Source organism: Marinovum sp. PR37 (assembly GCF_028807375.1).
GTDB classification, from domain to species: domain Bacteria; phylum Pseudomonadota; class Alphaproteobacteria; order Rhodobacterales; family Rhodobacteraceae; genus Marinovum; species Marinovum algicola.
In genome coordinates this window covers 54,924-112,594 of sequence record NZ_JARAML010000003.1, presented here as the reverse complement: position 1 = coordinate 112,594, position 57,671 = coordinate 54,924, and the positions used below count along the sequence as shown (strand labels likewise).

At 66.2% G+C, this 57,671-nt stretch carries 41 protein-coding genes and 1 tRNA gene (1 of these 42 only partly in view); 22 read left to right on the top strand and 20 right to left on the bottom strand.

The features are described 5' to 3' along the window. Window positions 1-119: 119 nt before the first annotated feature. From PVW49_RS03645 to PVW49_RS03630, 4 genes are all read right to left on the bottom strand, one after another. Window positions 120-1,004: an esterase-like activity of phytase family protein gene (locus PVW49_RS03645; RefSeq protein ID WP_274589919.1), complete on the bottom strand. Its 885-nt coding sequence runs from the start codon at window positions 1,002-1,004 to the stop codon at window positions 120-122. Between the two features lie 5 nt (window positions 1,005-1,009). After that, window positions 1,010-1,957: a penicillin-insensitive murein endopeptidase gene (gene mepA, locus PVW49_RS03640; protein WP_048533456.1), complete on the bottom strand. Its 948-nt coding sequence runs from the start codon at window positions 1,955-1,957 to the stop codon at window positions 1,010-1,012. Next, the gene (locus PVW49_RS03635) at window positions 1,933-3,288 is read right to left on the bottom strand and encodes an MFS transporter (protein ID WP_274589918.1); all 1,356 of its coding nucleotides are present in this window, start codon (window positions 3,286-3,288) and stop codon (window positions 1,933-1,935) included. The genes mepA and PVW49_RS03635 overlap by 25 nt, the downstream gene beginning before the upstream one ends. Before the next feature lie 108 nt (window positions 3,289-3,396). Further along, on the bottom strand, window positions 3,397-3,933 hold the full coding sequence (locus PVW49_RS03630) for an acyl-CoA thioesterase (RefSeq protein WP_048533454.1): 537 nt from the start codon (window positions 3,931-3,933) through the stop codon (window positions 3,397-3,399). A gap of 127 nt (window positions 3,934-4,060) precedes the next feature. Here PVW49_RS03630 and PVW49_RS03625 point away from each other — a divergent pair, with 127 nt between their 5' ends. The 3 genes from PVW49_RS03625 to yaaA all read left to right on the top strand — a co-directional run bounded on the left by PVW49_RS03625 (window position 4,061) and on the right by yaaA (window position 7,350). Beyond that, entirely contained in the window at window positions 4,061-4,348 is a 288-nt protein-coding gene (locus tag PVW49_RS03625) for a YggT family protein (RefSeq protein WP_048533453.1), read from the top strand. A gap of 161 nt (window positions 4,349-4,509) precedes the next feature. After that, entirely contained in the window at window positions 4,510-6,555 is a 2,046-nt protein-coding gene (recQ, locus tag PVW49_RS03620) for a DNA helicase RecQ (protein ID WP_274589917.1), read from the top strand. A 24-nt stretch (window positions 6,556-6,579) separates the two neighbouring features. Further along, window positions 6,580-7,350: a peroxide stress protein YaaA gene (gene yaaA / locus PVW49_RS03615; protein ID WP_274589916.1), complete on the top strand. Its 771-nt coding sequence runs from the start codon at window positions 6,580-6,582 to the stop codon at window positions 7,348-7,350. A gap of 41 nt (window positions 7,351-7,391) precedes the next feature. Here yaaA and PVW49_RS03610 read toward each other — a convergent pair whose 3' ends face one another. Next, complete coding sequence (locus PVW49_RS03610; protein ID WP_274589915.1) at window positions 7,392-9,599, bottom strand: response regulator; 2,208 nt, start codon at window positions 9,597-9,599, stop codon at window positions 7,392-7,394. 176 nt (window positions 9,600-9,775) lie between these two features. Here PVW49_RS03610 and PVW49_RS03605 point away from each other — a divergent pair, with 176 nt between their 5' ends. Then, window positions 9,776-15,211 (top strand): alpha-2-macroglobulin family protein, encoded by a 5,436-nt coding sequence (locus PVW49_RS03605; protein ID WP_274589914.1) that lies wholly within the window; start codon window positions 9,776-9,778, stop codon window positions 15,209-15,211. After that, window positions 15,208-17,244 (top strand): penicillin-binding protein 1C, encoded by a 2,037-nt coding sequence (gene pbpC / locus PVW49_RS03600; RefSeq protein WP_274589913.1) that lies wholly within the window; start codon window positions 15,208-15,210, stop codon window positions 17,242-17,244. The genes PVW49_RS03605 and pbpC overlap by 4 nt, the downstream gene beginning before the upstream one ends. A 49-nt stretch (window positions 17,245-17,293) precedes the next feature. Here the strand turns inward: pbpC and PVW49_RS03595 are convergent, their stop codons facing one another. Beyond that, window positions 17,294-18,472, bottom strand: coding sequence for an acetyl-CoA C-acyltransferase family protein (locus tag PVW49_RS03595; RefSeq protein ID WP_274565713.1), 1,179 nt, complete (start codon window positions 18,470-18,472; stop codon window positions 17,294-17,296). A gap of 115 nt (window positions 18,473-18,587) precedes the next feature. On the opposite strand from PVW49_RS03595, the gene PVW49_RS03590 reads away from it, so the two are divergent. From PVW49_RS03590 to tdh, 4 genes are all read left to right on the top strand, one after another. After that, a complete protein-coding gene (locus PVW49_RS03590) occupies window positions 18,588-19,157 on the top strand; it encodes a helix-turn-helix domain-containing protein (protein WP_074839519.1) in 570 nt (189 codons plus the stop codon). Between the two features lie 117 nt (window positions 19,158-19,274). After that, window positions 19,275-20,462, top strand: coding sequence for a glycine C-acetyltransferase (locus PVW49_RS03585; RefSeq protein ID WP_048533446.1), 1,188 nt, complete (start codon window positions 19,275-19,277; stop codon window positions 20,460-20,462). Next, complete coding sequence (locus tag PVW49_RS03580; RefSeq protein ID WP_274589912.1) at window positions 20,459-21,064, top strand: class I SAM-dependent methyltransferase; 606 nt, start codon at window positions 20,459-20,461, stop codon at window positions 21,062-21,064. Before PVW49_RS03585 ends, PVW49_RS03580 begins: the two co-directional genes overlap by 4 nt. After that, window positions 21,061-22,095: an L-threonine 3-dehydrogenase gene (gene tdh, locus PVW49_RS03575; RefSeq protein ID WP_274589911.1), complete on the top strand. Its 1,035-nt coding sequence runs from the start codon at window positions 21,061-21,063 to the stop codon at window positions 22,093-22,095. The genes PVW49_RS03580 and tdh overlap by 4 nt, the downstream gene beginning before the upstream one ends. Window positions 22,096-22,219: 124 nt before the next feature. On the opposite strand, the gene PVW49_RS03570 is transcribed toward tdh, so the two are convergent. From PVW49_RS03570 to secA, 6 genes are all read right to left on the bottom strand, one after another. Next, window positions 22,220-24,565: an aldehyde dehydrogenase family protein gene (locus tag PVW49_RS03570; RefSeq protein WP_274589910.1), complete on the bottom strand. Its 2,346-nt coding sequence runs from the start codon at window positions 24,563-24,565 to the stop codon at window positions 22,220-22,222. After that, a complete protein-coding gene (locus tag PVW49_RS03565; RefSeq protein WP_048533443.1) occupies window positions 24,562-24,861 on the bottom strand; it encodes a hypothetical protein in 300 nt (99 codons plus the stop codon). The genes PVW49_RS03570 and PVW49_RS03565 overlap by 4 nt, the downstream gene beginning before the upstream one ends. 4 nt (window positions 24,862-24,865) lie before the next feature. Beyond that, window positions 24,866-25,861, bottom strand: coding sequence for a deoxyribose-phosphate aldolase (deoC, locus tag PVW49_RS03560; protein WP_048533442.1), 996 nt, complete (start codon window positions 25,859-25,861; stop codon window positions 24,866-24,868). Between the two features lie 159 nt (window positions 25,862-26,020). After that, window positions 26,021-27,586: a phosphate ABC transporter substrate-binding/OmpA family protein gene (locus PVW49_RS03555; protein WP_274589909.1), complete on the bottom strand. Its 1,566-nt coding sequence runs from the start codon at window positions 27,584-27,586 to the stop codon at window positions 26,021-26,023. 23 nt (window positions 27,587-27,609) lie between these two features. Further along, complete coding sequence (locus PVW49_RS03550) at window positions 27,610-28,689, bottom strand: translocase (RefSeq protein WP_274565719.1); 1,080 nt, start codon at window positions 28,687-28,689, stop codon at window positions 27,610-27,612. Window positions 28,690-29,030: 341 nt separating this feature from the next. Beyond that, the gene (gene secA, locus PVW49_RS03545) at window positions 29,031-31,745 is read right to left on the bottom strand and encodes a preprotein translocase subunit SecA (protein ID WP_074839507.1); all 2,715 of its coding nucleotides are present in this window, start codon (window positions 31,743-31,745) and stop codon (window positions 29,031-29,033) included. 172 nt (window positions 31,746-31,917) lie between these two features. On the opposite strand from secA, the gene PVW49_RS03540 reads away from it, so the two are divergent. The 3 genes from PVW49_RS03540 to PVW49_RS03530 all read left to right on the top strand — a co-directional run bounded on the left by PVW49_RS03540 (window position 31,918) and on the right by PVW49_RS03530 (window position 34,519). Beyond that, window positions 31,918-32,766 (top strand): peptidylprolyl isomerase, encoded by an 849-nt coding sequence (locus tag PVW49_RS03540; protein ID WP_274565721.1) that lies wholly within the window; start codon window positions 31,918-31,920, stop codon window positions 32,764-32,766. Window position 32,767: 1 nt separating this feature from the next. Then, on the top strand, window positions 32,768-33,994 hold the full coding sequence (argJ, locus tag PVW49_RS03535) for a bifunctional glutamate N-acetyltransferase/amino-acid acetyltransferase ArgJ (RefSeq protein ID WP_274589908.1): 1,227 nt from the start codon (window positions 32,768-32,770) through the stop codon (window positions 33,992-33,994). 123 nt (window positions 33,995-34,117) lie between these two features. Then, the gene (locus PVW49_RS03530) at window positions 34,118-34,519 is read left to right on the top strand and encodes a (deoxy)nucleoside triphosphate pyrophosphohydrolase (RefSeq protein WP_048534043.1); all 402 of its coding nucleotides are present in this window, start codon (window positions 34,118-34,120) and stop codon (window positions 34,517-34,519) included. Between the two features lie 112 nt (window positions 34,520-34,631). On the opposite strand, the gene infB is transcribed toward PVW49_RS03530, so the two are convergent. The 5 genes from infB to PVW49_RS03505 form a co-directional block, all read right to left on the bottom strand. Continuing rightward, window positions 34,632-37,112, bottom strand: a complete 2,481-nt coding sequence (gene infB, locus PVW49_RS03525; RefSeq protein WP_048533438.1) for a translation initiation factor IF-2 — start codon at window positions 37,110-37,112, stop codon at window positions 34,632-34,634. A 6-nt stretch (window positions 37,113-37,118) separates the two neighbouring features. After that, entirely contained in the window at window positions 37,119-37,748 is a 630-nt protein-coding gene (locus PVW49_RS03520) for an RNA-binding protein (protein WP_274589907.1), read from the bottom strand. A gap of 20 nt (window positions 37,749-37,768) precedes the next feature. Beyond that, on the bottom strand, window positions 37,769-39,421 hold the full coding sequence (gene nusA / locus PVW49_RS03515) for a transcription termination factor NusA (protein WP_048533436.1): 1,653 nt from the start codon (window positions 39,419-39,421) through the stop codon (window positions 37,769-37,771). Continuing rightward, a complete protein-coding gene (gene rimP, locus PVW49_RS03510) occupies window positions 39,421-40,023 on the bottom strand; it encodes a ribosome maturation factor RimP (RefSeq protein ID WP_074839569.1) in 603 nt (200 codons plus the stop codon). The genes nusA and rimP overlap by 1 nt, the downstream gene beginning before the upstream one ends. Window positions 40,024-40,272: 249 nt before the next feature. Next, window positions 40,273-41,259, bottom strand: a complete 987-nt coding sequence (locus tag PVW49_RS03505; protein WP_274589906.1) for a complex I NDUFA9 subunit family protein — start codon at window positions 41,257-41,259, stop codon at window positions 40,273-40,275. A 148-nt stretch (window positions 41,260-41,407) separates the two neighbouring features. Here PVW49_RS03505 and PVW49_RS03500 point away from each other — a divergent pair. Continuing rightward, window positions 41,408-41,493, top strand: a tRNA-Leu gene (locus PVW49_RS03500). A 65-nt stretch (window positions 41,494-41,558) separates the two neighbouring features. Here the strand turns inward: PVW49_RS03500 and PVW49_RS03495 are convergent. After that, window positions 41,559-42,173 (bottom strand): response regulator transcription factor, encoded by a 615-nt coding sequence (locus PVW49_RS03495; protein WP_074839200.1) that lies wholly within the window; start codon window positions 42,171-42,173, stop codon window positions 41,559-41,561. Window positions 42,174-42,484: 311 nt separating this feature from the next. Here PVW49_RS03495 and PVW49_RS03490 point away from each other — a divergent pair, with 311 nt between their 5' ends. The 6 genes from PVW49_RS03490 to PVW49_RS03465 all read left to right on the top strand — a co-directional run bounded on the left by PVW49_RS03490 (window position 42,485) and on the right by PVW49_RS03465 (window position 51,063). Next, a complete protein-coding gene (locus PVW49_RS03490; RefSeq protein ID WP_274565722.1) occupies window positions 42,485-43,207 on the top strand; it encodes a WecB/TagA/CpsF family glycosyltransferase in 723 nt (240 codons plus the stop codon). Window positions 43,208-43,903: 696 nt separating this feature from the next. Beyond that, window positions 43,904-45,511: an ABC transporter substrate-binding protein gene (locus PVW49_RS03485; protein ID WP_274565723.1), complete on the top strand. Its 1,608-nt coding sequence runs from the start codon at window positions 43,904-43,906 to the stop codon at window positions 45,509-45,511. 110 nt (window positions 45,512-45,621) lie between these two features. Beyond that, window positions 45,622-46,578 (top strand): ABC transporter permease, encoded by a 957-nt coding sequence (locus PVW49_RS03480; protein WP_048533432.1) that lies wholly within the window; start codon window positions 45,622-45,624, stop codon window positions 46,576-46,578. A 12-nt stretch (window positions 46,579-46,590) separates the two neighbouring features. Continuing rightward, window positions 46,591-47,652, top strand: a complete 1,062-nt coding sequence (locus tag PVW49_RS03475; protein WP_274565724.1) for an ABC transporter permease — start codon at window positions 46,591-46,593, stop codon at window positions 47,650-47,652. A 5-nt stretch (window positions 47,653-47,657) separates the two neighbouring features. After that, the gene (locus tag PVW49_RS03470; RefSeq protein WP_048533430.1) at window positions 47,658-49,310 is read left to right on the top strand and encodes an ABC transporter ATP-binding protein; all 1,653 of its coding nucleotides are present in this window, start codon (window positions 47,658-47,660) and stop codon (window positions 49,308-49,310) included. Between the two features lie 460 nt (window positions 49,311-49,770). Continuing rightward, entirely contained in the window at window positions 49,771-51,063 is a 1,293-nt protein-coding gene (locus PVW49_RS03465) for a M24 family metallopeptidase (protein ID WP_074839061.1), read from the top strand. 6 nt (window positions 51,064-51,069) lie between these two features. Here PVW49_RS03465 and PVW49_RS03460 read toward each other — a convergent pair whose 3' ends face one another. After that, window positions 51,070-52,497: an aldehyde dehydrogenase family protein gene (locus PVW49_RS03460; RefSeq protein WP_074839063.1), complete on the bottom strand. Its 1,428-nt coding sequence runs from the start codon at window positions 52,495-52,497 to the stop codon at window positions 51,070-51,072. 121 nt (window positions 52,498-52,618) lie between these two features. Between PVW49_RS03460 and PVW49_RS03455 the strand changes: the two genes are divergently transcribed. The 3 genes from PVW49_RS03455 to PVW49_RS03445 all read left to right on the top strand — a co-directional run bounded on the left by PVW49_RS03455 (window position 52,619) and on the right by PVW49_RS03445 (window position 55,468). Beyond that, complete coding sequence (locus PVW49_RS03455) at window positions 52,619-53,272, top strand: peroxiredoxin (protein ID WP_048533427.1); 654 nt, start codon at window positions 52,619-52,621, stop codon at window positions 53,270-53,272. Between the two features lie 281 nt (window positions 53,273-53,553). Beyond that, window positions 53,554-54,597: a succinylglutamate desuccinylase/aspartoacylase family protein gene (locus tag PVW49_RS03450; RefSeq protein WP_048533426.1), complete on the top strand. Its 1,044-nt coding sequence runs from the start codon at window positions 53,554-53,556 to the stop codon at window positions 54,595-54,597. A gap of 85 nt (window positions 54,598-54,682) precedes the next feature. Beyond that, entirely contained in the window at window positions 54,683-55,468 is a 786-nt protein-coding gene (locus tag PVW49_RS03445) for a TIGR00266 family protein (RefSeq protein WP_074839066.1), read from the top strand. A gap of 174 nt (window positions 55,469-55,642) precedes the next feature. Here the strand turns inward: PVW49_RS03445 and pnp are convergent, their stop codons facing one another. Beyond that, window positions 55,643-57,671: the 3' portion of a polyribonucleotide nucleotidyltransferase gene (gene pnp, locus PVW49_RS03440; protein ID WP_274565727.1), read on the bottom strand. It continues 104 nt past the right edge of the window; only the last 2,029 of its 2,133 coding nucleotides appear in the window; its start codon lies off the right edge, out of view — the gene reads right to left on this strand; it ends in the stop codon at window positions 55,643-55,645.

Genomic DNA, 57,671 nt, shown 5'->3' with positions numbered 1-57,671 from the left:
CGGTCAAGGGGAAGCCGGGCAGGCGGGGCGCGCGCCGCGGGCCAGGGGGCCCCGGATCGGGGTCCGGGGCGGGTATTCTTCGGGCGCGGGGAATGCCGGGTCGGATCCGGGCGATTGCCTCAGGGCAGCAGGTATTCGACGATCTCGCTGCGCTGGAACGGGTTGAAATTGTCGTCCGAGATCATGGTCAGCCGGATCTGGCCGGTGGCGGCGCGGGTGACAGCGAGGCCTTCTAGATTGTCGTGCCGCGCGAGATGGCTCACCAGCAGCACCTCGCCCGGGCCGAGCGCCGTTTCCGAAAGCGGAAAGCGCCGGACCCGCGAGCGAAAGCCGAGGCCGGTGAATTCGCGCTCGAGCAGATAGAACATGCCGTCGGGGCCGATATCGGCGCCGGTGGGTTGAAAGCCGCCGATCCGGGGGATCGCAAAGGGCTGATCCCAGCGGGTGCCGTTGAAACGATAGACCGGGAAGGGGCGGGTCAACTGGCCCGAACGTTCCGGCATCGTGTAAAGCCAGCCCCGGCTGTCCACCGCCAGCGCCTCGAGCGCGGAATTGTTCTGCATGCCGTCGAAATCGGGGTGGCTGGGCAGCGCCTGCGCCCGCGCCATCGTCGGATAGGCCCAGACCCGGGCCCGGCCCTCGAAAGAGATGTAGCGCCGGCCATCGGCGGCAATGGCCAGCCCCTCGGCATCCTGCGCCACCTTGCGGTGCATCGGATTGCCGCCGGTGTTCATCAGCGGCCGGGGGGCGGTGCCCTCGACCCGGGTGATGCGGCCGTTTTCGCGGATCAGCCGGCCTTCGACAAAGCGGCCCCGGTCCGAGATCGCAATGAAGCTTTCGCCATTCTCGGCCAGCTCGAACCCCGACATCCCGCCAAAGCCTTCGGCGTCGCTTTGCCAGGAAAAGCTCTGAAGATGCCGCGCCGTGGGCGGGGTCTCGGCCGCGATGCAGCCGCTGGCGAGCCCTGCCAGTCCGAGGCAGGCCGCCCTGAGAAATCGTGTCATCGGGGTTACTTCGCCTCCAGCACGCTGGCGCATTGCAAGGGCAGATCCGCGAGCACCAATTCGCGTTTGGGCTTGGGCGGCGGGGCGTTCGGGTCCGGCGGCGGCGGGTTGAGGATACGATCAACCCAGCCCTGCGCCTCCTGACAGCCGTCGCCGGGGGGTGGCGGGTTCTGGTTCACGCAGCCGCTGGCGCCGGGGGGGCAGGAGAGGCGCACGTGGAAATGATAGTGATGCCCCCACCACGGCCGGATTTTGCGCAGCCAGGCGCGGTCGCCGGTTTCGTCATTGCACATCCGCACCTTGGCGCCGGGAAAGATGAAGATCCGCGCCACCCGCGGATCCGAAGCGGCGGCTTTCAACAGGGCGTGATGCTCGGGCGTCCAGTCGTCATTGGTAAAGGCGCCATTCGAGCGGCGCAGCGAGATCGAAGAGATCTGTTCGCGCGCCTGCTGGGACAGGCCGAGATTGGCGGCGGGACGCAGCCAGATATCGGCGTCGAGGCCGATCTGGTGGCTGGTGTGGCCGGTCAGCATCGGCCCGCCGCGGGGCTGCGACATGTCGCCGACGTAAATCCCGTTCCAGCCCGGAAACTGCGCGGCGCGGGCCGAGAGCTTGCGGACGTAATCGATCATCTCCGGGTGGGCCCAGTTGCGGTTGCGCGACAGGCGCATCGCCTGCCAGGTCGGGCCGGTTTCCGGCAATTGCACGCCGCCCGCCAGGCAGCCCTTGGCATAGCCGCCATAAGCTGCCGTGCGCTGATCCGATCCGGCGCGCTGCGCGCCAAACAGCTGTTTGGCCTGCTTGCTCGACAGCACGCCGAGGGAATCGCCGATCGTCGGCTGCGGGGCGCTGGCCAGCGTCGCCTTGGTCCTTGTGCCGTCAGAGCCGCCGCAAGCGGCGAGGAGAGCACATAAAATCGTGGCGCCGGCTAGGCGGAACGGATGTCGGACCATGCTGCTCGGTCTCCCTCTGGTTTTACCCAGCGTAGCAACAAAAGTCCGATCAGGAAAAGCCCGATGAGCGGGGTCACGCCCAATTGCTGCGAGCCGGTGATCTGGGTTGTCACGCCGATCAGAAGCGGCGCGAGAAAGGAGGTCGCCTTGCCCGCCAGCGCATAGAGCCCGAAGGCTTCGGTCATCCGCGCCGGATTGGCCTGGCGCACCATCATCGTGCGGCTGGCCGACTGGATCACCCCGCCCGCCGCACCGATCACCGCGCCGATCACGTAGAAGGCGATGTCGGGCAGGGCCGAGCCCTCGGCCAGCGCCACGCCATAGATCGACTGGCGCGAGACCAGCACCGTCGAGACCGCGGCACAGGTCAGCGCCAGGATGGCGGCGGCGATCACCGGCCGGGGGCCGAAGCGCGCATCCCACTTGCCGCCGAGCCAGGCAAACAGCGCGCCCGAGATGATTGCGAGGATGCCGAAGATGCCGACGTCGACCACGCTCCAGCCCAGCACGCCGGCGGCATAGATGCCGCCAAAGACATACATCCCGTTGAGCGCGTCGCGGTAGAACATCGAGCTGGCCAGATAGGCAAAGAGCGACGGCGTTTGCGGCAGCCGCCGCAGGGTCCGCCCGAGGTCATGCAGCGCGCGGCGCAGGGCGCCGGGGTGCCGCGCCGTGGGCTTCGGGTCGCGCACCCAGGCGAAAAACGGGATCATGAAGACCACGTACCACAGCGCCGTCAGCGGCCCGACAAACCGGGTCCCTTCGCGCGCCTCGCCGTCGAGACCGAAGGGCGGGGCGAGGCCCAGCATGGTGCGGCCGGTCTCGGCGCTTTCGGCAAAGAAGGCCAGCATCAGCACCAGCGCCACCAGCCCGCCGCAATAGCCGAAGGCCCAGCCGTTGCCCGAAATCCGGCCGATCTCTTGCGGGCTGCCCAGATCCGGCAGCATGGAATTGGTGAAGATCGTGGCAAATTCCATCCCGATCAGCCCGATGGCAAAGGCCAGCAGGATCAGCACGAGGTTGAAATCCCCCGGCGCGGCAAACCAGAGCGCGGCCGAGCCCAGCACATACATCACCGAAAACAGCCAGATGAAGCGCATCCGCTGGCCCGAGGTGTCGGCCAATGCGCCCAGAACCGGCGCCAGCAGCGCGATGACCAGCCCGGCACCGCCGATGCCGTAGCCCCAGGCCGCCTGTGCGGCGCTGCCGTCACCCATCAGTTCCTTGACGTAGGGGGCAAAGATGAAGGTGAGCAGCAGGGTGTTGAACGGCTGGCTCGCCCAGTCGAAAAAGAACCAGCCCCAAATCCGTTTGCGTTTCGTCGCGTCCATGATGCCCCCGTGGTTTGCGGCGGTTAAGCCCGACTGCGCGGCGTGGCGCAAGATTTACTTGCTCCGGCCATGGCAGTCACCGCCCGGAAACTCCGCCGCCATCCCGGCTCAGCCCTCGGACATCGGTGGCCAGGGGCGGGCATCCTCGGCCGCGATCCAGGCCTTGATATGATCCGGCAGCTCCGGCATCCCCTCCGCTCCGATCTCGGCCAGAAGCTCGGCCGGCGGCACGATCCCCTTGGGGCCGGTCACCGCGGTGCGGTACATCGCATGGCTGGCGCATTCGCCGTTGTTCTTCCACATCGACTGTTCGAGGTAGACAAAGCGGTGATCCACCCCTACCGCCTGCGACCGCATCTCGAAGCTCTCGAACGGCCGGATGCGCCGGCGGTAGCGGGTGCAGGAGCCGGCCACGGTCAGCCCCCATTTGCGCCGTCGCAGCACCGCCATGAAGCCGGTCCGCTGGGCCAGCGGGATACGCCCGAGGTCGTAGAGCGTCAGCGTGCGGCCGTTGTTCAGCTCCATCCAGAAGTCGATGTCCCAGGGCCAGCAGCGGTGGCGCGACACATGGGTGCCGGTCACCGGCAGGCGCGGCGCCTTGCGGAACAGGTACAACTCTTTGAACATGCGGATGAACGGATACATGCGGGCCACCTCCAGCCGCAGGTGTGCGCCGCGGCGCGACGGGCGGCAAGCCGTGACGCGGCGACACTTGTGCTTTGGTCGTGCCGGCCTTACCTAGATTGCGCGAAAAGCCGGAGACACAAAGCAGATGTACGCGATTTACGGGCCCCTGAAGCTCATCCTCGATGTGGCGTTCTTTATCATGATTGCCCATATCATCATGAGTTGGCTGATCAATTTCCAGGTGCTGAACCTGCGTCAGCCGCTGGTCTCGCAGATCTGGTACGGGCTGAACCGCCTGCTCGAGCCGATCTATCGCCCGATCCGCAACATCCTGCCGGACACCAGCCCGCTTGACCTGGCGCCGCTGGTGGCTTTCATCATCCTGATCTCGCTGCGCGATTTCATCCTGCCCGAGATGTTCGGCCTGATCTGAGACCCGATCGCGGCGCGCCCCGGACCGCGATCCGGGGCCTCTCCGTCGGCCATGAGGCCCCGGATTACGTCCGGGGCGGTGTCGGGGCCTTGTTCACCGAATCTCAATGTGTGATTGTTGGGATAAGAGCAGTTTGACACAAATCTAGCAGGTTTTGCCCCATGGACGACGCCGCCACGCTATTGCGGGACGTGTTCGGATTCGACGGATTCCGCCCCGGTCAGGGGGAGATCGTCGAGGCCGTGGCGGCCGGCCAGAACGTGCTGGCGATCATGCCCACCGGCGGCGGCAAATCGCTCTGTTTCCAGCTTCCGGCGCTGCTCCGCCCGGGCGTGACCGTGGTGATCTCGCCGCTGATCGCGTTGATGCGCGACCAGGTGCGCGGATTGCGCGAGGCCGGCGTCGCGGCCGGCGCGCTGACCTCGGGCAACACCCCCGAGGAGACCGAGGCGGTCTGGCAGGCGCTCGAAGCTGGCACGCTGAAGTTGCTCTACCTCGCCCCGGAGCGGCTGGCCGCCGGCGGTACCGTGCAGATGCTGCACCGCATCGGTGTCAGCCTGATCGCCGTCGACGAGGCGCATTGCGTCAGCCAGTGGGGCCATGATTTCCGCCCCGACTACCTGCGCATCGGCGAACTGCGCCGCGCGCTCGACGTGCCGCTGGCCGCCTTCACCGCCACCGCCGACCGCGAGACCCAGGACGAGATCGTCACAAGGCTGTTTGACGGCGAGGAACCGGCGCGTTTCCTGCGCGGCTTCGACCGGCCCAACATCCACCTGGCGTTTCAGCCCAAGGACAGCCCGCGTCGCCAGATCCTCGATTTTGCCGCCGCCCGCCGCAGCCAGTCAGGCATCGTCTATTGCGGCACCCGCGCAAAGACCGAGGGGCTGGCCCGCGCACTGTCCGAGGATGGCCACACCGCCTGTTTCTACCATGGCGGTATGGAGGCCGAGGACCGGCGCATCGTCGAGAGCCGCTTTGCCCGCGAGGACGGGTTGATCGTGGTGGCCACCGTGGCCTTTGGCATGGGGGTCGACAAGCCCGACATTCGCTGGGTGGCCCATGCCGACCTGCCGAAATCCATCGAGGCCTATTACCAGGAGATCGGCCGCGCCGGCCGCGATGGTGGCCCGGCCGAGACGCTGACTCTTTTCGGCCCCGACGACATCCGCCTGCGCCGCACCCAGATCGACGAGGGCCTTGCCCCGCCGGAACGCCGCGCCGCCGATCACGGCCGGCTCAACGCGCTTCTGGGTCTGGCCGAAGCGCTGGAGTGCCGCCGCAAGACCCTGCTGGGCTATTTCGGCGAAGACGCCGAAACCTGCGGCCACTGCGACCTGTGCCAGACCCCGGTCGAGACCTTTGATGCTACTGAAGCGGTCCGCAAGGCGCTCTCGGCGGCGCTGCGGACCGGCGAATGGTTCGGCGCCGGCCATCTGATCGATATCGTCATGGGCAACGAGACCGACAAGGTGCGCCAGAAGGGCCACGAGCAGCTGCCCACCTTCGGCGTCGGGCGCGAGTTTGACAAGCGCGGCTGGCAGGCGGTGTTCCGGCAGATGATGGGCCATGACCTGATGCGCCCCGATCCCGAACGCCACGGCGCGTTGCGGATGACCGAGGCCGCGCGGCCGATCCTGCGTGGCGAGGCCGCGATCACCCTGCGCCGCGACACGATTGCCAGGGCCCAGGCGAAACGCCGCCCGGCGGTCAAGGCGATGGTCAGCGAAGAGGATGCGCCGCTCCTGTCGGCGCTCAAGGCCAAACGACGCGCGCTGGCCGAGGCGGCAAGCGTGCCGGCCTATATCATCTTCAACGACCGCACCCTGATCGAGATGGCCGAGACCAAGCCGTCGAACCTCGACCAGATGGCGCGGATCTCGGGCGTCGGCGCCAAGAAGCTCGACAGCTACGGCGCCGATTTCCTCGCCGTCATCACCGGCGCGGCGGAAGAGATGCACCCGACCCGGCGCAAGCTGGCCGGGCGCGACGCCGGCGCGGTCTATGACCGGCTGATGCAGGTCCAGGCCGATCTGGCGCGCGGCGCCTGTGGCACCGAAAAACCGCTGTCTTGCTCGGCTTCGCTGCTGGCCAAGGTGGCCGAACGGCGGCCCTCGCTGCCCGAAGAGCTCGAGCGGCTCTTGGGCGAACGGCGCAGCGAACGTTTTGGCGCGGCCTTTCTGGACGTTTTGCGCGAAGCATCCTAAGTCCGGGCGAAACGGAGGGATGCGATGCTTGTGGTGATTTCCCCGGCCAAGCGGCTGGATTGGTCAGAGGTCGATGTCGAGACGACCGCGCCTGCGATGCAGGAAGAGGCGCTGCGGCTGGCCAAGACCGCGCGCAACCTGACCCTGGGCGACCTCAAGGGGCTGATGGGCCTCAGCGACGATCTGGCCCGGCTCAACCGCGACCGATTCAAGGCCTTCGCCGCCGAGCCCACGCCGGAGGCCACCCGCCCGGCGGTCTTCGGATTTGCCGGCGACACCTATCAGGGGCTCGAGGCGCGGTCGCTCGAGCCGGACGAGCTGCGTTATGCCCAGGATCACCTGCGGGTGCTGTCGGGGCTCTACGGCGTGCTGCGCCCGCTCGATGCGATCCAGCCCTACCGGCTTGAAATGGGGTCGCGGCTCAAGACGCGGCGCGGCAGCAATCTTTATCACTACTGGGGCGACCGGATCGCCCGGGCGCTGAACGCCCAGGCCGAGGCCACCGGCAGCGCGGTGCTGGTCAATTGCGCCAGCCAGGAATATTTCGGCGCGGTTGATCTCAAGGCGCTGAAGCCGCGGGTGGTGACGCCGCAGTTCTATGACATGAAGAACGGCCAGCCCAAGATCATCAGCTTCTTTGCCAAGAAAGCGCGCGGCGCGATGGCGCGTTATGTGGTGCAGACCAGGCTCACCGCGCCTGACGACCTGCTCGGCTTCGATCTCGGCGGCTATCGTTACAACGAAGAGCTGTCGGAACCGGATCGCCCTGCGTTCCTGCACGACGACAGGGGCTAGGCCGGGCGGGTGTCGGCCCGCCCCTGCGCGGCCGACACCCCTCAGCCGGCGCGCATCGTCGCCTTCCGGGGCGTGTATTTTGTCAGCATATCCTCGATGGCGGCGCGTTTCAGCGGCTTGGTGATGTAATCGTCGAGCCCCGCCGCGATCAGCGCCTCGCGGTCGCCGGTCATCGCATGGGCGGTGCAGGCGATGATCGGGGTGCGGTGCCCGCCGCCCTCCTCGAGCTTGCGGATTTCCAGGGTGGCCGCCTTGCCGTCCATCTCGGGCATCGAAATATCCATAAAGACGATATCGGGCCGAAGCTCGCGAAAAAGCGCCACCGCCTCGACGCCATTGTTGGCGAAATGCAGATCGACCGGCAGGGATTTGACCATCTTGCGGAAAACGAACTGATTGGTCCGGTTGTCCTCGGCGGCGAGGACTCGCAGCCTGACCGCCTCGGGCGGCTCTGGTTCCGGCTTTTCCGCGGCCGGCGGCGGCGGCAGTTTTGGTAAGGACGGAGGTGCGGCGACTAGCGGCGCCTCGGTGACACCGCTGAGCACCTCGAATAGCCGGGCACGCGGCACCGGTTTTTGCAGGATGGCATGCAAATGCCTGGCGGCCGGATCCTGCTCGGCAAAGCCGGTGTTCGAACTGAGCATCACGATCGGCGCCTCTTGCCCGGCCGCGCGCAGCGCCTCGGCAAGCTCGAGCCCGTCAAGTTCGGGCATGTTGTGATCGGTCAGCACGAGGTCGAACCCGCCGCCCTGGCTGACCAGGTCAAGTGCCTCGCGACCATTGGCGCAGCTCGCGGTTTCCACCAGCATGACCTGAAGCTGCTTTTCCAGGATCAGCCGGTTGACCGGTTTGTCATCGACGATCAGCACCCGGCGCAGATGGCGCGGCATCACCGGCGGTTGCACGGTCTCGCCCGAGGGGCAGGGCAGGGTGAGGGTAAAGCCGAAGCTAGAGCCCTGGCCCTGCACGCTGTCGACCCAGACTTCGCCGCCCATCAGGCCGATCAGCCGCTTGGTGATGGCCAGCCCCAGCCCGGTGCCTTCGAATTTCCGGTTGCGCTCGCTCTCGACCTGGTTGAATTCGCCGAACACATGGCCAAGCTGGTCGGGCGGAATGCCGATGCCGGTATCCTCGACCGTGACATGGATGGCCGATGTGCCATCGTCGCGCGGCACCCCCACCACGCGGGTGAGCACATGGCCCCTGAGGGTGAATTTCACCGCATTGCCGATGATATTGGTCAGCACCTGGCGGATGCGCCCGGGATCGCCGAAAAATTGCGTCGGCAGGAAGATGTCGTAATCGACCAGCAGGTCGATCCCCTTGTCGCGGGCCGTGGGTTGCAGCAGCATGACGATCTCGTGGATCGCGCGTTCGAGATCGAAGGTTTCGGGGTGCAGTTCGAGCTTGTCAGCCTCGATCTTGGAATAATCGAGCACGTCGTTGATGATCACCAGAAGCGCCTCGCCAGAGCTGCGCATGGTGTTGACGTAAAGCCGCTGTTCTTCGCTCAGCTCGGTATCGGTCAACAGTTCGGCCATGCCGATCACGCCGTTCATCGGAGTGCGGATCTCGTGGCTCATATTGGCGAGAAAGGCCGATTTGGCGCGGTTCGCCGCCTCGGCCCGGTTGCGCGCCCGGCGCAGGTCTTTTTCATAGCGGATGGTGTCGGTGATATTGAGCACAAGGCTCACCACGTCGCCGGCCTCTCCGCGCCGGTCATGCACGCGGATGTAATTGTCATTCCAGAGCCTGAGGGTCACCGGTTCGGGGCTGGGCGATTGCCAGCGCCCCAGCATCATCGCGCGCCAGTCGGCCGGGACAAGATCGTCGGTGTCGACGATGCCCTCTTCGGTCAGCAATTGCAGGACGCGGGCAAAGGAGATGCCCGGCTGGATTTCCTCGATCCCGTCGAACACCGAGAGATAGGCGGAATTGGCAAAGATCAGACAGTGATTGGCGTCGAAGAAGGCAAATCCGTCCTCGATGGTTTCCACCGCCTGACCCAGCCGGCGTTCGGCGACCTCGAGGTTTTCGGTGGCGCGGGTGAGGTCGGATTTCACCCGCTGGTTCTCGTCGCGCACCGTGGCCATTTCGGCGCGCTTTTCGACGATCTCCTCGCTCAGCGCGCGGGCATGATGGCCAAGCTTGCGATTGGCGGCAAAAAGCTCGGCCTGCTTGAGCTCGAGCAGGCGCTCCGCCGCAAGGCGGGCGCGGCGTTCCTCGGCAAGTTTGCTGGCGAGAGTCATCGCCCGGCTCCGGTCGTTCTTCGGCTCATTGGCGGCACCTTGGCGGCAAGGGGTGAAGATCTGTTTAAGCCGCGCCGGGAACGGCAATTGACGCAGCATTGACGCCAGGGCGGGAATCGTTGCCAGGTCGGGCCGGCACATGAGACACTGGTGGCATTTAGCCCGGAGGTCTTTTCATGCGCCGCTTTCTCTTTGCTCTGTCGCTTGTAACCCTTGCCGTGCCGGCGCTGGCCGAGGATATCCTGCCTGACCGGCGTGTGGTCGTATCGCGCGACATCGATTTCTTCGGCTCCGATCTTCAGGCGCTTTTCGATACCTCGCTGGAGGCCTGCCAGCGGATTTGCCTGTCCGACAACGCCTGCGCCGCCTTTACCTTCAACAGCCGCTCCAACGCCTGTTTCCCCAAGACCTCGGTAAGCGAGCGGCAGGCCTATGAAGGGGCGATTTCCGCCATTGTGGTGCCGACCGATCCCGAGGTTATGGCGCGGGCCGAACCGCGCGCGGGCGATCTGGCCTTTCTGCCGAGAGCCGATCTCGATGCGGCGCTGGCGCAGGCCGAGGGCCTGGGCCAGAGGCACATGGGCGGCAAGTGGACGGTCGAGGTGCTGCTGACCGCCGCCCGCGAGAAAGAGGCCGAAGGCGATCTCGGCAATGCGCTGCACTGGACCGGCGCGGCACTGGCGCAGAGCGATGCCGCCGATCTCTGGGTCGAATATGCCCGCCTGGCGCTGGCCATTGGCGCGGCCGCGGACCGCAGTTCGGAGCAGCGGCAGCTGGCCGACAGCGCGGTGGCGGCCGGCGTCAACGGCTATCTGCGCGCGCCGGCCGAGGCGGGCCGCGTCGCGGCGCTGCTGGTGCTGGCCGAGGCGCTGGAAGCGGCCGGGCGCGGGAAAGAGATGGTGCCGACATTGCGGCTGGCCGAGGCCCTGCTGCCGCGCGCCGACGTGGTGGCCGCGCTGGATGATGCGATTGGAAAATACGGCTTTCGCGTCACCGATCACCGGGTCGAAAGCGACCGCGCCGAGCCGCGCATCTGCGCCGCCTTTTCCGAAGATCTGCTGCGCGCGGGGCTGGATTACACGCCATATGTCCGGCTGCCCGATCCCGGCCTCGTGGTCAGCGCCACCGAGCGGGAAATCTGTGTCGGCGGCGTGGCGCATGGCACGCGCTATGCGATCACCCTGCGCGCCGGGCTTCCGGCCGCGTCCGGCGAACGGCTGACCAGAGATGTGACCCTCACGCAATATATCCGCGACCGCGCGCCGGCCGTCACCTTCAAGGGCCGGGCCTATGTGCTGCCACGGTCGCAGGATGCCGGGCTGCCGATCGAGACGGTCAATCTCTCCGAGGTCGATCTCACGCTGCGACGGGTGTCGGACCGCAACCTCCTGCGCGCCATCCAGGACAGCTATTTCGGCGCGCCCATGGGCTATTACACCGAGCGGCGGTTCGAGCGGGAGGTGGGCGAAACCATCTGGCAGGGCACCGGCGAGGTCGACCAGCAGCTCAATCGCGATGTGACCACCCGCTTGCCGATGGGCGCGGTGCTGGCCGATCAGCCGCCGGGGATCTATGCGCTTACCGCGCGGGTGCCGGGCGAGGATGAATATTCCGACAATTCGGCGACGCAATGGTTCGTGCTCTCCGATCTGGGGCTGGCAAGCCTGTCCGGCACCGACGGGCTGCATGTCTTCATTCGCGGTCTCGGCGATGCGCGCGCGCGCGACGGCGTGGCGGTGCAGCTGGTTTCCCAGGCCAACCGGGTGCTGGCCGAAGCCCGGACCGACGCGGCCGGTCATGTGCGCTTCGACCCCGGGCTGACCCGCGGCACCCAGGGCGCCGCCCCGGCGCTGCTGGTGGCCAAGACCGCCGACGACATCGCCTTTCTGTCGCTGACGGATCCGGCCTTCGATCTCTCGGACCGCGGCGTCGAAGGGCGTGCTCCGGCCGGCCCGGTCGATGTCTTTCTGGCCACCGACCGGGGCGCCTATCGCGCCGGCGAGGTGATCCATGCCACCGCGCTGGCACGCGATGCCCGGGCCCGGGCCATCGAGGGCCTGCCGCTGGTGGCGGTGCTGACCCGTCCTGACGGAGTGGAATACGCCCGCCACCTGTCGCAGGCCCCCCGGGCCGGCGGCCATGTCTTCGAGATGCCGCTGGGCACCACCGTGCCGCGCGGCACCTGGCGGATCGCGCTGCATTCCGACCCCGAAGCGCCCGCCCTGGCGACGCGGAGCGTGCTGGTCGAGGATTTCCTGCCCGAGCGGATCGATTTCGACCTCTCGCTGCCGGAAGGCCGGGTCACCCTGGCCGACAGCCCGGAGCTGACCATCGATGCGCGCTATCTCTTTGGCGCGCCGGGGGCCGATCTGCCGGCCGAGATCCGGGTGCGGCTTTCGCGCGCCGAGGCCATCGACGGCTGGGAGGGCTACCGCTTTGGCCGGCATGATGTGGCGTTCGATCCGCGCACGCGCTACCTCGAGGGCGATCTGCGCACCGATGCGGCGGGGCGGCTGACCACGCCGCTGAACTTTCCCGAGATCGACGGCGCGGCGGCCGACCTGCCGATGCAGGCGCAGGTCGTCGTCTCCCTCTCCGAAGGCTCCGGCCGGCCGGTGGAACGCCGGCTGACCCGCGCCTTGGCCGCCGCCGGCCCGGTGATCGGCATCAAGCCGCAATTCGACGGTGTGGTGCAGGAGGGCGGCGAGGCGCGATTCCGGCTGATCGGGCTGGATGCCCGGGGCCAACCTGCCGCGCTGCCGGTGAAATGGACGCTGAACCGGGTGCGCACGCGCTATGAATGGTATCGCCTGCACGGCGAATGGAACTGGGAGCCGGTGGTCACCCGCACCGAGGCCGCCAGCGGCGAGGTCACGCTGGGCGCCACCCCGGTCGAGATCGGTGCGGATGTCGACTGGGGCAATTACGAGCTCGTGGTCGAACGCCAGGGCGGCGACGGCTATGTCGCCGCCTCGACCGATTTCTGGGCCGGCTGGTATGCGCCCGCCGATGCCACCGAAACGCCGGATATGCTGGAGCTGTCGCTCGACAAGCCGGCCTATCGCCCGGGCGAGACGGCCACCCTGCGGCTGGTGCCGCGGTATGCCGGCACGGCGCTGATTACCGTGATGTCGCACCGGGTGATCGACATGCAGAGCGTCGCGGTCAGCGAGGGCGAGAACACCGTCGCCCTGCCGGTGACCGACGACTGGGGCGCCGGTGCCTATGTCACGGCCACGGTGATCCGGCCGATGGATGCCCCCTCCGGGCAGGCCCCGGCCCGGGCGCTCGGCCTGGCCCATGCGGGCATCGATCCCGGCGCGCGGGCACTCGATGTCTCGCTGATCACCGGCGAGACCTCGGCGCCACGCGGGCCGCTGAGGGCACAGGTGCAGGTCGATGGCATCGCCGAGGGCGAAACCGCCTATGTGACCGTTGCCGCGACCGACCTGGGCATTCTCAACATCACCGGGTTCCAAAGCCCCGATCCGCAAGGCCATTACTTCGGTCAGCGCAAGCTCGGCGTCGAGATGCGCGACCTCTACGGCCGGCTGATCAACGGGCTCGACGGCGCCATGGGGCGAGTCCGCTCCGGCGGCGATGCCGGCGAGGCCGGCCGCTATGACAGCCCGCCGCCGACAGAAGAGCTGGTGGCGCTGTTCTCCGGGCCGGTGCAGGTCGGGCCCGAAGGCCGGGCCGAGCTGACCTTTGACATCCCCGAGTTCAACGGCACCGTCCGGCTGGCTGCCATGGCCTGGTCGCCCACCGGGGTGGGGCAGGCCGAACGCGATGTGCTGGTGCGCGACCCGGTGGTGGTCAGTGCCAGCCTGCCGCGCTTCCTGGCCCCCGGTGACAGCAGCCGGATGCTGCTGGAAATCACCCACGCCGAGGGGCCGGCCGGGCGGATCGACCTCGCGGTCACCGGTGCGGGTCTCGGCCTCGACACCGGGGCCATTCCCGAAAGCCTGATGCTGGGCGAACAGGCCAAGGCGCGGGTTGTCGTGCCATTCACCGCGCAGGCCGCGGGTGACCACGCGATCACCGTCGCGCTGACCACCCCGGCGGGGCAGGTGCTGCGCAAGCGGTTGACCGTGGCGGTGCGCAACAACGATCCCGAGATCTCGGAAACCCGCCGCTTCAGCCTGGCCCCCGGCGAGACTTTCAGCTTTGACGACAATGTCTTTGCCGGGCTGCGCCCGCGCGGCGCCTCGGCGCTGGTCTCCGCCGGGCCGCTGGCGCGGTTCGATGCGCCGCGCATGCTCGCCGCGCTCGACCGCTATCCCTATGGCTGCACCGAACAGATCACCAGCCAGGCGATGCCGTTGCTTTACATGTCCTCGGTGGCCGAGGCGATGGGCCTGACCGAAACGACCCGCATTCAGACGCGCATCGATTCGACCGTTGCCCGCATCCTGACGCGGCAGGCGCCGAATGGCGCCTTCGGTCTCTGGCAGGCCGAGTCGGGCGATTTCTGGCTCGACGCCTATGTCACCGATTTCCTGAGCCGCGCGCGGGCGCAGGGGTTTGCCGTGCCCGATCAGGCCTTTCGCCAGGCGATGGACAATCTGGGCAACCGGGTGAACTACGCCCCCGATTTCGACACCGGGGGCGAGGATATCGCCTATGCGCTGATGGTGCTGGCACGCGAAGGCGGCGCGGCAATGGGCTACCTGCGCTATTACGCCGATGTGAAAGGCCGCGATTTCGCCACGCCGCTGGCCGCCGCGCAATTGGGCGCGGCGCTGGCGATGTATGGTGATCAGACCCGCGCCGATGCCATGTTCCGCATCGCAATGGACAAGCTGGCCCCGCCCTCCGAAGCCGAGCCGCCGCTCTACCGGGCCGATTATGGCACCGGGTTGCGCGATGCGGCGGGGCTGTTGTCGCTGGCGGTGGCCGCCGGCTCTTCGGCGGTGGATCGCGCCGCGCTGGTACAGCGGATTGCGACCGCCCGGCCGGAGCTTTCGACCCAGGAGCAGGCCTGGTCGCTGCTGGCCGCCCATGCCATGGTGACCGAGCCCGCGGTCTCCGGCATCCTGCTGGACGGCGAGCCGGTCACCGGCCCGCTGGTGCGCCGGTTCGACGGCGGTGCGGCGCCACGCAGCATCACCAACGGCGGCGATCAGTCCACCGATGTCACCCTTACCACCTTTGGCACCCCTGCCGGTGCGGTCGCGGCGGGCGGTTACGGCTACCGGCTCGAGCGGCGCTATTTCACCATGGAGGGCGCGCCGGTCACCGGGCCGGTGGCCATGGGCACGCGGCTGGTGACGGTGCTGCGGGTGATCCCGGCGGAAGAGACCGGCGCGCGGCTGATGATCGACGACCCGCTGCCGGCGGGCTTCGAGATCGACAATCCGAACCTGTTGCGCTCGGGCGACATTCGCGCCCTCGACTGGCTCGATCCGGTTCCCGCGCGACATGCCGAATTCCGGGCCGACCGCTTTCTTGCGGCGGTCGAACATGACGGCGCGCAGGCCTTCGAGCTGGCCTATGTCGTCCGCGCCATCTCGCCCGGCGATTTCCACCATCCGGCGGCGGTGGTCGAGGACATGTACCGCCCGCAATACCGTGCGCGCACGGCATCCGGGCGGCTGACGGTGACGGAATGAGGCGCTTCGGCCTCTTTGCGCTGGTGCTGCTGCTCTGGGGCGGGGCCGCTGCGCGGGACGGTTTCGAAGATTGGGTGGCCGCCACCGTGCTGCCGCCGGTGCTGGCCGAGACCTCGGTCGAGGTCCGCGACCGCGACGGGCGGCTGCTGCGCGGCTATACGGTCGAGGACGGGCGCTGGCGGTTTTCGGTGACCCTGGACCAGATCGATCCGAAACTGGTCGCCATGCTGATCGCCTATGAGGACAAGCGGTTCTGGCGGCATCCCGGCGTCGATGTCAGGGCGGTGGCCCGCGCTGTCTGGCAGGCGCTGAGCCATGGCAGGGTGGCCTCGGGGGGCTCGACCCTGACGATGCAGGTGGCCCGGCTGCTGGAAGATAGCGGCACCGGCGCGCTTTCGGGCAAGCTGCGCCAGGCGCGACTGGCGCTGGCGCTGGAGCGGCGGCTGACCAAGCGCGAGATCCTGACGCTCTATTTCACCCATGCGCCCTATGGCGGCAACCTCGAGGGGGTCCGCGCCGCGACGCTGGGCTATTTCGGCAAGGAACCGCGCCGGCTGACCCCGGCCGAGGCCGCGCTGCTGGTGGCACTGCCGCAAAGCCCCGAAGGCCGCCGCCCCGACAAACGCCCGGCCCGCGCGCTGGCGGCGCGCGACCGGGTGCTGGCGCGGATGCGGCGCTTTGCGGTGATCGACGCCGAGACCGCAGCGGCCGCCCGGCGCGAGCCGGTGCCGGCCGCACGCCGCGATTTCCCGGTGCTGGCGGCGCATCTGGCCGACCGCGCGCGCGAGGCCGCGCCCTTTGCCCCGGTGCATGAACTGACGGTGGACCGCGCCGTGCAGGCGCGGCTCGAGGCGCTGGCGGCGCGGGCGGTGCAGGGCAAGGGCGATCACCTCTCCATCGCGCTGGTGGTGGCCGATCACGCGACCGGCGAGGTGCTGGCTTCGGTTGGCTCGGCCGGGCTGGGCGCGGCCGAGACGCGCGACGGCTTTGTCGACATGACCCGCGCCCTGCGCTCGCCCGGCTCGACGCTGAAACCGCTGGTCTATGCGCTGGCCTTCGATCGCGGGCTGGCTCATCCGCAAACGCTGATAGACGACAGCCCGGTGCGCTTCGGGCCTTACGTGCCGCAGAATTTCGACGGTCGGTTTCGTGGCGAGGTGACGGTGGCGCGCGCCTTGCAGATGTCGCTCAACATCCCGGTTGTCCGCATCACCGAAGCCTTGGGCCCGGCGCATCTGATGGCTGCCCTGCGCCGCTCCGGCGCGGAACCGGCCTTGCAAGGTGGACAGCCGGGGCTGGCCATTGCGCTGGGCGGGCTCGGGCTGACGCTGGAGGATCTGGTGCAGCTTTACGCGGCACTGGCGCGGGGCGGGTCGGCGCGGCCTCTGCATTGGCGCCAGGGCGCCGCCGCTGCGCCGGGAGCGGATGTCACCGGCGCGGTCGCGGCCTGGCAGGTGGGGCAAATCCTGTCGGAGATCGCGCCGCCTCCCGGCGCGCCGCGTGACTGGCTGGCATACAAGACCGGCACCTCGTATGGCCACCGCGACGCCTGGGCGCTGGGCTATGACGGGCGGCATGTGGCGGGCGTCTGGCTGGGCCGGCCCGATGGCACGCCGGTGCCCGGTGCCTTTGGCGGCGAGATCGCGGCGCCGGTGCTGTTCGAAGCCTTCCAGCTCTTGAAGCCCGCGCCGGCCGATCTGCCGCCGCCGCCGGCGGCGACGCTGTTGGTCCGCAATGCCGATCTGCCGCAGCCGCTGCGGCGCTTTCGCGCCCGCGACGGGCAGTATCGCAGCGGCGCAAGTCGGCTGGAGCTGGCCTATCCGCCCGATGGCGCGGTCCTGGGCGGGGCGGAGGTGACGATCAAGCTGCGCCACGGTACGCCGCCCTTTACCCTGCTGGTGGATGGCGCGCCGCGCGTCACCGCCACGCGCGACCGGGTGCTGCCGGTGATGCTGCCCTCGGCCGGATTCTCGCGCCTGTCGGTGATCGACGGGGCGGGGTCCTCGGTGGCGGCGACGGTGCGGCGGCCGTAGCGAGGTGTCGCCAGGGGGAGGGCGGGGGTTTCCCCCGCCGGTCCCCGCTTCAGACGCGTTCGATGGCGAGCGCGATGCCCTGGCCGCCGCCGATGCACATGGTGATCAGCGCGGTCTTGCCGCCGGTCCGCTCCAGCTCGTAGAGCGCCTTGACCACCAGGATCGCCCCGGTCGCCCCCACCGGATGGCCCAGCGCGATGGCGCCACCATTGGGGTTCACCTTGGCGGCATCGAGCCCAAGCTCGTTGTTCACCGCCAGTGCCTGGGCGGCAAAAGCCTCGTTCGATTCGATCACGTCAAAGGCGTCGAGCGTGAGGCCGGTGCGCTCCAGCAGGTTGCGCACCGCCGGCACCGGGCCAATGCCCATGACTTCGGGCCGCACCCCGGCATGGGCATATCCCAGGACCCGGGCCTTGGGGCGCAGCCCGGCCTTTTCGGCCGCCGCGCTCCGCGCCAGAACCACTGCCGCCGCGCCGTCGTTGATGCCCGAGGCGTTGCCCGCAGTGACGCTGCCATCCTTCTGGAACACTGCGCGCAGCCCGGCCAAGGCCTCGGCGGTGGTGCTCTTGGGGTGTTCGTCCACTTCAAAGGCCACCATGTCGCGTTTGACCCGCACCTCGACCGGGGCGATCTGCTCGGCAAAGCGGCCTTCGGCGATGGCCCGGGCGGCCCGCTGCTGGCTTTCCAGCGCAAAGGCGTCCTGATCCTCGCGGCTGATCTGGTGCTCGGCGGCAACGTTTTCCGCCGTCACCCCCATGTGGCCGGTGCCGAAGGGGCAATGCAGGGCACCGAGCATCATGTCGAGCGTGCGGATATCGCCCATTTTCTGGCCGAAACGCTGCGACGGGTTGATGAAAGGCGACCGGCTCATGCTCTCGGCGCCGCCGGCAACGGCGAAATCGGCATCGCCCAGCATCAAGGATTGCGTGGCCGAGGCCACCGCCTGGGCGCCCGAGCCGCATAGCCGGTTGACGTTCATCGCCGGGGTGGTCTCGGGGATACCGGCCTCGATGGCGGCGGCGCGGCTGAGGTACATGTCGCGCGGCTCGGTGTTGATGACATGGCCAAAGACCACGTTGCCGATCTGGCCGGGCTCGACCCCGGCGCGCGCCATCGCCGCCTTGGTGACCTGGGTGGCTAGGGCGATGGGCGGGGTGGCGGCCAGCGCGCCGCCGAAGGTGCCGATGGCGGTGCGGGCGCCGCCGAGAATGACGATATCTTCAGACATGTGCTTTCCTCTCTCCGATTCTGGCCGGAGTATGTCGGCCGCCGCCGCCGCTGTCAGCAGAACGTCGGGTCACTGCCCGCTTGAACTGCCACAGGTTTCGCCCCACTATTCCGCCATGACGGATACATCAGACGATATTCTGGCGCTGCTGCCGGCACGGCTCAAGGAGGCCCGCCGGGCGCAGGGCCTGTCGCTCGACGCGGTGTCGAAGCTTTCGGGCGTGTCGCGGTCGATGGTGAGCCAGATCGAACGCGGCGAAAGCTCGCCCACCATCGCCACCCTGTGGAACCTGACCCGCGCGCTCCAGGTGGATTTTGCCGGGCTGCTGGAAGAAGAGGCGCAGGCCAACCGCATCGAGGTGCTGCGCGCAGACCAGATCCCGACAATCGACAATATGGGCGCGGGCTGTCGCATCCGCATCCTCTCGCCGCCCGAGGAGGCCGGGCGAAACGAGCTTTACGAGCTGCGCTTTGACGAGGGCGGCCGGCTTGACAGCCAGCCGCACAAACGTGGCACGGTCGAGATCCTGAGCGTGATCAGCGGCACGGTCGAGATCACCTCTGACGAGGCAAGCGCGCGGCTCGCCTGCGGCGACAGCGCGCGCTACGCCGCCGATCTGCGCCATTGCATCCGTGCGGTGGATGGGGATGCCAAGGTGTTCCTGGTGGTGCAGGACAGCGGGTAGGGGGTGCAATCCTCGTCGGCGATATCCGGTATACTGGATTTATTCCGCTAATCCGAAAATCCGCTATTTCGGATTGTCGTCTGTTGTGCTAGAAGGGGTGACGAAAGGAGTCGCACCATGGCGCAGGCATTTCTGGAACATCTCACCGACACGCTGTCACAGATCGAGGCAGACGGGCTGAAAAAGGTCGAGCGGCCGATTTCCGGCCCGCAGGGTGCCAGAATGCAGGTGCAGGGCCGTGAGATGATCAATCTCTGCGCCAACAATTACCTCGGGCTGGCCGATCACCCGGCGCTGATCGAGACGGCCAAACAGGCGCTCGACAGCCACGGGTACGGCATGGCCTCGGTGCGCTTCATCTGCGGCACGCAGGAACTGCACCGTGCACTGGAGCAGAAGCTCGCCAGCTTTCTCGGCCAGGACGACGCGATCCTCTTTGCCGCCTGTTTCGATGCCAATGGCGCGGTCTTCGAGCCGCTGCTGGGGCCGGAAGACGCGGTGATCTCGGACGCGCTCAACCATGCCAGCATCATCGACGGCATCCGCCTGTGCAAGGCGCGGCGGTTCCGCTACGCCAATTCCGACATGGCGGATCTCGAGGCCAAGCTGAAAGAGGCCCGCGAGGGCGGCGCGCGGCATGTGATGATTGCCACCGATGGCGTGTTCTCGATGGATGGGTACCTGGCGAAACTGGGCGAGATTCGCGCGCTGGCCGACCGCTATGACGCGGTGCTGATGGTCGACGATTGTCACGCCACCGGCTTCATGGGCCCCGGGGGCGCCGGCACCCCGGCCCATGCCGGGGTTTCTGCCGATATCCTCACCGGCACGCTGGGCAAGGCGCTGGGCGGGGCGATCGGCGGCTATGTCGCGGCGTCGCAACCGGTGGTGGACCTGCTGCGCCAACGCGGCCGGCCATATCTCTTTTCCAACGCGCTGCCGCCGGCGGTGGTGGCCGCCGGGATCACCGCGCTCGATCTGGTGGCGCAGGGTGACGACCTGCGGGCGCGGCTGTTCGAGAACACGGCCTATTGGCGCGCCGGGCTGGAGCGGCTCGGGTTTGACCTCTTGCCCGGCGAACATCCCATCGTGCCGGTGATGCTGGGTGAGGCCCGTCTGGCGCAGGAGATGGCGGCGCGGCTGTTCGACGAGGGGGTCTATGTCTCGGGCTTCTTCTTTCCGGTGGTGCCCAAGGGGCAGGCCCGGATCCGGACACAGATGAACGCTGCGCTGACCCGCGCCGATCTGGATGAGGCGCTGGGCGCCTTCGAGCGCGCCGGCCGGGCGGTGGGGGTGCTGCCATGAGCGGATTGGCCGGAGAGGCCCTGGCGCTTTATGCCGCGCACGGGGCGGCGCTGATCGACCGCTACGACAGGGTCGACAGCGCCACGGTGCTGGCGCCGGTGATGGCGCATTTCCCCGGGCCCCCGGCGCCGGTGGCCGACATCGGTGCCGGCACCGGGCGCGATGCCGCCTGGCTGGCGGCGCTGGGCTATGCCGTGACGGCGGTGGAGCCGACCGAGACCCTGCGCAGTGCCGGCCAGGCGCAACACCCGGGGCTGAGCTGGCGCGACGCGCAGCTTCCGAAGCTGGCCGGCCTCGCGTCGCGGGGCTTTGACGTGGTGCTGCTCAACGCGGTCTGGCATCATCTTGATCCGGCGGATCGCGATGCGGCCCTGCGGCGGGTGACCGAGATCCTCCGCCCCGGCGGCCGGGCCGTCGTGGCCCTGCGACATGGCGCAGAGGGGCAGGGGGTCGCGGCCCTGGACACCGAGACGGAAGCCGCGCGGGCGGCGGCGGCCGGGTTCGAGACCCTCGACCGCATCGACACCGGCGCCAGGGCGGGTGAGCCTGCCTCGGCCGGCATCACCTGGACCTGGCTGATCCTGGAAGGAGCACGGACATGAGAAACGACATGAAAGCGCTGGTGAAGGCCGAGGCGCGCGAAGGGCTCTGGATGCAGGATGTGCCGGTGCCGGAAATCGGCCCCGACGACGTGCTGATCAAGGTGCGCAAGACCGGCATCTGCGGCACTGACGTGCATATCTGGAACTGGGACGACTGGGCGCAAAAGACGGTGCCGGTGCCGCTGGTGACCGGCCATGAATTCGCCGGCGAGATCGTCGAGATCGGCCACCGGGTGGAAGACCTGGCCATCGGCCAGCGCTGTTCCGGCGAGGGCCATCTGATCGGCAAGCATTCGCGGCAATCGCGCGCCGGCAAGTTTCATCTGGACCCGGAAACCCGCGGCATCGGCGTCAACGAGCAGGGCGCCTTTGCACAATACCTGCGGCTGCCCGCGTTTAACGTGGTGCCGCTGCCGGACGAGATCGACGACGAGATCGGCGCCATTCTCGATCCGCTGGGCAATGCGGTGCACACCGCGCTGAGCTTTGATCTGGTGGGCGAGGACGTGCTGATCACCGGCGCCGGCCCGATCGGTATCATGGCGGCGGCGGTGGCGCGCCATGTCGGTGCGCGGCATGTGGTGATCACCGATGTGAACCCCGAGCGGCTGGCGCTGGCCGAAAAGGTTGCCGATGTGGTGCCGGTGAACGTGGCCGAGCAGGATCTCAACGACGTGAAAGCGGGCCTGAAGATGAAGGAAGGCTTTGATGTGGGGCTCGAGATGTCCGGCAATCAGCGCGCCTTGGACCAGATGGTCGAGGCGCTGGTGATGGGCGGGCGGATCGCGCTCTTGGGCATTCCGCCGGGCAAATCGCCGGTCGACTGGAGCCGCATCGTCTTCAAGGCGATCACCATCAAGGGGGTCTATGGCCGCGAGATCTTTGAAACCTGGTACAAAATGATCGCCATGCTGGAGAACGGGCTCGACGTGCGCGGGGTGATCACCCATCGCTTCAAGGCGGCAGAGTTCCAGGAGGGGTTTGCCGCCATGCGCTCTGGCAACTCCGGCAAGGTCGTGCTGGAGTGGTAGGGGCCGGAGCGCCCGGGCAGGTGGGTTGCAAACCCACCCTACCGCCCGTTCATCAGCCCCGCCATGCGCTGAGGGGTAGGGTGGGTTTGCAACCCACCCTCACGCCCCACACCCGCGCCGGACTTCACGCGCCGTAGGGCACCCAGATGTTCTTGACTTCGGTCGCCGCATCGAGAAACGCCCGGCCTTCGCCCTCGGCGCCGAACCAATCGCGCTTGCGGCCGTTGTTGACCCAGGTGCGCTTGAGGTTCGCCGCCGCGCCCCGCTCGATCGCGCCCGAAAGATCGCTGGAGGAGAAGCTCCAGACCGCATCGACATCCATGTGATCGGCCAGCGTCTTGGCCAGCTCGCCATGGCTGCCGGTGAGGATATTGACTACCCCGCCGGGCACATCCGATGTCTCGAGGATCTGGTAGAAATCGGTGGCCGCCAGCGGAAAGGCCTCGGAGGCCACCATCACCGTGCGGTTGCCCATCGCCATCGCCGGCCCGATCACCGAGACCAGCCCCAGAAGCGGCTGCGCATCGTCGCAGAGCGCGCCGATCACGCCCACGGGCTCGCGCATGGCGAGCGCCACGGCGCGGATCGGCACATTGTGCACCTGACCGTCGAACTTGTCGGCCCAGGCGCCGTAGGTAAAGAGCCGGCTGATCGCCGCCTGCACCTCCCTGGCGCCATCCTTGCGCCCGGTCAGCGCCTCGATCCGGTTGGCAAATTCATCCGCCCGGGCCGAGAGGTTCTCGGCGATGTAATAGAGGATCTGCGCCCTGAGATGGCCGGTCGTCGCCCCCCAGGAGGCCGCGCCCTTGGCGGCCTCGACGGCGTTCCTGACATCCTTGCGATTGGCCAGGCTGACATGCCCCAAGAGCGCGCCCTCGGGGCCATGGACGCCGCGCGAATAGCCGCCGTCGGGCCGCGCCTGCTTGCCGCCGACATAGAGCTTGGCGGTGCGGTCGAGCGGATCGCTGGGGCCGGCGTCGCTCTTGAAGGCGATGACCTCTTCCAGCTTGTCCGCTTTGCCGCCCGGCCGGGTATAGGCGCTCATGCCTTCCCAGCCACCTTCGCGGCCGAAACCGCTCTCGCGCACGCCGCCAAAGCCGGCGGCGGCGTCGAACATGTTGGTGCCGTTGATCCAGACCACTCCGGCGGCCAGCTTGGGCGCGATGTCGAGCGCGACATTGATGTTCTCGCTCCACAGCGTCGCGGCCAGGCCATAGCGGGTGTTGTTGGCGATCTGCACCGCCTCTTCCGGGGTGCGGAAGGTGGTGCCGACAAGCACCGGGCCGAAGATCTCGTCCTGCATCAGCGCGTCGGACGGGTGCAGCCCGGTGATCAAGGTCGGCGGATAGAAACAGCCCTCTGACGGCAGCTCGACATTGGCGCGATAGATTTCGCCCGAGGTGTTGCTGTCGACCATCTTCGAGATGGTCTGCAATTGCACCGGATCGACGATGGCGCCGACGTCGATGCATTTGTCGAGCGGGTTGCCCATGCGCAGCTTGTCCATCCGCGCGCGCAGCCGGCTGTGGAAGGTCTCGGCGATGCCCTCCTGCACGATCAGCCGCGAGCCGGCGCAGCAGACCTGGCCCTGGTTGAACCAGATCGCATCCACCAGCCCCTCGATGGCGCTGTCGATATCGGCATCCTCAAAGACGATGTAAGGCGACTTGCCGCCCAGTTCGAGCGTCAGCGCCTTGCCCGATCCGGCGGTCGCGGTGCGGATCGCACGGCCCACCGGGGTCGAGCCGGTAAAGGCCACCTTGTCGATGCCGGGGTGGCTGACGAGGGCTTCACCGACCTCGCCATCGCCGGTGACAATGTTGACCACGCCGCGGGGCAGGCCGGCCTGGGTGCAGATGTCGGCAAACAGAAGGGCGGTCAACGAGGTGTATTCGGCGGGTTTCAGTACCACGGTATTGCCCGCCGCCAGCGCCGGGGCGATCTTCCACGCCAGCATCAGGAGCGGGAAGTTCCACGGGATGATCTGGCCGCAGACACCATGCGCTTCGCGGCCCGGAAGCTCGGCCGCCATCAGCTGCGCCATGCCGGCGTGATAGTAGAAATGCCGCTGCGCCAGGGGAATGTCGATGTCGCGGCTCTCGCGGATCGGCTTGCCGTTGTCCAGCGTCTCGAGCACCGCGAAGAGCCGGGAATGTTTCTGCAACAGCCGCGCAATGGCATAGAGATAGCGCGCCCGCCCGTGGCCCCCGAGACCGGCCCAGCCCGGCTGGGCGGCGCGGGCGGCGGCGACGGCGTCGTCGATCTCCGAGGGGATCGCCTGGGTCAGATCGGCCAGGGTTTCGCCATTGGCAGGGTTTCTGGAGTGGAACTCGCCGCGCGCCGCGGTCCAGTCGCCGTTGATGTACATGCCGAAGCGGCTGCCCTGATCGACAATCCAGGCCAGAGCATCGCCGGCGCTTTCGGGGGCGGGGCCGTAATCCATGGTGTCGAAGATCTCTTTCACGGTCATTGCGGCGTTCCTTTCAGAACAGAATAGAGGGTGTAGCCCAGCCAGAGAAACGCCAGCGCCCAGATCGCCCGCTGCACCCAGCGGGTGCGGTGGTGCAGGGCGGCATAACGGCGCAGACCCTCGGGCAGCTCGCCTTCGGAGGGCGGTGTAAACAGCGGCTCGGGCCCCAGCAGGCGCTGCATGCGGGTCGGCAGGTCGCGCACGGCCCGCCGGATGCGGCCCCGGCGCCACTGCGCGCTGCCCATGACAAGCAGGGCAAAGAAGGCGAAGGCCGCGGTTTGCGGGGACAGCTGCATGGGGTCAGCCGATCGCATGCCGGTGGCTGGCCGAATAGCGGCCGGTGACATGGTGTTCGAGCTGGCGTTCGATATCGCCCAGCAGCGACGAGGCGCCAAAGCGGAACAGGTCGGGCTGCAACCAGCGGTCGCCCAGTTCGTCCTTCATCAGCGCCAGGTAGGTCAACGAATCCTTGGCCTTGGAAATCCCGCCGGCCGGCTTGTAGCCGACCCGCACGCCGGTGCGCTGGTGATAGTCGCGGATCGCGCGGATCATCACCAGCGAGACCGGCAGGGTGGCGTTGACGCTTTCCTTGCCGGTCGAGGTCTTGATGAAATCGGCGCCGGCCATCATGCAGACCAGCGAGGCGCGGGCGACGTTCTTGAGCGTGCCAAGCTCGCCGGTGGCCAGGATCGCCTTGACGTGGGCTTCGCCACAGGCGGCGCGAAAGGCCCGCATCTCGTCATAAAGCGCCTGCCAGTTGCCTTGCAGCACATGGCGACGGGAGATCACGATATCGATCTCGCGCGCGCCGGCCTCGACGCTGGCATGAATTTCGGCGACCCGGAGGTTGAACGGCGACAGCCCGGCCGGAAAGCCGGTGGAGACGGCGGCAACCGGGATATTGCTGCCCTCGAGCGCGCGCACGGCGGTGGGCACCATGTCGTGATAGACACAGACCGCGCCGGTGGTCAGCCCCTCCATCCCCAGCTCCTGAAGGATATCGGCGCGCACCGGCTGGCGCGCCTTGGCGCAGAGCCGGCGAACCCGGCCTTCGGTGTCGTCGCCGGACAGCGTCGTCAGATCGATGCAGGAAATCGCCCGGCACAGCCAGGCGGCCTGATGGTCCTTTTTCACGCTCCGGCGGCCCGGCAGGGTGGCCGCGCGCCGCTCGATCGCCGAGCGGTTGGCATGAACGCCCAGCACCCAGTCGAGATCCAGCGCCATGCCGGGGTTTCTCGGCTCGAAGGTCTGGGGCAGATGCGTGGTGTCGTCTTTGGCTTTGGTCTTGGTGGCCATGGGCCGTGCCTCCGGTCGCTTTCGGGAAACCGTGCCATGGGCGGCGTCAGGCGGCAAGAGGTCCCTTGGCGGCAAGGCGGGGCCAGCGGAGGCGCGCGGTACGGGGCCGGGACAGGGGCGGGCGTTTGACTGCCGTACCGGAAGTGCGCCAGGCGCGGCTCAGCGCACCCAGACCTCGACCCGGCGGTTGGCCTGCCGGCCCCAGGCGGTCTCGTCGCAGGCCAGGGGCAGTGCCTCGCCAAAGGCCGCGATGTCGACATGCACGCGCTCGAGATTGGCGGTTTCCGCCGCGGACACCACCGCATCGCGTACCGCCTCGGCCCGGCGCGTGGCGATGGCGCGGTTGGTCGATGCCGCGCCCTGGCCGTCGGAGAATCCGACGAAGAGCACCGAGCGGGTGTCGTATTTTCCGGCCTCCAGCGCGCGCGCCAGCTGTTGCACGTTCGACAGAGACTGCGCGTCCAGCAGGGTCGAGCCGGCCCGGAAGCGGAAAGAGGTGGAAAGCCGGTGCCGGGTGCCCAGCGTGCCGACCAGCCGCTTCAGCTCGTCCAGCGAGGTTTCTTCGCCGGCGGCGGTGATCGCATTGGCGAAACGGTCGCCCTGGGCGTTGATCGCCACCTCCTCGGGGGCCTGATCGACAAAACCGGCGCGGCGAATGACGATCTGCGCCGGGTCGGAGCGGGTGAAGGTGAGGAAATCGCGCGCCAGCTTGGGCAGGCGGCGGGCCGGGAGATAGAGGAACATCGGCGCCGTCAGCGGATAATCCTCGGTCTTGATCGCCAGCCGCGAGGCGCGGAGCTGAAAGCCGCAGCGCCCGGTCAGCACCACCGGCTTGGCATTGCCGATCTCGGAATGACTGGTGATGCCGATGGCCAGCACGTCGCCTGCCACCGCCTCGGCCAGCTCGGTGTTGTCGGCATGGCGTTCGACCCCGGCCGCAAGATCGGCGCGGGCCGGCGCCATCAACTTGTCCTGCACCGATTGCGCCAGGCCCGAGGTCTCTTGCGGCAGATGCAGCACCACTGGCGCATCGGGTCCGCCCATTTGCAGCCAGTTCGAGATTTCGCCGCTGAAGAGCCGCGCCAGTTGCGCCGGGCTGATCGCATTGAGCGGGTTCCGCGGCGAAACGATCGGCACCATGGCATCAAGCGCCAGCACGCGCGAGCGGTTCGGGCCGGTCAGATCGCCCAGCCCGGCCTCGCGCGCCGCGCGCACCTCGGAGGGCCGGACTTCGCGCAGCGACATGACGATATCGCTGTCATCGGCCAGAAGATCGGCAAAGCCCTCGTCGGTGTTGGTGGTGTGAAACCGGAACAGGCCTTTCTCGACCCCGGTCTCGCGGTCGCGCAGGGCATAGTCGAAACGGTTCTCACCCACCTCGCTGCGGCTGGCTAGAAGCCCGTTGCGCAGCGCGAAGGCCTCGATCAATGCCGGCATCAGCACCCGGCCCATGGTGGCCGAGCCGGAGACCCGCATCTCGGCCACGAAGGCCTCGAGATTGGGGCAGCCCGGACCGGCGCAATTCACGCCCGAGGCATCGACGGTGATCTCGCCATAGACGGTGTCGAGGCGATAGAACTCCCCGTCGAAGCCCTTGAGCGTGCCTTCGATCTCGACCGCGCCATCAAGCGAAGTGAGCACCACATCCTGGGCCAGCGCCGGCGACGGCAGGGCCGCCGCAAAAAGGAATAGTGCGGCGCAGAACGCCGCACACAACTTGTACATTCAGGCCAGGCCTTTTGTCGCGTTCAGTTGGCGGCGACTTTCAGGTCTTCAAAGAGATTTTTCAACACCAGAAAGTCTCCGTTGGCATCGCAGGCCGGCATATCGAGCGTCACATCTCGGCTGCGCAGGGTTTCGCCGGGCTTGAGTTGCAGGGTCTGGGCCGCGATCTGCCTGCCGCAATTGGCCGCCGTCACTTCCGCCTCGACCGAAAGCCCGATGCGCCCGGCGCTGTCCGAGGTCAGCGTGGGGAAGGTGTAGACTTCGGCCATCAGCGCATCGGCGCCGGCATTCTCGCCAAAGCGGGTGAGGAAACCGGAGCTGCCGCTGGCCGCCGCGCTCATGTCGCCGGGGCTGGCGGAATACACGTGACCCTCACCGAAATAGGTGGCGTCGAATTCCAGCGCATGAAGGCCAAGTCCGGCATCACCGCGCCATTGGGCCACCACGCGGTCATAGAATTCCAGCGTCGGCACTTCGATCTGAGCCACCGCGCCTTGGGAATTGTCGAAGGAAGCGATAAAGACGGCATTTTCGGCCAGCGCCGGGACGCGCAGGCTGCTCCGGCCGTTTTCATCGGTGAGCGCATGAAACATCATGCCACTGTGATGCAGGGTAAACCGGGCGTCGGACAGGCAGGCCGCCTCGACGATCAGATCGACCATTGCCGCCGGTGCCGGATCGGCGGTCATTGTCACCTCGCAGGGGAGGACCGGCGTGTTCAGGGCCGCGCCGCCGGGCGCGATCTCCAGCGCCGCCGGGTCAAGCGGCTCCGGCACGGCGGTGTCCTGAAGCGCGGCCAGAGCGGTGACGCCCCGGCCCGGCTCGGTTTCGGTGGCCGGAACGGCGACCGAATCGCGCGGCAGGGGGGGCAGCGGCCGGTCCACCGGCAGGACGCCGGCCGAGGTCGGGGTGATGGCGCTGAGATCGGCGCTTTCCACAAGCGTGTTGGGCAATTCGGCGGTCTGCACATCGGGCCGCTTTGCATCCTGGAGCGAAGAGGCCGGGTGGGTGCCGAAATTCTGAAGCACGAAGCCGACCGAGAAGATGATCACGCCGCTGCCGAAGGCGAGCGTCGATTTGGTCAGCGGGATACGCCGTGGCATGGCGAATTTTCTCTTGGTCTTGGCGGCGCCCTTGGCCGCCGGTGCCGCGGCCCCTGACCCGGATGCCCCGCGCCTGATCGATCGTTTGGCCTTCATCTCTGCCTCCTTGCCCGGAACCGGGCTTTTCCTAGGCTCAGATATCGCTGGGGAAGGCGGCGGAGATGGGGCGGGCTAGCGGAGTCTTTTTGGCCCTCTGCCCGAGATTGTCCGCATTTGCGACACAATTCAGGGTGGTGTCCAGGCATTGTCCTGCCCGGTCCGGCGGGCGTCCGACAACGAAAAAGGCCGGGCGTCGGGCCCGGCCTTTGATCCTCTGGCAGCCTCTCGGCGTTCTGGTGCGTTTACACGCGGCCGTGGCAATGTTTGAATTTCTTGCCCGATCCGCAGGGGCAGAGCTCGTTGCGGCCGGTGTTGGCCCAGGTCTCGGGCTTGCTTTCGTCAAAGCCCGGCGCGGCGCCTTCCGCCGTTTGCTGCGGCGGAGCGTTTTCCCCCACAGGTTGCGCCTGTTCGGTCAGCTTCTTCTGCGCCGCCTGCTGCTCCTGGATCTGGCGCATCAAAGCGGCCTGCTCCTCTTCGGTCATCGGGCGAATCTGCGACAGCTTCTCGCTGACGTCCTCGCGCAGGCTCTCGAGCATCGATTCGAAGAGCTGGAAGGCCTCGTTCTTGTACTCGTTGAGCGGGTCGCGCTGGGCATAGCCGCGGAAGGCCACCACCGAACGCAGGTGCTCGAGCGTCAGCAGGTGCTCGCGCCACTTGGCATCGATGGTCTGAAGCAGAATCTGCTTTTCGATGTTGCGCATGGTCTCGGGGCCAAAGGCGCTGGCCTTCTGGGCCATGTATTTGTCGCTCTCGTCCTCGAGACGTTCGCGCACGACCTCCTGATCGACGCCCTCTTCCTCGGCCCAGTCACGGATCGGCAGGTCGAGGCCAAGATACTTGATCACCGCGCCCTGAAGACCCTCGGCATCCCATTGATCGGCATAGGATTTCGGCGGCAGATATTGATCGACCAGCTCGTCGATCACCTCATGGCGCATATCCTGGACGATTTCGGACAGATCCTCGGCTTCCATGATCTCGCGCCGCTGGCTGAAGATCACCTTCCGCTGATCGTTCATCACGTCGTCGAACTTCAGCAATTGTTTCCGAATGTCGAAGTTGCGGCCCTCGACCTTGGCCTGAGCGCGTTCCAGCGACTTGTTGACCCAAGGGTGCTCGATCGCTTCGCCTTCCTTCATGCCCAGCGTGTTGAGCACCTTGTCGAGCCGTTCGGAGCCGAAAATGCGCATCAGGTCATCGTCGAGCGACAGGAAGAACGAGGACCGCCCCGGGTCGCCCTGACGGCCCGAGCGGCCGCGCAGCTGGTTGTCGATCCGGCGGCTCTCGTGGCGTTCGGTGGCCAGCACGTAGAGCCCGCCGGCCTTTTTGACTGCCTCTTCGTCGGCGGCATGTTCCGCCTCGATCCGTTTGCGGATCTCCTCGGGGTCGCTGTCGGGGGCGGCGGCGATGGCTTCCATGATCTGAAAGTCGACGTTGCCGCCCAGTTTGATGTCGGTGCCGCGGCCGGCCATGTTGGTGGCGATGGTCACCGCACCCAGCTTGCCGGCATCGGCGACAATCTGTGCCTCCTGCTCGTGCTGGCGCGCGTTCAGGACGTTATGCGGCAGCTTGGCCTGGGTCAGCGCCTGGCTGAGCATTTCGGATTTCTCGATCGAGGTGGTGCCGACAAGCACCGGTTGGCCCTTGTCATGCGCCTTCTGGATCTCGTCGATGATCGCCTTGTACTTCTCGTCGTTGGTGCGGAACACCTTGTCATCGTCGTCGATCCGCTCGATCGGCTTGTTGGTCGGCACTTCGACCACGCCCAGCCCGTAGATCTCCTGGAATTCCTCGGCCTCGGTTGCCGCGGTGCCGGTCATTCCGCCCAGCTTGTCATACAGGCGGAAGTAGTTCTGGAAGGTGACCGAGGCCAGCGTCACGTTCTCGGGCTTGATCTCGCAGCCTTCCTTGGCCTCGATCGCCTGGTGCAGCCCGTCGGACAGGCGCCGGCCGGCCATCATCCGCCCGGTGAATTCGTCGATCAGGACAACCTCGTTGTCGCGGACGATATAATCCTTGTCCTTGAGGAACAGCTTGTGCGCCCGCAGGCCCTGGTTGACGTGGTGCACCACGGTGGTGCTTTCGGGGTCGTAAAGCGATTGGCCCTCGGGCAGCAGATCATGCGCCCGCAGCTGCGCTTCGAGAAATTCGTTGCCGTCGTCGGTAAAGGTGACGTTGCGGGTTTTCTCATCGAGCGTGTAGTGATCTTCCTGCAAATGCGGGATCAGCTTGTCGATGGTCTGGTAGAGATCCGAGCGGTCCTCGGCTGGGCCGGAGATGATCAGTGGCGTCCGCGCCTCATCGATCAGGATGCTGTCGACCTCGTCGACGATCGCGAAGTTGTGGCCGCGCTGGAACATGTCCTTGAGCTCGGATTTCATGTTGTCGCGCAGATAGTCGAAACCCAGCTCGTTGTTCGTCGCATAGGTGATGTCGCAATTGTAGGCGTCGTGCTTTTCCTGCTCGGATTGCCAGGGATAGACCACGCCGGTGGTCAGCCCCAGGGCGCCGTAGACCTTGCTCATCCACTCGGCGTCGCGTTTCGCCAGGTAGTCGTTGACCGTGACGATATGCACGCCCTTGCCGGTCAGCGCGTTCAGATAGGCCGGGAAGGTGGCGACAAGCGTCTTGCCCTCGCCGGTCTTCATCTCGGCGATATTGCCCTGGTGCAGGAAGATCCCGCCCATCAGCTGCACGTCGAAGGCGCGCAGGCCCAGCGCCCGCTTGGCGGCCTCGCGGCAGTTGGCAAAGGCTTCCGGCAGAATCGCGTCCAGGCTCTCGCCGCCCTTGGCGCGGTCGGCCAGCGCCTTGGTCTTGTCCTTCAACCCTTCGTCGCTGAGCGCTTCGAACTCGGTTTCCAGGGCATTGATCTGTTCGACCAGCGGGCGCGTCGCCTTGATCTTTCGGTCGTTCGGTGTTCCGAACACCGATCTGGCGATTTTTCCAAAGCCCAGCATACTCTCTCCGTCGAATAATGCGCACATCTTTGTGTCCGCGCCTTGCCCGTCCGCATCGCAACCCATATGCCTTTCGGGAACGGGGCGCCCAACGGGACAAAAGCGATGTAAGGGTCGCCCCTACCAGTGTCAACGCCGCCCTCGTGCGCGGCAATGAATGAAGGAACACTTGATGTTGAAAAGCGTGAAAACCGCCGCTCTCATGGCCTTTCTGGCCGTCCCCGCCCTGGCTGAACAGCATGAGCAGGTGGATGTGAACGAGGTTGTGGCCACGGTCAACGGAACCGAGATCACCCTCGGCCACATGATCATGATCCGCGCTTCGCTGCCCGATCAGCTGCGTCAACTGCCCGACGACGTGCTCTGGGACGGCATCATGGACCAGCTGATCCAGCAGACCCTGCTGGTGCAAGCCGGCCCCGACGAGGTGTCGCAACGTGTGGCACTGTCGCTCGACAACGAAGAGCGCGCCCTGCGCGCCGCCGAGCAGGCGCAGTCGGCGATGGATGAGGCGGTGACCGAAGCGGCGCTGACCGACGCCTATGCCGAGGCTTACGAAGGCGAGAATCGCGGCATGGAATTCAATGCCTCGCATATCCTCGTCGAGACCGAGGAAAAGGCCGCGGCCCTGGCCGAACGCGCCCGCGAGGGCGAGGATTTCGCCGAGCTGGCCAAGGAAAACTCGACCGGTCCCTCCGGCCCCAATGGCGGCGAGCTGGGCTGGTTCGGTGCCGGCATGATGGTTGCCGAATTCGAGGCGGCGGTGCAGGAGCTGGGCGAAGGCGAGATCTCCGATCCGGTGCAGACCCAGTTCGGCTGGCACGTGATCAAGCTCAATGAGACCCGCGTCGCCGAAGCGCCCGAGATGGAGGAGGTCCGCCCCGAGCTGGAACAGGCGGTTCGCAATGCGGCGCTCGAAGGCGTGCTTGGCGAGCTGACCGAATCGGCCGAGATCACCCGCACCGACAAGGCCGATGTCGACACCTCGGTCCTGCAAAACATCGATCTGATCGGACAATAACATGGCCAAACCCCTGCCTGTTTCGCCTCTGGCGCCCGCGCAATTCCCCGAGATGCCGGTGATCGAGGGTGTCACCTTTGCCTCGGTCGAGGCGGGGGTGCGCTATGCGGGCCGCAAGGACGTGATGCTGGCGCTGCTCGCTCCGGGCAGCGCCGTGGCAGGGGTCTTCACCCGGTCGGCAACCCGCTCGGCGCCGGTGCTCGACTGCCAGAAGAAACTCGGCGGCGCCGGGGACGAGGCCGCGGCGATCCTGGTCAACGCCGGCAATTCCAACGCCTTCACCGGCAAGCGTGGCGATGCTTCGGTCGCGGCGATCACCGAGGCCGTGGCCCGCGCCGCCGGGCTGCCGCAGGATCGGGTCTTCACCTCCTCCACCGGGGTGATCGGCGAACCTCTGCCGCATGACCGGATCATCGACGTGATCGACCAGCTGATCGCGGGCCAGGACGCGGGCGCCATCAACGACGCCGCCCGTGCCATCATGACCACCGACACCTATCCCAAGGGCGCTGCCCGCAGCCTCGAGATCGACGGCAGGACGGTGCAGATCGCCGGTATCGCCAAGGGCTCGGGCATGATCGCGCCGGACATGGCAACGATGCTGGTCTATATCTTTACCGATGCCGCCTGCGCCCAACCCAAGTTGCAGGCGATGCTTGCTGATCTCACCGACCTGACCTTCAACTGCATCACCGTCGACAGCGACACCTCGACCTCGGATACCCTGCTGCTGGCCGCCACCGGCGCCTCTGGCGTCGACGTCGCCGACAATGCGGCGTTCGAAGAGGCGCTGTTCGAGGTGATGATGGATCTCGCCCATCAGGTGGTCCGCGACGGCGAAGGCGCCACCAAGTTCGTCCAGATCGACGTCACCGGCGCCGCCAGCGATGCCGAAGCGCATACCCATGCCATGGCAATCGCCAATTCGCCGCTGGTCAAGACCGCCATCGCCGGCGAAGACCCGAACTGGGGCCGCGTGGTCATGGCGATCGGCAAGAGCGGAGCCCAGGCCGACCGCGACCATATCACCATCCGTTTCGGTGACACGCTGGTGGCCGAAAACGGCTGGGTGCATCCCGACTATCAGGAGGCCGACGCCGCCGCCCACATGAAAGGCGACCACATCGCCATCGCGGTCGATCTTGGCATCGGCGATGGCAAGAAACGCGTCTGGACCTGCGATCTGACCCACGGCTACATCGACATCAACGCCGATTACCGCTCCTGAGGACCGTGAACACCCGGTGCCGGGCCGAATAATCCGGCCCACCGGCAACCCGGCGGCGGGGTATTGCACTCCGCCGATCCCTGGGCCAAATCCGCCCCATCTTTCCGCAGCCACACCGATGCCATGACCAAAGTGATCCTTGTCTCCGCCGTTGCCCTGATCGACCGTGACGGCCGCGTTCTGCTGGCCCAGCGGCCCGAGGGCAAGAGCATGGCCGGCCTCTGGGAATTTCCCGGCGGCAAGGTCGAACCGCGCGAGACACCGGAAGCGGCGCTGATCCGGGAGTTGCAGGAAGAGCTGGGCATCGACACCTGGGCCTCCTGTCTGGCGCCGCTGACCTTCGCCAGCCACGCCTACGAGAATTTCCATCTGCTGATGCCGCTCTTTGCCTGCCGCAAATGGCAGGGGGTGCCGCAGGCGCAAGAGGGCCAGACCCTGGCCTGGGTCAAGCCCAACCGGCTGCGCGATTACCCGATGCCGCCCGCCGATATCCCGCTGATCCCGATCCTGCGCGACTGGCTCTGAGCCGCAGACACCGGCGCCGGGGCTTCGCCTTCCAATTCCCAAGCAATTCCCAAGCACAAAAAAGGGGACAGATCGCTCTGTCCCCTGTGTCGATTCTGTATCCGGCGCCGGATCAGTCGAGCTTGCGCTCGACTTCCGTGCGCTCGAAGATCTCGATGACATCGCCGGGGCGGATATCGTCGTAGTTCTCGAAGGCCATGCCGCATTCCTGGCCGGATTGCACCTCGGAGACCTCGTCCTTGAAGCGCTTGAGCGTCTTCAGCGTGCCTTCGTGGATCACCACGTCGTCACGCAGCAGGCGGACACCGGCGGAGCGGCGCGCCACCCCTTCGGTGACCAGACAGCCGGCGACCTTGCCGACGTTGGAGACCTTGAAGACCTCCTTGATCTCGGCATAGCCGATGAAGTTTTCGCGCACTTCGGCGGACAGCAGGCCCGAGGCCGCGGCTTTCACGTCATCCACCAGGTCGTAGATCACGCTGTAATAGCGGATTTCCACGCCTTTCTGGTTGGCCGAGTTCCGCGCCGAGGCATTGGCCCGGACGTTGAAGCCGAGGATCGGCGCATTGGACGCCTCCGCCAGGCCCACGTCGGTCTCGGTGATCGCGCCGACACCGTAATGCAGCACGCGCACGCGCACCTCTTCGTTGCCGATCTTCTCCATCGCCTGGACGATGGCCTCGGCAGAGCCCTGCACGTCGGCCTTGACCAGGATCGGCAGCTCGGCGACGTTCTCGTCTTCCTTGGCCTTGGCCAGAAGCTGATCGAGCGTGGTGGCGGCACCGGCGGCGGCGCGTTTGTCCTTGGCGGCCTGCTCGCGGTATTCCGCGATCTCGCGCGCCTGCGCCTCGGTCGACACCACGTTGAGCACGTCACCGGCTTCCGGCGTGCCGTTCAGGCCCAGCACCTCGACCGGCACCGACGGCCCGGCCTCTTCGACCCGTTCACCGGTGTCCGAGATCAGCGCCCGCACCTTGCCCCATTGCTCGCCCACAACGAAGATATCGCCCTGTTTCAGCGTGCCGTTCTGCACCAGAACCGTGGCCACCGGGCCGCGACCGACGTCGAGCTGAGCCTCGATCACGGCGCCATGGGCGGCGCGGTCGGGGTTGGCCTTGAGCTCGAGGATCTCGGCCTGAAGCGCAATCGCTTCAAGCAGCTCGTCGAGGCCCTTGCCGGTGATCGCCGACACTTCGATATCCTGCACATCGCCCGAGAGCTTCTCGACGATGACTTCGTGCTGAAGCAGGTCGGTCCGCACCTTGTCGGGGTTGGCGGCGGGCTTGTCGCATTTGTTGATCGCCACGATCATCGGCACCTCGGCCGCCTTGGCATGGGCAATCGCCTCGATGGTCTGCGGCATCACCGCGTCATCGGCGGCAACCACGAGCACGACGATATCCGTCACCTGTGCCCCGCGCGAGCGCATCGAGGTAAAGGCGGCGTGGCCCGGCGTGTCGAGGAAGGACAGGACCGCACCGCTGTCGGTCTCCACCTGATAGGCGCCGATGTGCTGGGTGATCCCGCCGGCTTCGCCAGCGACAACCTTGGCGTCGCGGATCGCGTCCAGGAGCGAGGTCTTGCCGTGGTCGACGTGGCCCATGATGGTGATGACCGGCGGACGCGGTTGCAGATCTTCTTCCTTGTCCTCGACCTCCTTGATGACGTCCTCGACGTCGGAGTCGGACACGCGCGTCACCTTGTGGCCGAATTCCTCGATGATGAGTTCGGCGGTGTCGGCGTCGATCGTCTGGTTCTGGGTGACCATCATGCCCATCTGCATGAGCGATTTGACCACGTCAGCCACGCGTTCCGCCATCCGGTTGGCCAGCTCGGAGACGACGATCGCCTCGGGCAGCTTGACCTCGCGGACAACCTTTTCCCGTTCGACCGGGCCACCCATGGCTTTCTGCCGGGCGCGTTCCTGCTTGCGCTTCATCGCGGCCATCGAGCGCTGCCGCCCGCCTTCGCCGCCGGTCAGCGCCTGGTTCACGGTCAGCTTGCCGGAGCGGCGGCCGCCGTCGCGCCCACCCTTCCCACGGTTCTGACGATCCTGTTCGCGGTCGGGCTTCTTGGCCGGCGCCTGCTTGGCACCGCCGCGCGGCTGATCGGCCTCGGCGGCGGGGGCAGCGGCCTTGGCGGCTGCGGCCTTGGCCTTGTCCTCGGCGGCGCGACGCTTGCGCTCTTCTTCCTCGGCCTTGGCCTTGGCTTTCTCTTCGGCCTCGCGCTGTTCGCGCTCCTTGGCCTCCATCTCGGCCCGGCGGCGCTCGCGCTCCTCGGCGCGCGCCTCTTCCTCGGCCTTGCGGTTCGCCGCCTCTTCGGCTTCGCGCGCCTTGGCGGCCTGAACCGCCTTCAGCCGGCGTTCCATCTCGGCATCAGTGATCCCGGCGGGCCGTTTGCCAGCACCGCCCACGCCACCGCCAGCCCCGCCGGAGCCGGACTTGGCACCGCCCGGCTTGGGCACGACCACGCGTTTGCGTTTGGTTTCCACCACGACGTTTTTAGTCCGCCCATGGCTGAAGCTCTGCTTCACATTGCCCGGACGGGCGCCGCCACGTAAACCAAGGGTCTTTTTGCCGTCATTATCGCTCATAAAGCTCTATTTTCCTTTCCGGCGACCGCTGCCGCCGTCGTCTTGCGCGCGCAGATTTTTCAATCTTGCGGCTTCCTCTACTACACGTTCCGTGAGTCCACCAGACGCCAGCGCGCCATGTATCACAGTTTGTCGGCCGAATGCCAATCCTAACTCGTCCGCGGTCAGCCAGCCGATGAATGATCCGCCATACGGCGTGCTCAGTTTCGACTTGCCCCTTTCGGAGCCATCGCTGGCCTGGATCAGGACGCGGGCCTCTTCCTTCTGAAGCCAGTCCTTGACCTTTTCATAGCCGGCGACCGCCTGCCCGCCCTTGCGGGCGAGCGAAATCAGATCCACCACGCGGCGCGCGATTTGCCTTTCGATCTCGGCCACCAGCCCATCGGGGACGGTGACCGGTTGCTTGGCGCTGCGGGCAAACAGCTTTTTCGACACCGCCTTGTCCAGCGCCGCGCGATCCGACGACACCCAGATACCGCGCCCGGGCAGCTTGCCCAGGACATCCGGTACCGCCTGACCCTCGGGGCCGACCACAAAGCGTATCATCCGCGCCACCGGCAACACCTCTCCGGTGGCGATGCATTTGCGCTCCGGTCCGGTGTCACCCCGGTCCTTGTCCTTGCCGCCGCGTGTCATTGCCTCGCCTCCGCGACCGTTCAGTCCCGTGCCTCTTCGGCCGCTTCCGCGTCCTCTTCGGCAATGAGGTCGTCACCGTCTTCGTCTTCGCTGTCGTCTTCCGCGGTTTCCAGATCGGCCGGATCCACCCAGCCAAGCTCGACCCGTGCGGTCATCACCAGGCCCTGTGCTTCCTCGAGCGAGACTTCAAAGGGCTCGAGCAGGCCGTCGTCCTTGACGCGTTCGCCATTCGCGGTGGTCCAGCCGCCGGCCAGTTCCCAATCGGCGCAGGTGGCGAAATCCTCGAGGGTCTTGATGCCATCCTTGGCGAGAACCTCGATCATTTGGGGTGTCAGGCCGTCAAAGTCAATAAGGCTGTCCTCGGCGCCCAGCTCGCGGGCATTGGCCAGTGCCTTCTTGGCCTGCTCTTCCAGGTGCTCGCGGGCCCGGGTCTGAAGCTCTTCGGCGGTGCCTTCGTCGACGCCGTCGATCACCAGCAGCTCGTCCTGCTCGACATAGGCCACCTCTTCGAGATTGGTGAACCCTTCCGACACCAGCAGCTGGGCGAAGAATTCGTCAAGGTCGAGGGTGTCCATGAAGAGCTGGGTGCGCTCTTCGAATTCCTTCTGGCGGCGCGCCGATTCCTCGGCCTCGGTCATGATGTCGATATCGAGCCCGGTGAGCTGCGACGCCAGGCGCACGTTCTGACCGCGACGGCCGATGGCCAGCGACAGTTGCTCTTCCGGCACCACAACCTCGATGCGCTCGGCTTCCTCGTCGAGAACCACCTTGGTGACCTCGGCCGGTTGCAGCGCGTTCACCAGGAAGGTGGGCTGGTCCTCGTTCCACGGGATGATGTCGATCTTTTCGCCTTGCAACTCGTTGACCACAGCCTGCACGCGGCTGCCGCGCATACCGACGCAGGCGCCCACGGGGTCGATCGAGCCGTCATAGGAAATCACGGCGATCTTGGCGCGCGAGCCGGGGTCGCGAGCGACGGCCTTGATTTCGATGATGCCGTCATAGATCTCGGGCACTTCCATCTTGAACAGCTCGGCCATGAATTCCGGTGCGGTGCGCGACAGGAAAATCTGCGGGCCACGGGCTTCGCGGCGCACATCCTTGATGTAGCAGCGGATGCGGTCGTTGGGGCGATAGCTCTCGCGGCCGATCTTTTCGTTGCGGCGCAGGATCGCCTCGCCCCGACCCACGTCGACGATGACGTTGCCGTATTCCTCGCGCTTGACCTGGCCGTTGATGATGGTGCCGGCGCGGTCCTTGAATTCTTCGTACTGGCGGTCGCGCTCGGCTTCGCGGACCTTTTGCAGGATCACCTGTTTGGCCGATTGCGCCGCGATCCGGCCCATTTCCACCGGCGGCACTTCCTCGACATATTGATCGCCCACCTTGGGCTCGGCCATGTATTGTTTGGCCTGCTCGACGGTCATCTCGGCCTGATAGTTCTCGAGCTCTTCTTCCTCGACCACGGTGCGCACGCGGGTAAAGGTGGCCCGGCCGGTGCGGCGGTCGATCGAGACCCGGATGTCCATCTCGGAGCCGTAACGCGACTTGGCGGCGCGGGCGAGGGATTCCTCCATTGCTTCGACCACGAGACCGGGGTCGATCATCTTTTCGCGCGCCACCGCCTCGGCGGTCTGCAAAAGCTCAAGCTGGTTGGCTGAGGTGATTGCCATTATTCTTTCTCCTCTTGAGACGCCGCTTCTTCGGTCTCGATCTCGTCAAACTTGGTTTCGTCCACGTCCGCCGCCTTGCGCTGGCGCAGCATTTCTCGGATCAACTCGTCGGTCATGACCAGCTTGGCATCGCTCAGCCAGTCAAAGTTCAGGCCCAGGGTCACGGTTTCCTCGCCTTGGCTGGAGCCATCGACGTTGATCAGCACTTCCTCGCCCTCGATGCCGGCCAGCACGCCCTTGAAGCGCCGGCGGCCGTCGATCAGTTCGGTGGTCTCGATCTTGGCCTCATATCCCTCGAATGTCTCGAAATCCTTGAGCCGGGTCAGCGGCCGGTCGATGCCGGGGCTGGAGACCTCGAGCGTATAGGTGTCGAGAATCGGGTCTTCGACGTCCAGCGTGGCGCTCACCGCGTTGGAGATGGCGGCGCATTCGTCGACCTCGATGCCGCCGCCGGGGCGCTCGGCCATGATCTGAAGCGTCTGGGTCTTGCCGCTCATCAGCCGGATGCGGACCAGTTCAAAACCCATATCCTCAATCACGGGACCGATAATTTCGGCCAGACGACGGTCGATCGCGGCTTTGGCAATCAGGGTATTTGACAGAATATCACTCATACGGCTTCCTGCGGGTTCGGCCCGGCGGACGGGCACAAAAAAACGGGCGCGCGGCCCGTCGAACTTATCCGGTGGAGCTTCGGGTGAGGCCCGGCGCGCCGCTGTTGAAGGGCGATATACGCGCTGCCGCCCGCTGACGCAAGGGGGCAGCGCGCAGCTTCTTGTCCGGGGCAGGTTTTCCTCGTCAACCGCGCTCTCCTCTGGCGGGGCGCCTGCGTCCGGTCGGGCGATTCGGGCCTATTTGGCCCCCAGACGGCCGGCGGATTCCTTGATCGCGTCGTATTGTCCGGCGGGGCGGAAACGCCAGAGGTAATCCGGCAGCACCGCTTCCATCGCGGTCGGGCGAATGCCGAGGTCGGCCAACCCGCGCGCGCCGTCGCTCACCACGTTGTCGCGGCCGAGCGAGCGCACCTGATCGCGGGTCAGGATGCCATTGCCGAACAACCCGAAGGTCAGCGTCGACAAAAGATCGAAACCCCGCGCCATCAGGCCGGCGGCCCAGAACGGCATGTTCAACACCAGCCGGCGGCGGCGGATCACCTTGAGCATGTCCTGCATCAGCTCGCGGAAGCTGCCGACATCGGGCCCACCCAGTTCATAGACACCCCCCGGGGCGGTGCCCATGGCGCCCATCGCGGCGGCCCGGGCGACGTCGTTGACATAGACCGGTTGGAATTTCGTATCCGCGCCGACCACCGGAAGCACCGGCCCCATCCGCGACATCCCGGCGAACCGGTTGAAGAAATTGTCTTCGGGGCCAAAAATCACCGAGGGTCGCAGGATCATCGCGTCCGGCATATGCGCCAGCACATTGGTTTCGCCCTCGGCCTTGGTCCGCTGGTAATCGCTGTCCGATGCGGCATCGGCCCCGATCGCCGAGATCTGCACCATGCGCGCCACGCCGCTTTCCGCGGCGATCCGGGCCACGCGGCCCGCGCCTTCGGCCTGCACGGCATCAAAGTTGTTCTTGCCGCGGGCGTCGAAGGTGCCGACGCAGTTGATCACCGCCGCTGCGCCCTGCATCACCTGCCGCACGCTGTTGTCGTCGCGGATGTTGCAGAACACCGGTTCGACCTGACCGACAACGCCATAGGTGCGCACGAAATGGGCCTCGTTCGGGCGCCGACAGGCGACACGCACGCGCCAGCCTTCCTTGGCCATGTGCCGTGCAATGTACCGGCCGAGAAAGCCGGAGCCGCCGTAGATCGTCACCAGTCTGGACATCGGAGCCTCGCGTTTTTCGATGCTTACAGGGAATATAACCGGCTCTTTGGTGTGACAAGACGATATGCGGTCGCGTCTGTGGCATTTCTTTCAGATTCCGCGTTGACACTCCCCCTGGCTCGATTTAAACGCCTGCCTCACGACACCTGCCCAGGTGGCGGAATGGTAGACGCGCTAGCTTCAGGTGCTAGTGTCCGTATGGACGTGGAGGTTCGAGTCCTCTCCTGGGCACCAATTCCCCTTGCAGATATGGCCGGAATACCGAGCGTCCCGAGGATCGGGCCGTCGTCCGGGGGCTGTCAGAACAGCCCGGCATCCTTGGCCACAATGGCCGCCTGCGTGCGGTTCGACACGCCGATCTTGCGATATAGGGTCTTCATGTGCAGCTTGACCGTCGGCTCGCGAATGTCGAGGTCGCGGGCGATCTCCTTGTTGGATTTGCCCTGCGTCAGGCCTTCGAGCACCTCGAGTTCGCGCGGAGAGAGCTTGTCGGTCAGCGGGTGGGCCTCGTCCTCTTCGGCCGCGCGCATGAAGTCGAGCGGGGCGTATTGCTCGCCCACCGCCATGAAGCGCACCGCATTGACCAGCGATTTTCCCGAAAGCGTCTTGGGCAGGAAGCCGGCGGCGCCCTTGGCCAGCGCCGTCTCGGCGACCGAGCGGTTGGCGGTGCCCGAGATGATCGCGACCCGCTGCGCGCCATCCTGCGCCATCATCCTGGCCAGCCCGTCGAGCCCGTTCATCCCGGGCATGTCGTAATCCAGCAGGATCAGATCAAAGGCCGCGCCGGCGCGCAGCTTGGCTTCGGCATCGGGCAGGCTAGCGGCGGTGACGGTCTCGAAACTGCCCTCGGCGTCGAGAAAGGCCTTGAGCGTATCCCGCAGAAGATCGTGATCGTCGGCGATCAGCACCCGCATCATTTTGATTGCTCCTGCCTTTCCCATCCTGCACGCGGCGCCTGATCGAACGGCCCACCGTGTCAGCGCGGGCAATTGCAAGGCGTGTCAGGCGATCTTGCCGCAGGATGCGCTGTGGCCCAAGGGGAAAAGCCGGGCGACATTGGCCTGACCGGACGGATGGGGCGTCTCTGCCCAATGGATGCGGCACCTGAGCGAAGGGGCAGGCGGCGGCGCGGCCGGTGCTGGGGGGCACCATCCGCACAGTTGAGAATCCCCCTGCGGTCGGCGCACCTCTTCGGGCGTTCAGTTGCCACTTCAGGAAAACCGGTATGAGTTTCGCCCCTCTTTCGCCCGACTTCATCCGCGCCCTTTGTGCCGCCGCCGCGCCGACGCTGCCGCGGGTGCGGCTGTTCGGTCTCGACCTCGTCAATGCCTCGCCCGCCATGGTGGTCGATGCGCTGATGGTGGTGCAGCAGCCGCAGCGGCTGACCTTTTTCAATGCCGATTGCGCCAATCTCGCGCTGTGCGATGGCGAATACCGGGCGGCGCTGACTTCGGCCGATCTGATCCTGCCGGGCGGCCGCTGCGTGCCGCTGGCCGCCCGCATGGCGCGCCGGCCGCTGGTGGCGCGCCACAGCGGCCCCGCATTGCTCCCGCGTCTGCTCGCGCGGGCGGCGCGGGCCGGGCGAAAGGTCTTTCTGGTGGGTGGCCCGCCCGGCGTGGCGGAGCGGGTGGTCAATCGGCTCTGCCTGGCCATTCCCGGTCTGCGGATTGTCGGCACCCGCGACGGTCTGGACGGCATCGAGAACGAGACCGAAACCGTCGCGGCGATCAATGCGAGCGGCGCGGATATCGTCATCGCCGGTCTCGGGCTGCCGCACAGCGACGTCTGGCTCGCGGATGTCTCGCCCAGGCTGACCGCGCGCCTTACCCTGGCCACCGGGCCTCTGCGCGATGTCGGCTCAGGCCACATGCGCCGCACGCCCCGGCTCCGGGGGCTGACGCTTGCCCCGCAAGCCGGCATGGCAGCCCCCGGAGCCGGGCGTTTCTGAGCCGGGGGTCCGGCGCCGTCGGGGCGGATTGCGCCGGTCGCGGCACGGCCGGAGCGGGCTTTGGCAGGCCAAAAGGTCGGAATCGGGCCTGGAAAGATCGGTTTTCGTACCTGTGGCCGTCAAATTCCGTCCCACACTCCTCCGACGAGGAGACCGGATGTGACAGCAACGCGCAGTGATCGGCCAGAATGCGGGACCGGCGGACCAGAGACCGCCCCGCCCGTTGCCGAATCCGCCGCGGAACGACCGGCCGCCGCCGCCCGCGCCGGGGAGAGCTGAGGCCCATGGTTGCAAGCCAGAACAGGCCGTGCGAAAACGACACCTCTGTCGCTTTTGACACTCCTGCTGCAATCGTCACAAGAGGCCAGTTTGCGAAAAAGGCAAGAGATTTCGACATTTTGAGTGGATTAGCGCCGACGATCATGTTTCGATGGTGGTGTCGTTTTCCCGCAGAGGAACGACGCATCCGGCACCGGGGGCTGGCGTTGCCAAACCGGTTCGAGAGCGCGCGCGCCTGTGCGGATGTCACACAGGAACATAGGGATGAGCATTTCAGAATGCGTCGATCGACAGACCCGTCCTGCCGCGTGAGTGGACAGACAGACATGACCTTCGGTCGATGTGCCCCCGCAGGGGCCACGGCATGACCCGCACCTCAAGGGCGGGCATTCGCATGACAACAGGGAGACACAGACCATGCGTAACAAAAAAGACCTGAGCCTGATCGACAGGCTGTCCCACGAGGCGCGTCTCGGCCGCCTGTCGCGCCGCGATTTCATGCGCCATTCGGCCGCCGCCGGCCTGACCGCCGCCGCCGCCACCGGCCTGTGGACATCCGAAGCCAAGGCGCAGCCCAAATCCGGCGGCACCTTCCGCGTCGCGATCCACGACAACAACACCTCGGACACCCACAACCCGGGCACCTATCTGTCGATCCAGCAGATTTTCCTGGCCCACACCCATCGCGCCTATCTGACCCTGATCAACACCGACCAGACCCTGGGCGGCGACGTGGCCGAGGATTGGTCCGGCTCCGAGGATGCCTCGGAATGGACCTTCAAGCTGCGCGACAACGTGACGTTCCACGATGGCCGCAAATGCACCGCCGATGACGTCATCGCCTCGATGAACTTTCACCGCGGCGAGGCCTCGACCTCGGCCGCCAAGGCGCTTCTGGCCGATGTCGCGGATATCACCAAGACCGATGACCTCACCGTTGTGTTCACGCTTACCGGTCCGAACGCCGATCTGCCCTGGCTGATGACCGACTATCATCTGACCATCCAGCCGGCGAGCGAGGACGGCATCGAATGGCGCAACGGCATCGGCTGCGGCCCCTACAAGATCGTCGATGGCGAATTCGGCGTCGGCTTCAAGCTCGAGCGGCATGACGGCTGGCACGGCGAAGGCGCCTATTTCGACGCGGTAGAGATGATCGCGATCAACGATCCCAATGCCCGCCAGACCGCGCTTGTCACCGGTGACGTCGATGCGGTCTCGGCCATCGACCTCAAGACCATGGCGCTGATGCAGCGCAATCCGCAGCTGATCGTGGACAACGTGCCTTCGGCCTCGGCGATCACCATGCCGATGCACACCAACACCGCGCCTTATGACGATGTCGATGTGCGCATGGCGCTGAAACTGGCGATGAACCGCGAAGAGATCGTCGAAAAGATCGCCTTTGGTGCGGGCACCGCCGGCAACGATTTCCACCATTCGCCGGCCCAGCCCTATTATCCCGAGGGGCTCGACCAGCTCAGCTACGACCCCGACCAGGCCAGGGCTCTGCTCAAGAAGGCCGGTCACGAGAACCTCAAGATCAACCTGTCCTCGGCGGAATCGATCTTCTCGGGCGCGGTCGACATGTGCGTTCTTTATTCCGAGCAGGCCAAGGCGGCGGGGATCGACATCACCGTCGTGCGCGAGCCCAACGACGGTTATTATTCCGACGTCTGGCTGAAAAAGCCGTTCTGTGCCGTGGCCTGGGGCGCGCGCCCGACGCCCGACGTGATGTACACCCTGGCCTACAAGGCGGATGCCGCCTGGAACGAAAGCTTCTGGGTCAACGACCGCTTCAACGAGCTGCTGTTGCAGGGCAAGTCCGAGCTGGACGATGCCAAGCGGTCGGAAATCTATCGCGAAATGGCCCAGATCGCCCGCGACGATGGCGGCACGATCATCCCGTTCTTCCGCAACTTCGTCTACGGCCGCCGCTCCAACGTCCAGAACACCGGCGAGCTCGCCGCAAGCTGGGAAATGGACGGCTGCCGCGCCGCCAGCCGCTGGTGGTTCGACGGCTAAGCCGTGCAATCAGCCGTGGCGGTCCGGGGTGTTCCCGGGCCGCCGCACCGGCCTCTGACCGGGCCCAAGAACCCGCGCACCCCGCGGCATAAAAGCAAAGGGAGAGCCTCATGGGGGACATTCTCGGCCTCGTCCTGAAGCGTCTGGGCTTTGGCCTCATCACGCTTCTGATCATTTCGATCATCATCTTTTTCATGGTCGAACTGCTGCCCGGCGACATCGCCGAAGCGGTTCTGGGCCAAGGTGCGACACCGGAAAACCTCGCCGCCCTGCGCGAGGAAATGGGGCTGAACAAGCCCGCCTTCGTGCGATATTTCGAATGGCTCGGCGGTGCCGTCGTCGGAGATTTCGGCAATTCGGTCGTCTCGGGCGAACGGGTCAGCACGCTGATCACCGAACGTTTCATCAACACGCTGTTCCTGGCCGCCTATGCCGCGGTGATCGCTGTGCCTTTTGCCATCACCCTGGGCGTGATCGTGGCGCTGCTGCGCAACACGCTGTTCGACCGGGTGGCCAATGTGCTGACGCTGACCTCGATCTCCAGCCCCGAGTTCTTTCTCGGCTACATCCTGATCCTCTATCTCTCGGTCAAGACCGGCATGTTCCCCGCCATTTCCAGCCTGCGGGCCGACATGTCCTTTGCCGATCTGCTGCATCGCACCTTCCTGCCGGCGCTGACGCTGGTGCTGGTGGTCACCGCGCATATGATGCGGATGACCCGCGCCGCGATCATCAACCTGCTGGCCTCGCCCTATATCGAAATGGCGCGACTCAAGGGCACGCCGCCGTGGAAGGTGATCGTGAAACACGCGCTGCCCAACGCCTGGGCGCCGATCATCAACGTCATCGCGCTGAACCTGGCCTATCTGATCACCGGCGTCGTGCTGGTCGAGGTGGTGTTTGTCTATCCCGGCATCGGCCAGGCGCTGGTCGACGCGGTGTCCAAACGCGATTTCCCGATCGTCCAGGCCTGTTGCCTGATCTTCGCCGCGACCTTCATCCTGCTCAACCTGGCGGCGGATGTCGGCGCCATTCTCACCAACCCGCGCCTGCGGCATCCGAAGTAAGGGAGAGAGATCATGAGCGTATTTGTCGTTCTCTACTTCGCCTGCCTGATCATCGCATCATGCCTGGCGGCCTTCTATGAAAAGCGCGGGCCGTTTATCCTGCTGTTCTCGCTGACCCTCATCAGCTTCATCCTCGGTATCGTCGGCGGCACCGGTGCGCTGCGCTTTGTCGCCATCGCGGCCGCGGTGCTGGCCTTTGCCGCCGGGGTCGCCTTCTGCTTCCGCGAGTTCCTGGTGGTGCTGCTGCCCACCAAGATCGGCAAGGAGCTGAAAACCGCGCCGCTGACCGCCGCCTTCGGCTTGTTCGTGATCTTCACCTATGCCATTGCCGCGATCTTTGCGCCCTGGATCGCGCCTTACGGCGAAAGCGAGGTCATCGCCTCGTCCTTTGCTCCGGCGGACGAAAATATGCTGCTGGGCGCCGATCAGCTTGGCCGCGACATGTTCAGCCGGATCATCTACGGCGCGCGCAACTCGGTGGGTCTGGCGCTGGCGGCGACCATCGCGGCCTTCTTCCTGGGCGCGGCGGCCGGGCTTCTGGCGGCCACCAAGGGCGGCTGGTTCGATCAGTTCATGGGCCGCTTCGCCGATGTGATCATGTCGATCCCCTCGTTGATCTTTGCCCTGTTGATGCTGTCGATCTTCGGGCCGCAGGTTTTTGTGATCATCGTCGCCGTCGCCATCATCTATGCGCCGCGGGTCTTCCGCCTGACGCGGGCGGTGGCTGGCAACGTGGTGGTGATGGACTATATCGAAGCTGCCAAGCTGCGCGGCGAGAAGGACAGCTATCTGATCCGCAGGGAGATCCTGCCCAATTCCACGGCGCCGCTGATCGCCGAATTCGGGCTCGAGTTCTGCTTTGTCTTCCTGCTGGTGGCGGGGCTGTCATTCCTCGGCCTGGGCATTCAGCCGCCAACCGCGGACTGGGGCTCGATGGTGCGCGAAAACGCGACGCTGATCTCGTTCGGCGACATCACCCCGCTGATCCCGGCGGCGGCGATCGCCCTGCTGACCGTGGCGGTCAACTTCGTTGTCGACTGGATGCTGTTCCGGTCCTCCGGCCTGAAGGAGTAACCTAGATGGTACACGACAAATCCGTTCTGCTCGAGATCAAGGATCTCAGGATCGAAGGCTACACCGGCGAGGTCTGGGTGCCGATCATCAAGGGCGTCGACCTGACCCTGCACCGCGGCGAGGTGATGGGCCTGATCGGCGAATCCGGGGCCGGAAAATCCACCATCGGCGCCGCCGCCATGGGCTATGCCCGCGACGGCACGCGCATTGTCGAAGGCTCCAAGATCGAGTTCGACGGCATGGAGCTGACCACCGCCACCGAAGGCGAGCGACGCGCGCTGCGCGGCTCGCGCATCGCCTATGTGGCGCAATCGGCGGCGGCGTCTTTCAACCCGGCGCACAAGATCATCGACCAACACACCGAAGCGCCGCTGCACTACCGCATCCAGAAGCGGATGGAGGCGCAAGAGGATGCGATGGACCTCTACGAGCGTCTGCGCCTGCCGAACCCCAAGGAAATCGGCTTCCGCTATCCGCACCAGGTCTCGGGCGGGCAGCTCCAGCGGGCAATGACGGCGATGGCGATGTCCTGCCGGCCCGACCTGATCATCTTTGACGAGCCGACCACTGCGCTCGACGTGACCACCCAGATTGAGGTGCTGGCGGCGATCCGCGACATCGTGGATCAGTTCAACACGGCGGCGATCTACATTACCCATGACCTCGCCGTGGTGGCGCAGATGGCCGATACCATCAAGGTGCTGCTCAAGGGCGAAGAGGTCGAGCAGCAGCCGACCGAGGAGATGCTGGACAACCCGCAGGAGGATTACACCAAGTCGCTCTGGGCGGTGCGCAGCTTTGAACGGCCGCAGAAATCGCGGCCCGAGGGCGAGACGCCGCTGATCTCGGTGCAGGATGTCGATGCCTCTTATACCGGCGGCGACAAGGTGCTCGATGGCGTCTCCTTCGACATCCACAAGGGGATGACCGTCGCGGTCGTGGGCGAATCCGGCTCCGGCAAATCCACCACTGCGCGGGTGATCACCGGGCTCTTGCCGCCGTCGAACGGCCAGGTCCTGTTTCAGGGCGAGCCCCTGCCGCCGCGCTATCAGGACCGGACCAAGGACCAGCTGCGGCAGGCGCAGATGATCTATCAGATGGCCGATACCGCGCTCAATCCCAAGGTGCGGATCTCCGAGATCATCGGTCGCCCGGCGCAGTTCTATTCCGGCCTCTCGGGCACGGAGCTGAAACACCGGGTGGACGAGCTGCTCGACCTGATCGAGCTTGATCCCTCCAAGTTCTACAACCGCTATCCGCCAGAGCTGTCCGGCGGACAGAAACAACGCATCGGCATTGCCCGGGCGCTGGCGGCCGAACCCAGCTTCATCATCTGCGACGAGGTCACTTCGGCGCTCGATCAGCTTGTGGCCGAGGGGATTCTCAAGCTGCTGGACCGGCTGCAAAACGAGCTGGACCTAGCCTATATGTTCATCACCCACGATCTGGCGACCGTGCGGTCGATCGCCGATGAGGTGGTGGTGATGCAGCATGGCAAGGTGGTGGAGCAGGGGCCCAAGGACAAGATGTTCACCCCGCCGCATCACCCCTATACCGACCTGCTGCTCAGTTCGGTGCCCGAGATGGACCCGAACTGGCTGACCACCCTGCTGGAAGAGCGCGGCGTCGACAACGTCGGCGAGGCGGCCGACGTCTGACCTTCCGGGGCGCGAACGCGAAAACCTGTCCGGTCCATGAAGAACCGGATTGAAGCTGATTGCAAAAGGGGTTAGAAGGCCGCGACGGCGTCAGGTCATTGCCATTCCGGTGGCCACCATCGTGGCCAGCAGAATGCCATAGACGACAAACACTGCCGGCAAAGTGCCGGCGCGGGTGCGCGCATCGCGGATGATTTCGTCACGTGTCATCATTGGTCCACTCCTCGGGTATTGAGCGGTTGGCATCCAATGGCGCTTGGCCATGAATCGCAGGTAGGCCAACCATCTGAGTCGAACAAGCGCTCTCTGTTCAAAATCAATGAATCGCCTGCATACCCGGTTTGCGTCTGGCGCATACCGGGGGCAATCGTGCCGTTTCCGGGACAGTCCCGTCGCAATTGGACCTCGCGCCGCGCCGGACAGCTTCTAGCGTCCCCGCAGGTAAAGGGAGACATCAGCCATGGCAAATTTCGACTGGCACGCCGAGCGCAGCGATTTGACCGCCATTGCGCTGCTCGACCGCGCGCCGGAAAGTGCCGCCATCGACCTGCGCGCGGTCTATCACTATCGCCGCGACCGGCTGCGCCACGAGATGGCGGCACGCGGGTTCGGCGCGGTGATCCTCTCGGACCCGGTCAACATCCGCTACGCCACCGGCACCCGCAACATGCAGGTGTTTTCGATGCGCAATGCGCCGTCGCGTTATCTGTTGCTGACCGCCGACCGCGCGATCCTGTTCGAATTCACCGGCTGCCTGCATCTGGCCGATGGCTTCGACACCATCGACGAGGTGCGCCCGGCGCGCACCGCCAGTTTCGTTGCCGCCGGGCCAGAGATCGCCGCGCGCGAAAAGGCCTGGGCGGCGGAAATGGGCGATCTGATTGCCGGGCTTGTCGGCCGCGGCGCCAAGGTGGGCATGGAGCGGCTGAACGCCGGCACGGCAATTGCGCTTGGCGAACAGGGGTTCACGGTGGCGGACGCGCAGGCGCCGGTGGAAATGGCCCGCGCGATCAAATCGGCGGAAGAGATGAAATGCGTCCGCGCCAGCCTGCGCGCGACCGAGGCGGCAGTGGGCGAGTTGCGCGCGGCCCTGCGGCCGGGGATGACCGAGAACCAGCTCTGGGCGGTGATGCATCAGGCGGTGATCGCCGGCAATGGCGATTACTGCGAGACCCGGCTGCTCAATGCGGGCGCCCGGACCAACCCCTGGTTTCAGGAAAGCGCGCATCATGTGATCGGCGCAGGCGATCTGGTGGCGCTCGACACCGATGTGGTCGGCTGCCACGGCTATTATTCGGATTTCTCGCGTACCTTTCACGCCGGGCCGGGCAGGCCCACGGGCGCGCAGAAAACGCTCTATCAGACCGCGCTCGAACAGGTCTATCACAACATGGAGATCCTGCGCCCGGGCCTGAGCTTTCGCAAGTATGCCGAGGCCGCCTGGGAGATCCCGGACCGCTATTTCGCCAACCGCTATTACCTGTCGTCGCATGGCTGCGGCATGACCGGCGAATATCCCTATCTCTACCACCGCGCGGATTTTCCCGATGCGGGGTATGACGGGGTGATCGAACCGGGGATGACGATCTGTGTCGAAAGCTACATCGGAGAAGAGGGCGGGCCCGAAGGCGTGAAGCTGGAACAGCAGGTGCTGATCACCGAGACCGGCATCGAACTGCTGTCGGAATTTCCCTTCGAGGCGTCCCTGATGGACGCCTCGTTTCAGCCGGCCTTGCCGGTGCCCCGGATCTGAGCGCGGCTATTCCGCCGCCCAGCCCGACACCGCCTTGACCTCGAGGAACTCATCGAGGCCATGCGCTCCGCCTTCGCGGCCGTTGCCCGACTGCTTGTAGCCGCCGAAGGGCGAGCCCTGGGCAAAGCCCTGGCCGTTGGTCTCGATCATCCCGGCGCGCAGACGCCGTGCCACTCGGCGGCGCTTGTCGTCATCCCGGGTCTGGACATAATCGGCGAGGCCATAAGGCGTGTCATTGGCGATCGCCACCGCCTCGTCCTCGCTGTCGAAAGGCTGGATCGACAGCACCGGGCCAAAGATCTCTTCCTGCGCGATGGTCATGTCGTTGCTGACATCGGCAAAGACCGTCGGGCGCACGAAATAGCCGCGATTGAGCCCCTCGGGCCGCCCGGGCCCGCCGGCCACCAGCCGTGCCTCCTGCATGCCGGTCTCGATCAATTTCTGGATCTTGTCGAACTGCACTTCCGAGACAACCGGTCCGATGAATTTGCCCGCCTCCGAGGCCGGGCCGACCCGGGTTGCCTCGGCCACCTGCACCGCGGTCTCGATCGCCGCGTCATAGCGCGAGCGTTCCACCAGCATGCGCGTCGGCGCGTTGCAGGATTGGCCCGAATTGGCAAAGCAATGCCGCGCACCGCGTTTGACCGCATCTTCATCGGCATCGGCAAAGATGATGTTGGCGCCCTTGCCGCCCAATTCGAGTGAGACCCGCTTGAGCGTATCGGCGGCGGCCTTGGAGATGGCGATCCCGGCCCGGGTGGAGCCGGTAAAGGAAATCATGTCGACATCCCGGTGCTTCGAAAGCTGCGTGCCCACGCCCGACCCGTCGCCATTGACGAGGTTGAAAACCCCCTTGGGAAACCCCGCCTGATCGACGAATTCGGCAAAGAGCAGCGACGACAGCGGCGCCACCTCGGAGGGCTTCAGCACCACGGTGCAGCCGGCGGCCAGCGCCGGAAAGACCTTGAGCACCACCTGGTTCATCGGCCAGTTCCACGGCGTGATCAGCCCGCAGACGCCGATCGGCTCTTTCAGGTGCTTTTCGGTGGCGGTGAAGTCGCTTTCGAAGCGGAACCCCTCGAGCGCCTTGAAGAAGCCGCCCATGTGCCAGATGCCGGCGCCGACCTGGTTGGCGTTGGCATAGTCGATGGGCGCGCCCATCTCCTTGCTGATCGCGGAACCCATCTCGGCGGCGCGGGATTTGTAGATCTCGTAGAGTTTGCGCAGCAGCGCCACACGGTCTTCCGGCGGCGTCGCGGCCCAGCCGTCAAAGGCGGCGCGCGCGGCGGCGACGGCGGCATCGGTGTCGGCCTGATCGCCGAGCGAGATCACCGCGCAGGGCTCTTCTGTGGACGGGTCGATGACGTCAAGATCGCGCGGCGCGGCCGGGTTCACCCAGGCACCGTCGATGTAGAACTGGCGTTTCTCGATCATTGGTTGACCTCCCTTGGATTAGCGGCACTGTGTCACCACATCAGTGGGGTCACAAGAGACCGAACGCGAAATTTGATCAAATCTTTCGGCGCCGCCGGAAGGGCAAACCAGAGGAGTTACCATGGGACTGCGCATCAACGACACCGTGCCGAATTTTACCGCCGAGACGGACCAGGGCAGCATCACGTTCCACGACTGGATCGGTGACAACTGGGCGATCCTGTTCTCGCACCCCAAGGATTTCACCCCGGTCTGCACCACCGAGTTCGGCGCGGTGGCGCAGCTTGCCGATGAATGGGAAAAGCGCGGCACCAAGGTGCTCGGCATTTCCGTCGACGGCGTCGAGGATCACAAGGGCTGGAAAAAGGACATCGAGCTTGTTGCCGGCACCAAGGCGGGGTTCCCGATCATTGCCGACAACGGGCTGGCGGTGTCCAAGGCCTTTGACATGCTGCCGGCCGAATACTACCTGCCCGACAATCCGACACCGAACGACAGTGCCACGGTGCGCGTGGTCTATATCATCGGGCCGGACAAGCAGCTCAAGCTGTCGATGACCTATCCGATGAATGTCGGCCGCAACTTCGCCGAGGTGCTGCGCGCGCTCGACGGGCTGCAAACCGCCGCCAAACACGGTGTCGCCACCCCGGCCAACTGGCAGGTTGGCCAGGACGTGATCATCCCGACCGCCGTCAACGACGAGGCGGCCAAGGAAAAGTTCGGCGAATTCGAGACCGTTCTGCCCTATCTGCGCAAGACCAAGGCGCCGGCCTGAACCAAGCCATCTAGCTTCGGGAAGGCGGCCCCGCGTCGCCCTCCCTTGGCCCCTTCGGCCTCAAGGTCGAGGCCCCGGCGCGGCGGCCGGGGCGCGGCCCCCGAAACCACCCCGTCCCGGCCCCCGCGCCGGGACCTCTGCGCCGACCTCCGCCCCAACATCCCCAAGCGACACATTCCGGCATTATGCATGGCGGGCGCGGAACGCCGGCCATGGACAATCTCACCCGGATGCCTCCTAATCCCGCGACGCGACAGACAGGAGAGGGTCGGAAGACGAAGATGACGAAACGGGCGGCATTTGAAATCGGCGGCAAGACGTTTGAACCCGGCAGCGACGGGATCGTCGAACTGCCGGTCAGCCAGATGCCCGATCACACACCGGTCACCATGGCGGTGCATGTCTTTCACGGCAAACGCCCCGGCCCGGTGGTCTTTGTCTCGGCGGCGATCCACGGCGACGAGGTGATCGGCGTCGAGGTGGTCCGCCGCCTGTTGCGCGCCAAGCCGATCGAGCGGCTGGCCGGCACCCTGCTGGCGGTGCCGATCGTCAATTCCTTCGGCTTCATCAACCATTCGCGCTACCTGCCCGACCGGCGCGATCTCAACCGCTGTTTTCCGGGGCATCCCTCGGGCTCGCTGGCGGCACGTCTGGCGCATATCTTCATGACCGAGATTGTCGCCCGCTCCGACCTTGGCATCGACCTGCATTCCGCCGCCATCCGGCGCGAGAACCTGCCGCAGATCCGCCTGACCCCCGGCAATGCACGGCTGGCCGAGCTGGGCCGCGCCTTTGGCGCACCGGTGATGCTGCAATCGCGGCTGCGCGACGGGTCGCTGCGCCATGCCGCCGAAGAGATGGGGTGTGACGTGCTGCTCTACGAGGCGGGCGAGGGGCTGCGGTTTGACGAATACGCCGCCCGCGCCGGGCTCTCGGGGATACTGCGGGTGATGCATAAGCTTGGCATGATCGGCGCCCGCGGCGTGCCGCAGGTCAAGACGCCGCCGCTGCTGTCGGAACGCTCGAGCTGGCTGCGCGCGCCCCTGGGCGGGCTGCTGCGCACCTATCGCACCATTGGCGATTACGTCACCGAGGGCGAGGTGCTGGGCGTGGTGGCCGATCCCACCGGCGATGTCGAGGAAGAGGTGCTGAGCGAGATCGAAGGCATCATTATCGGCCGCACCAACATGCCGGTGGTCAATGAGGGCGACGCGCTGTTCCACATCGCGCTGACCCCGTCGGAGAAGGTGGCCGAGGCGGTGGTGGGCGAGATGTCGGCCCAGCGCGAGGCCGCGCCGCTGTTCGACGAAGACGAGATTATCTGACGTAAGGGCAGGAAAACCTGCCTTTTCGCAAGCGCGCTCAGGGGGCTATCATTCGGCAGCGGGACAGGACGGAAGGGATCATGCCATGCGTTGCCACGAGGTGGATTACGAGGTTTTTGGCGACGACATGCAGATCGTCGAGGTCGAGCTCGATCCCGGCGAGACGGTGATCGCCGAAGCCGGCGCCATGAACTACATGGAAGACGGCATCACCTTCGAAAGCCGCATGGGCGACGGCTCCACCCCCACCAGCGGCGTGATGGGCGCGCTGATGAACGTCGGCAAGCGGGTACTGACCGGCGAATCGATCTTTCTCACTCATTTCACCAACCAGGGCCGGGACAAGCACCGCGTCGCCTTTGCCGCGCCGTATCCGGGCAAGATCGTGCCGCTGGACATGGCGCAGCTCGGCGGCGAGATCATCTGCCAGAAGGATGCCTTTCTCTGCGCCGCCTTCGGCACCCGCACCGACATCGCCTTTCAGAAGAAGCTGGGCGTCGGGTTCTTTGGTGGCGAGGGCTTCATCCTGCAACGGCTGAACGGTGACGGCATGGCCTTTGTGCATGCCGGCGGCACGTTGATCCGGCGCGATTTGCAGGCCGGCGAGGTGCTGCGCGTCGACACCGGCTGTATCGCGGCCTTTACCTCCGGGATCGATTATTCCATCGCCCGGGCCGGCAACCTCAAGAGCATGGTCTTCGGCGGCGAAGGCCTGTTCCTCGCCACCCTGCGCGGCCCCGGCACGGTCTTTCTGCAAAGCCTGCCGTTCTCGCGGCTGGCCGACCGGGTGCTGCAAGCCGGGGGCATCGGCGGCAACAAGGGCGAAGGTTCGGTCCTCGGCGGATTGGGCGACATGTTCGGCGACCGCTGACGGCGGCGCTGGCGCGATCCCCGTCCCGGACCCGATCCGGGACCTCACCCCCCCTGCCAGCCATGAGGCCCCGGATCGGGTCCGGGGCGCGGCGCGTGTCTGACCTGTCGCAGCGCAATGAAAAAAGCCCCGGCGTCTCCACCGGGGCTCTTCGTATCTCGCATGAGGCGCGGGTTATTCCGCGCTCTCTTCCTTCTTGGCCTCTTCGCCGGTCTCCTGATCGACGACTTTCATCGACAGGCGCACCTTGCCGCGATCGTCGAAGCCCAGCAGCTTGACCCAGACTTCCTGGCCTTCCTTGAGCACATCCGAGGGATGGTTCAACCGGCGGTTCTCGATCTGGGAGACGTGCACCAGGCCGTCACGCTTGCCGAAGAAGTTCACGAAGGCGCCGAAATCGACGATCTTCACGACCTTGCCCTTGTAGATCTTGCCTTCCTCGGGCTCGGCCACGATCGAGTGGATCATGTCATAGGCCTTCTGGATGGCTTCCCCGTCCGGCGAGGCGATCTTGATGATGCCGTCGTCGTTGATGTCGACCTTGGCGCCCGATTGCTCGACGATCTCGCGGATCACCTTGCCGCCCGAGCCGATCACTTCGCGGATCTTGTCGGTCGGGATCTGCATGGTCTCGATGCGCGGCGCGTGGATCGAGAATTCCGCAGCGCCGGTCAGCGCCTTGTTCATCTCGCCCAGGATGTGCATCCGGCCGTCCTTGGCCTGGGCCAGGGCGTTCTTCATGATCTCGGGCGTGATGCCCGCGACCTTGATGTCCATTTGCAGCGACGTGATGCCGTTTTCGGTGCCCGCGACCTTGAAGTCCATGTCGCCGAGGTGATCCTCGTCGCCGAGGATGTCGGTCAGGATGGCATAATCGCCGTCGTCTTCCAGGATCAGGCCCATGGCCACACCGGCCACGGCCGATTTCAGCGGCACACCGGCGTCCATCATCGACAGCGAGCCGCCGCAGACCGAAGCCATCGAGGACGAGCCGTTCGATTCGGTGATCTCCGACACCACGCGGATGGTGTAGGGGAAGTCGGTCGGCGCCGGCAGAACAGCTTGCAGCGCGCGCCAGGCCAGCTTGCCGTGACCGATTTCACGACGGCCCGGAGGGCCCACGCGACCGGCTTCACCGACCGAATAGGGCGGGAAGTTGTAGTGCAGCAGGAAGTTGGATTTGAAGTTGCCGTGCAGCGCGTCGATGAACTGTTCGTCATCGCCGGTGCCAAGCGTGGTCACCACGAGACCCTGGGTCTCGCCCCGGGTGAACAGCGCCGAACCGTGGGTCCGCGGCAGCAGGCCGGTTTCGCATTCGATGCCGCGCACGGTCTTGGTGTCACGGCCGTCGATCCGCTTGCCGCCCTTGACCACGTCGCCGCGCAGGATGCCGGCTTCGAGTTTCTTGAGCGCCGCGCCGAGATTGGCGTCTTCGAGCTGCTCTTCGGTCAGCTTTTCCTTGATCGCGGTGCGCGCGGCGTTGACCGCGGCGGTGCGCTCCTGCTTGTCGGTGATGGCGAATGCGGCGCGCATCTGCTCTTCACCGGCGGTTTTCACCGCGTCATAGAGCGCGGAGTAATCCGGCGGCTGGAAGTCGAAGGGCTCTTTCGCCGCTTCTTCGGCCAGGCTGATGATCAGGTCGATCACCGGCTGGATCTGCTCATGCGCAAAGGTCACCGCGCCCAGCATTTCCTCTTCGGTCAGCTCGTAGGCTTCCGATTCGACCATCATCACGGCGTCCTTGGTGCCGGCGACGACGAGGTCCAGACGCTGTTCGGGGTTGAGGCGCAGGTCGTGCATGTCCTCGACCTCGGGGTTGAGGATGTAGTCTCCATCCACGTACCCCACGCGGCAGCCGGCGATCGGGCCCATGAAGGGCGCGCCGGAGATCGTCAGCGCGGCCGAAGCGGCGATCATCGCCACGATGTCGGGGTCGTTGACCAGATCGTGGCTCAGCACGGTGCACATGACGAGGACTTCATGCTTGAAGCCGTCAACGAACAGCGGGCGGATCGGGCGGTCGATCAGGCGTGCGGTCAGCGTCTCTTTTTCGGTCGGACGCGCCTCGCGCTTGAAGAAGCCGCCGGGCACCTTGCCGGCAGCATAGTATTTTTCCTGGTAGTGCACGGTCAGGGGGAAGAAATCCTGGCCCGGCTTGGGCTCCTTGGCGAAGGTCACGTTGGCCATGACGGAGGTCTCGCCC

Excerpts from the sequence above, each read along its gene's own strand:
- PVW49_RS03485 (WP_274565723.1), top strand. The coding sequence starts at position 43,904 with ATGCGTAACAAAAAAGACCTGAGCCTGATCGACAGGCTGTCCCACGAG.
- PVW49_RS03645 (WP_274589919.1), bottom strand. The coding sequence starts at position 1,004 with ATGACACGATTTCTCAGGGCGGCCTGCCTCGGACTGGCAGGGCTCGCC.
- PVW49_RS03445 (WP_074839066.1), top strand. The coding sequence starts at position 54,683 with ATGCGTTGCCACGAGGTGGATTACGAGGTTTTTGGCGACGACATGCAG.
- PVW49_RS03590 (WP_074839519.1), top strand. The coding sequence starts at position 18,588 with ATGACGGATACATCAGACGATATTCTGGCGCTGCTGCCGGCACGGCTC.
- PVW49_RS03505 (WP_274589906.1), bottom strand. The coding sequence starts at position 41,259 with ATGTCCAGACTGGTGACGATCTACGGCGGCTCCGGCTTTCTCGGCCGG.
- yaaA (WP_274589916.1), top strand. The coding sequence starts at position 6,580 with ATGCTTGTGGTGATTTCCCCGGCCAAGCGGCTGGATTGGTCAGAGGTC.
- pbpC (WP_274589913.1), top strand. The coding sequence starts at position 15,208 with ATGAGGCGCTTCGGCCTCTTTGCGCTGGTGCTGCTGCTCTGGGGCGGG.
- PVW49_RS03605 (WP_274589914.1), top strand. The coding sequence starts at position 9,776 with ATGCGCCGCTTTCTCTTTGCTCTGTCGCTTGTAACCCTTGCCGTGCCG.
- PVW49_RS03520 (WP_274589907.1), bottom strand. The coding sequence starts at position 37,748 with ATGACACGCGGCGGCAAGGACAAGGACCGGGGTGACACCGGACCGGAG.
- PVW49_RS03585 (WP_048533446.1), top strand. The coding sequence starts at position 19,275 with ATGGCGCAGGCATTTCTGGAACATCTCACCGACACGCTGTCACAGATC.
- PVW49_RS03530 (WP_048534043.1), top strand. The coding sequence starts at position 34,118 with ATGACCAAAGTGATCCTTGTCTCCGCCGTTGCCCTGATCGACCGTGAC.
- mepA (WP_048533456.1), bottom strand. The coding sequence starts at position 1,957 with ATGGTCCGACATCCGTTCCGCCTAGCCGGCGCCACGATTTTATGTGCT.
- PVW49_RS03580 (WP_274589912.1), top strand. The coding sequence starts at position 20,459 with ATGAGCGGATTGGCCGGAGAGGCCCTGGCGCTTTATGCCGCGCACGGG.
- PVW49_RS03550 (WP_274565719.1), bottom strand. The coding sequence starts at position 28,689 with ATGCCACGGCGTATCCCGCTGACCAAATCGACGCTCGCCTTCGGCAGC.
- PVW49_RS03495 (WP_074839200.1), bottom strand. The coding sequence starts at position 42,173 with ATGCGGGTGCTGATCGCCGACGATCACGATCTTCTGCGGGATACGCTC.
- PVW49_RS03465 (WP_074839061.1), top strand. The coding sequence starts at position 49,771 with ATGGCAAATTTCGACTGGCACGCCGAGCGCAGCGATTTGACCGCCATT.
- secA (WP_074839507.1), bottom strand. The coding sequence starts at position 31,745 with ATGCTGGGCTTTGGAAAAATCGCCAGATCGGTGTTCGGAACACCGAAC.
- PVW49_RS03455 (WP_048533427.1), top strand. The coding sequence starts at position 52,619 with ATGGGACTGCGCATCAACGACACCGTGCCGAATTTTACCGCCGAGACG.
- PVW49_RS03595 (WP_274565713.1), bottom strand. The coding sequence starts at position 18,472 with ATGTCTGAAGATATCGTCATTCTCGGCGGCGCCCGCACCGCCATCGGC.
- PVW49_RS03630 (WP_048533454.1), bottom strand. The coding sequence starts at position 3,933 with ATGTATCCGTTCATCCGCATGTTCAAAGAGTTGTACCTGTTCCGCAAG.
- PVW49_RS03460 (WP_074839063.1), bottom strand. The coding sequence starts at position 52,497 with ATGATCGAGAAACGCCAGTTCTACATCGACGGTGCCTGGGTGAACCCG.
- PVW49_RS03570 (WP_274589910.1), bottom strand. The coding sequence starts at position 24,565 with ATGACCGTGAAAGAGATCTTCGACACCATGGATTACGGCCCCGCCCCC.
- PVW49_RS03475 (WP_274565724.1), top strand. The coding sequence starts at position 46,591 with ATGAGCGTATTTGTCGTTCTCTACTTCGCCTGCCTGATCATCGCATCA.
- PVW49_RS03555 (WP_274589909.1), bottom strand. The coding sequence starts at position 27,586 with ATGTACAAGTTGTGTGCGGCGTTCTGCGCCGCACTATTCCTTTTTGCG.
- PVW49_RS03490 (WP_274565722.1), top strand. The coding sequence starts at position 42,485 with ATGAGTTTCGCCCCTCTTTCGCCCGACTTCATCCGCGCCCTTTGTGCC.
- PVW49_RS03540 (WP_274565721.1), top strand. The coding sequence starts at position 31,918 with ATGTTGAAAAGCGTGAAAACCGCCGCTCTCATGGCCTTTCTGGCCGTC.
- PVW49_RS03625 (WP_048533453.1), top strand. The coding sequence starts at position 4,061 with ATGTACGCGATTTACGGGCCCCTGAAGCTCATCCTCGATGTGGCGTTC.
- PVW49_RS03450 (WP_048533426.1), top strand. The coding sequence starts at position 53,554 with ATGACGAAACGGGCGGCATTTGAAATCGGCGGCAAGACGTTTGAACCC.
- PVW49_RS03470 (WP_048533430.1), top strand. The coding sequence starts at position 47,658 with ATGGTACACGACAAATCCGTTCTGCTCGAGATCAAGGATCTCAGGATC.
- recQ (WP_274589917.1), top strand. The coding sequence starts at position 4,510 with ATGGACGACGCCGCCACGCTATTGCGGGACGTGTTCGGATTCGACGGA.
- deoC (WP_048533442.1), bottom strand. The coding sequence starts at position 25,861 with ATGGCCACCAAGACCAAAGCCAAAGACGACACCACGCATCTGCCCCAG.
- PVW49_RS03480 (WP_048533432.1), top strand. The coding sequence starts at position 45,622 with ATGGGGGACATTCTCGGCCTCGTCCTGAAGCGTCTGGGCTTTGGCCTC.
- PVW49_RS03610 (WP_274589915.1), bottom strand. The coding sequence starts at position 9,599 with ATGACTCTCGCCAGCAAACTTGCCGAGGAACGCCGCGCCCGCCTTGCG.
- infB (WP_048533438.1), bottom strand. The coding sequence starts at position 37,112 with ATGAGCGATAATGACGGCAAAAAGACCCTTGGTTTACGTGGCGGCGCC.
- PVW49_RS03565 (WP_048533443.1), bottom strand. The coding sequence starts at position 24,861 with ATGCAGCTGTCCCCGCAAACCGCGGCCTTCGCCTTCTTTGCCCTGCTT.
- nusA (WP_048533436.1), bottom strand. The coding sequence starts at position 39,421 with ATGGCAATCACCTCAGCCAACCAGCTTGAGCTTTTGCAGACCGCCGAG.
- PVW49_RS03635 (WP_274589918.1), bottom strand. The coding sequence starts at position 3,288 with ATGGACGCGACGAAACGCAAACGGATTTGGGGCTGGTTCTTTTTCGAC.
- tdh (WP_274589911.1), top strand. The coding sequence starts at position 21,061 with ATGAGAAACGACATGAAAGCGCTGGTGAAGGCCGAGGCGCGCGAAGGG.
- argJ (WP_274589908.1), top strand. The coding sequence starts at position 32,768 with ATGGCCAAACCCCTGCCTGTTTCGCCTCTGGCGCCCGCGCAATTCCCC.